Consider the following 57,671-nt stretch of genomic DNA (forward strand, 5'->3'; position numbering starts at 1 on the left):
GTAACCAAATTCAGCCTCCAGTTTTTTACCATTTTCTGCATCTTTATCGTGGAAACCGATAAATTCATATTTATCAGACTGATTCAGAAGTCGTAAATGTATTTTTCCCAAATGTCCGGCACCTACCAAACCTGCTTTCAACATAGCTTTTTAATTTTTGTAAATATAGTAATTTTAGATATTCGGAAACAGATGATAGGTTTTAGGTTGACAAATAATGATTGTTTTAGTATTTTTGTGATAAACTAGCACCCGCTAACTAATAACAACGATCTGATGACGCACGATTCATTTGTACACAAAGGGAAAAGAAGAAATTTAATCAATTATTTACGCCAGCAAATTGGGATTTCTGACGAAAATGTACTTTTTGCCATGAATGAGGTTCCGAGACATCTTTTTATCGAAAGTATTTTTGAAGATTTTGCTTATGAAGATCGGGCTTTTCCTATTTTGGCGCATCAGACGATTTCTCATCCTTCAACGGTTGCAGAGCAGTCGGAACTTTTACAATTAAAACAAGGTGAAAAAGTTCTGGAAATTGGTACTGGTTGTGGTTATCAGACTGCCGTCTTATTAGCTATGAAAGGCTTGGTGTATACGATTGAGAGGCAGAAAGATTTGTTTGATTATTCTAAAAAGAAATTCAGAGAATTGCATCTATATCCAAAGTTTCAGAGTTTTGGGGATGGCTTTGCCGGGCTTCCGACGTTTGCACCTTTTGATAAAATTATCGTGACTTGCGGAGCTGCAGTTTTGCCGACAGAATTATTAAAACAATTAAAAGTAGGCGGAAAAATGGTTATCCCATTAGGTCCTACGGATGAGCAGGTTTTATACAGATTCACAAAAATTTCTCCGACAGAAATTGAAAAAGAAGAGTTTGGGGCTTATAAATTTGTACCGATGTTGAATAACACCAATCAATAGATTATGATCAATCCGGATATTCTTGATTACAACGATAAGCAATCTGATTCAGATCAGGAAATCTGTACTTTTCTTTCAAAAATTATTGATTTAGAATTAAGAGATTCGGAAAATAAAATCTGGCACGCACATCCCGTTTGGTTTTTAGAAGGAAATCCGATTGTGGGCTACAGCAAACAGAAAAAGGGTATCCGTCTCATGTTTTGGAGCGGAAAATCTTTTAATGAGGAAACACTGAATGTGGAAGGTGAAAAATTTCAAGATGCTTCAGTGTTTTTTAACGATAAAACTGAAATTGATGAAGTTGATTTGAAGCGATGGCTCGGAAAATCTACAGAAATTCAATGGGACTATAAAAATATTGTTAAAAGAAAAGGTGAACTAGTGAGACTAAAATAACTTTTTCGGAACGAAAATTGAAGCAATTAATCATAATTTAACCTCACTTTTTAATGTTGAGGTTTTTTGTTTTAAATATTTAATCATAAAAATTAATGAAAGTATTCATCAATAAAAGAATTCCGGAAATAGGAATTACAATGCTGAAAGAAGCAGGTTTGCAAGTTACCTTGGCAGAAAATCCTGAACTGACGGAGTCAGAATGGCTGAAATATTGTAAAAATGCAGACGCAATTCTGAATGTCGGACAAAATACATACGATAAGGATTTCTTTGAAAAATTCCCCAATATCAAAGCGATTGCGCTGTATTCTGTGGGTTTTGATCATGTAGATATTGATGAAGCCAACAAAAGAAATATTCCTGTAGGAAATACGCCGGAAGTTCTAAGCAAAGCAACTTCTGATGTAGCTTTTCTGCTAATGCAATCGGTTGCAAGAAGAGCAAGCTACTATTTTCAAAAGGTAAAAGATGACGATTGGCGAGCTTTTGATCCGCTTCATGCTTTAGGTCAGGAGTTGTACGGAAAAACTTTAGGTGTTTTTGGGCTTGGAAGAATTGGTTATGAGATGGCTGAAAAGTGTAAGAAAGCTTTTGATATGAATATTATTTATCATAATAGAAGTCACAACGAAGAAGCTGAAAAAGAACTTGGCGCGAAGTACGTTTCGTTCGAAGAATTGGTGAGTCAGTCTGATGTTTTGAGTATTCATGCTAATTTTACGGAAGAACATTCTGAACTTTTCAATAAATCTGTTTTCGAAAAAATGAAATCTAATGCGATTTTCATCAATACTGCTAGAGGAGGTTTTCATAATCAGAAAGATTTATATAATGCATTGGTTTCAGAAAAAATTTGGGGAGCTGGTCTGGATGTGACAAATCCGGAACCTATTAAAGATAACGATCCGATTCTTAAATTGTCTAATGTATGTGTTTTACCACATATTGGTTCGGCAACAATTCAAGCCAGAAACGGAATGGCAAAATTAGCGGCAGAAAATTTGATTGCTTTCTCTAAAGGTGAAAAAATGCCGCATTGCGCAAATCCTGAAGTTTATCAATAATAATCGAATCTTGGAATCATTTTTGTCTTATCACTCACAACACTAAAAAATAATATTATGATTCCACAAGACAATACTGAAGAGCAAGAAAGAAATTTAGAAGAAATGGATTATAATCCGGGTGAAGATATTTTCAATAAAGAAGAGCATATTCCTTTGGACGGAGACGGAAATCCAATCATCAATCCCAATCACGTGAACGACGGAATGCCTTTCGGGCTAGATGTTCCCGGTGCGGAAGATGATGACAATTTTGAGCAGATTACAGATCAGCTTCCGGATGAGGAAAATGATTTCTACAGCCAGAGCGATAATGAAGATGATCACGAAGAAGAAAACGATGATATCGTAAGCTAACAGGATTAAAAGTATAAAAATTTAAGCTATCTCAATTGAGGTAGCTTTTTTTATTTAACACAATGTTAATTATAGATAAATAATTATTTAATATTATTCATAATACATTAAAAATGTTTTATGTTTGTAAAATATTTATTTATAATTGTTATTTTTTAATTAAGTGTTAATCCCATACTGTGCATATGAAAAAATATTTATCGGTTGTATTATTTTTGATTTTTATTTCGGTATTTTCCCAAACTCCACTTCAGGTAAAGATTAAAGACGCTTTGGGAAACGAAAATTTCCATGTAACGTGTACCAATGACCTGGATGCTAGCGGGTGTATTCAGCTTCATGCAGAATATCCGGTTTTAAAAGAAACCACTACTTATGCCGTAACCCCGGAAGTTTATAATCCTGCAGTTCCATTAAATCAGGGAACGCCTTTGAATGCCAATTTTGATGATGCTTTTGCAGTAAAACTGGATCTTCCTTTTTCGTTTTGTTTCTTCAATCAAAATTTTAATGCACTTGTGGTTGGTTCTAACGGAATGGTCACTTTTGATCTCAGCCAGCTCGGAAATATCAATTATCCCAATGTTTTTTGGCAAAATCCGAATGCGAGTCTTCCGAAAAATTCGATTTTTGGGGTGTATCATGATATGGTTTTTGCTGCCGGAGATTCTTCAGAAATTTATTATTCAACGGTAGGAACTGCGCCTTACAGAAAATTTGTGATTAATTTTTATGACGGAAGGGTAGCGGGTTGCACAGATCGTTCTTCGTCTCAGATTGTCCTTCACGAAACAACAAATATTGTTGAGGTTTTTGTAGATAAAAAACTGACTCCTTGCCCCACGAGAAAGTTTGAAAATGCACTGATCGGGATTATGAACAATGATGGTACTTTGGGCTATTCCCCGGGTTCAAGAAATACAGGAAATTGGCAAGCGACACAGGAAGCTTACAAATTTACCCCAACCGGAAACACGATTCAGCCGGAAGTAACGTGGACAAATTCTACAGGTCAGGTCGTTGGAAACGGTGTGCAAACTAATATTTGTCCGACTCAGAATGATACATATACAGCTACGGTTAAATTTAATGTTTGTGCAAGTAGTTTTCTGACTTTCACAGATGATTTTGTATTAGATTTTGATGCGACCTATCCGGTTGCAAAAAATTATAGTCAAAATTTTTGCGGTAATACACCTGTAAATATCAATTTAAATGATTTTAAACAAAATTTGACTTCACAGAATCCTGCGAATTTCAATTTTACTTTTCACTCAACTTTGCTTGATGCACAATCTGGACAAAATGCGTTGTCTCTAAATTATAGTTTGACTGCTAATTCAGTTTTTTTTGTAAGAATTCAGAATCCCAACGTACCGACTTGTTTCAGAGTTGCAGTACTTACCCTCAATTTTTTGAGTAAAAATCTGCTTTTAGATTTGATTTTGCTTTGTGATACCAATAATGATGGTGTTGAAAATGCGTATGATCTGACTTTGTTAAACAATCAGATTCTTCCGCCCAACACTACCGGAATTACATACCATGCAAGTCAAAATGATGCTCAAAACAACAGCAATCCAATCGTAACTGCAAATATTACAGCGACAACAAAAATTTGGGTCAGATTACAAGATGCAAATTGCGTGTATGTTTTAGGGCCTTTAAATTTTGGTTTAAAACCAGGTGTGAATGCCAATTCCCCCGGTCTTTATTCTTATACCATGTGTGACATCAATGATAATAATTTGGAAGAATTTGATTTTGCTTTAAATCTTGGACCATTGATTTCCAGTCAGCCAGGAGTAGGTTTTGCTGCTTACAGTACTTATGCCGCAGCTTTTAGTGGAACGGGACCGCTTTTAGGAACAATAAAGGATGGGTTACAGACTGTATTTATCAGAGTGCAGATTGCAGGAGGTTGTTTTACGGTGATTCCTGTGACTATGAATGTTACTTTTACTCAAATTAAAGCAAATGATAAAAATGAATACATCTGTTTTAATGGAACTGAGGATGTCAATGTAGATTTGCTTGCGCTTTCTGCAAATATGTTGATACTGCCTACAACAGCTCTGTTTACAGAATTTTATCAAACTTATGGAGATGCAGAATTAGGAATAAATCCGATTTCTTCTAATCAGACAATTACGACCAATGGTGATTTCGTTTCTCAGACGTATTATGTACGTTTTAAAGAAACAGATGAGTGTTATACCATCAGACCTATCAATGTTTATTTGGTTCATCCGGTGATTTCCACTTCAGCTTTCAGTATTTGTGATTTTAATAATGATAATTCGGAAAATGTTTCGTTACAACCTTTCACCGCAGCAATTATTGGTGGACAGAATGCAAGTGTTTTATTTTATCTGAATCAGGCTGATGCGCAGTCAGGAAATAATCCTGTGACCAATGCAATAATTACTGGAAATAACCAGCTTTTCGCAAAAATAACTTCTTACAATTGTACACAGATTTATCCGGTAAATTTCTCTTTGGTTTCAACACCGGCAGTAAATTCTACAGTAAACATAACTTTAAATAATATCTGCGATAATAATAATGACGGAGTGGAAATGTATAATCTTACCCTTTCGCAACCACAGATTTATAACGGATCTTCGAATGTAACTTTTACTTATTATACATCTTATAATGCTGTGACTCATACTTTTTCAGGACAAATTACGAATCCTACACAATTTATTGTACAAGGAACTGCGACAGTGTATGTAAAAGTTAAATTTAATAATAATGAATGTTTCTCAGCATCTCAGTTAAATATTCAGATGATATTTTTACCAGCAGTTGTATTGACAAACGCTGTTTTAAATACTTGTGATGAAGATTTTAATTTAAGCGAAACTTTTCAGTTGAATGATGCGGTTCCACAATTATTTATACCTGCTCAAAATACGTATGCGCTTTCAAATATGAATATTTCATATTACCTTACAGCAACAGAAGCCAATGCGGGAAACACTGCAAACCAAATCGGAAATTCTTACACAACTAATATTTCTACTGTTCAGGTCTGGGCGAGATTTCAGTCAAAGACCACCGGATGTTTTTCTGTAGCTCCGATTCAGTTGAATACTTATTTTCCTCCAAAAGCAATCAATTCAAGTATAACGATTTGTGATGAAAATTTAGACGGAACCTATGAAGTCAATCTGATGAATTACACCAATCTTTATATTGATATTCCGAATCAGATGAATACATTCAGTTTTTATCTGACGCAATCTGATGCTCAAAATGGTGTCAATGCAATTGCAAATCCAACAAATTTTACAGCTCAGCCATTTCCGGCTCAGATTTGGGTAAAAATTCAGAATATTCCGGCTTGTGATGATATTGCAAGTATTAATTTCATCATTGGAAATAAAATTGTTCTTCAGAATGCAGGACCGTTTAATTTAAACAATGTCTGTGATAATGGTAACGACGGAATTGAAAATGTAAATTTAACCCAGTTTCAACAGCAGATATATTCAGGAGCGAACGCTGTATTTACCTATTATCCGTCTTTAGCAGATTTAAATGCAGGAACAAATGTGATTGCAAATCCTACAACTTATCAATTTAATCAAAACACGGGATCGAATATAATATATGTAAAAGTGAGTGCTCCCGGATTCTGTCCTGAAATGACGAGCATAAAAATTTCTTTAAAGCTAGTACCGATATTTGAAATTCCAACTCAGTATTTCTGTCCGGACGGAACTTTTACATACACTTTAAAAGTTGAAGGCCACAATATTGTAAGTTATGTCTGGACGAATCCTTCAGGGCAGGTAGTTTCTACTTCCGATACGATTACAGGAATGAATGTTGTCGGAACTTATTCGGTAACTGTTACGTCTGATAATGGATGTTCTTATACGGGGACATTTGAAGCAAAATATTATGATGTTCCTGTCATTCAACAGATGGTTGCCAGTGGAAGCACCTACACGATTACGGCAACAGGTTCACAACCAATTGTTTATTCTATTGACGGAATTACCTGGCAGGCAAGTAATGTTTTCTACAATTTGCCAACCGGAATTATCACATTCTATGTAAAATATGTTGAAGGAAAATGTATCGTAAAGCAAGATGGAGTGATTTTAGATATTAAAAATGCCATCACGCCAAACGGAGACGGCGCTAATGATAAATGGATTATCAGAAACCTTCATGTTTTCGGAACCAAAATGACTAACGTAAAAGTGTTTGACCGTTATCAATACCTGATTTTTGAACAAAATACAAACACACAAATTATCTGGGACGGAACAATCTCAGGCAGACCAATTCCTACCTCAAGTTATTGGTACGTCATCACACTTCCGGATGGCAGAACCTTTACCGGATGGATTTTAGTGAAAAACAATAATTAAAAATATTTAAACAATTGAACGATAAAACCTCATTGATTTTCAGTGAGGTTTTGTTGTGTTTAAATATGAAACTTACTCTAACTCATCAAATAATCACCAGCATAAAAATTCCCCTCCTTTGGAGGGGTGGCGAAAATTCAAAGAATTTTTGACGGGGTGGTTTAAAAACGGAATCAAACTTCAAGATTTTAATATTCTGTATTCTCAAACCACCCCGTCTAAATTTTCACAGAAAATTTATCCACCCCTTCACTGGAGGGGAATTCATAGCTCAAAAAAAATGAATAAATTTACAACTTGACAACCATTTTTATGAAAGCTCTACTTACAAAGCAATTCTTTGTTCTTTTTAGTTTACCTATCTTGATAGTTATTACACTTTCATTTTTTATCACTAAAGATGTGATAGACACGATAGGTTTTAACAGAACAATACAATGGAGTGTTTGGGGTAAATATCTTGGAAATTCATTTTATAATTTTTCAGTTTTTATAATGACATATCTTACTTACCCCATTGGATATTTTATAATCTTTTTAATGAGAAGAACAACAAATTATTATTTGTCATTACTACATTTTAGCATGGTTATTTTCAACCTCATTCTACTGTGTGTTGCTCCCGAGTTTTATATTCTTATTCCTATCTCAGTAATTTGTTTTATAATTTTCATTTTTAATATCTTTAAAACCACAAAAGTCTAACAACAATCAACCAAACAACAATCAACTATATAATGACTTTCAAAGAACAGATACAACAAGGAATTCCCACCGAACTACCTCAGCCAAAACCATACGAAACACAAATCAACCATGCACCAAAGCGTAAAGAAATCTTAACAGACGAAGAGAAAAAACTCGCTCTGAAAAACGCTTTACGATACTTCGAACCTCAGTTTCACGCAGAATTATTGCCGGAATTCAGGGAAGAACTGGAAAAATACGGCAGAATTTATATGTACCGCTTCCGTCCGGATTACGAGATGAAAGCAAGAGATATTGCCGAATATCCTGGAAAATCTGAACAGGCAAAAGCCATTATGCTGATGATTCAGAATAATCTGGATTATGCTGTGGCGCAACATCCCCACGAACTGATTACTTATGGTGGAAATGGAGCAGTGTTCAGCAACTGGGCGCAGTATCTTCTGACGATGAAATACCTGTCGGAAATGACAGACGAACAGACGTTGACAATGTATTCCGGTCATCCGATGGGATTATTTCCCTCGCACAAAGATGCGCCGAGAGTGGTGGTGACGAACGGAATGATGATTCCAAATTATTCCAAGCCGGACGATTGGGAAAAATTCAATGCGTTGGGTGTTTCACAGTACGGACAAATGACCGCGGGAAGTTATATGTACATCGGTCCGCAGGGAATTGTGCACGGAACGACGATTACGGTTTTAAATGCTTTCAGAAAAATCAATAAAGAACCAAAAGGCGGATTATTCGTCACGTCAGGTTTGGGCGGAATGTCCGGAGCTCAGCCAAAAGCCGGAAATATCGCAGGTTGCATTACGGTCATTGCCGAAGTCAATCCTAAGATTACAAAAATCCGTCACGAACAGAAATGGGTGAATGAAATCCACGAAAATCTGGATGAATTAGTGGCAAGAGTAAGAAAATCGCAGGAAAATCAGGAAACGGTTTCTTTGGCTTACCTTGGAAACATCGTGGATATCTGGGAAAAATTTGATGAAGAAAATTTAAGAATCGATATTGGTTCAGACCAGACTTCACTTCACAATCCTTGGGCGGGCGGTTATTATCCGGTCGGGCAATCGTTTGAGGAATCCAATACCATGATGGCAGAAAACCCTGAATTATTCAAAGAAAAAGTTCAGGAAACCTTGAGAAGACACGCTGCAGCCATCAACAAACATACAGCAAAAGGAACTTATTTCTTCGATTATGGAAATGCCTTTTTACTCGAAGCTTCCAGAGCTGGAGCCGATGTAATGTCTGAAAATCCTACGATTGGAAGAGAATTTAAATATCCATCATACGTTCAGGATATTATGGGACCGATGTGTTTTGATTATGGTTTCGGGCCGTTCCGTTGGGTTTGTACCAGCGGAAAACCGGAAGATTTGCAGAAAACGGATGACATTGCGTGTGCCGTTTTAGAGGAAATGATTAAAACATCGCCGGAAGAAATTCAGCAGCAAATGAAAGACAATATCACGTGGATCAAAGGTGCTCAGGAAAACAATCTGGTCGTTGGTTCGCAGGCGAGAATTCTGTACGCCGATGCAGAAGGAAGAATGAAAATCGCTGAAGCCTTCAACAAAGCCATTGCCAACGGAGAAATCGGAGCGGTGGTTTTGGGAAGAGACCATCACGATGTTTCGGGGACAGATTCGCCGTACAGAGAGACTTCTAATATTTATGATGGCTCGAGATTTACGGCAGATATGGCGATTCACAATGTGATTGGCGACAGTTTCCGTGGGGCGACTTGGGTGAGCATCCACAACGGTGGCGGCGTTGGCTGGGGTGAAGTGATCAACGGTGGTTTCGGGATGTTGCTCGATGGAAGCGACGATGCCGACAGAAGATTAAAATCGATGCTTTTCTGGGACGTCAACAACGGAATTTCAAGACGTAGCTGGGCAAGAAATGAAGGTGCTGTTTTCGCGATTAAAAGAGCAATGGAAGCTGAGCCGAATTTGAAGGTGACATTGCCGAATTTTGTAGATGAGAATCTTTTTTAATTTGAAAATACTAAAACGTCCCGTCACTTCGAGTAGAGTTTTGCAAAAACTCGTATCGAGAAGTTGTTGAATCCGAAGATGTCTGTAGTTCACGGGTTCTCGATACTTTTTTTCTTTCAGAAAAAACACTCGAAATGATGAAGTTGTGAACTTTACTCATTGATTTTTAAATAAGATTTTCACTTCGTCACTTCGAGTAGCTTTTGAAAAAAGCGTATCGAGAAGTTTCACGCAAAAGTTCTCGATACCTCCCGATTGGATCGGGAAACTCGAACTGACGAAAGCAATTTTTATAAATAACAAAAACCTGCACAAAGCAGGTTTTTTTCGTGCACGTCATTGAGAGAAGGAATAACAGCCGGTCCCGAATATTCGGGAAAGCAATCCGTTGAATTGTTCTCAACATTCTGAACAGATTGCTTTGCTTTGCTCGCAATGACGAACTATTTATTCCCCTTAAACGTCACTCCAAGAGAAACCACAGGTTTTGTAAACTGATTTCCGTTGGCAACATCTCCGTTTCCGAGAACGAACTGATAACCGGCTCGTGTGGTCAAATACACCGATATATTCTCCTTCGTCATGCTTCCTATTTTCACTGAAAAATCTACGCCGCCTTGAATATTATAAAAAAGATCACGGTTGAGCTTTCTGGGAACTTCGTATTGATTGACGATCCACATTCCGTCAACTTCATTGTACTGCGTTTGGGTACTAGTTTCATCGGGATTGACGAGACTTAAAAAATACAAACCTGTAGAAAGATACGTGCTGAAAAAAACTTTATCGTTATTGATCACGTCATTTTGAACTAAAAAATTGAGCGTCGCATGATTGGATCGTGTTCTGTCGGCTAAGTAGCCAAAGTTTTCAGCATGTTTTTCGCTGGTATAGCTCAGTGCTGCACCCAATGAAACATGGTCATTAATGTATCCTCTCACATTAAGGTGTACCGCAGGTTGATACTGTCGAATCGCAGGCTGCCATTCTATTCCTCCGTAAAATGCGATCTTATCTTTCTGTGCAAAACAGATGTTGCCGCTTAGTAAAAATACCAGAATATAAAGTGCTTTTTTCATAACAAAGAATTTTAAAGTTCAACAGAAAAGAATGGAAAAATACTTTATGAGAAAGATTTCATCATCACTCTTTATTATTAAGACTTTAAAATTCTGGAAAGGTTGCCTTGGATTGGGAGATTTTGTGGAAAATTATAAAACCTGCTGTGAGGTAGGTTTATTATAGTATTTTGAACGTAGATGGCGCAGATTTTAAATCCGTGCCTTAGCTTTTGTAAATGCTCACGGATTGCAAATCTGCAAGATCGGGGGCAATGGAATGGAAGCTGAGCTGAATCTGAAAGTGACGTTGCCTAATTTTGTGGACGAAAGTTTGTTTTAAAACTTTTTAAATATGGAAAAACCTGCTGTGAGGCAGGTTTTTTTATCTTCATTTTAATTTGATTTGAATCCAATAATTTCATTTACTTTAAGACACGAGCGTGAGACTTTGGCTAATTAATAAGGTTTTATATAGGTAATATTGTATCTACTAAGCCTTTAAGTTTTTCATTATTAATGTGACATAAAAAGAATCTATGCAAAAATTCAATTCTTTCGTGATTAGCAGAGAGTGGAGTTAGTCTATAATTAAATTCCATTGGATATGAAAAAATATTCCCTTTAATAAGTTCATCGTATATTTCATAGTTTATTTCTGGACTAAATTGTATAGTGAAATCTTTTTTGTGTCCTGTTTCAATATGTTTTAAGTAATCATCTACTTGATTTACTGCGTAAATATGGGCATTCATACTTAAAAATGAATCGGGATAAAATCTTTTGATTGTTTCTAATATTATTTTATCCAATTCATCCCCCTCTTTGTAAGTTTTATAATAATTCGAATCCATTTTTCGTATGTAAGGAAAATAAGCTGTAAATGGAAAAAATGAATCACCTTTAACTTCTATAATTTTTAGTGCTTGCCAATCTTTTGGATCAAGAAATTTCATTTCAATTGTCATATTTTATTTATAATGTTAATGTAAAACTTTCAAAGCTGGTGCGAAGCTATATTGCTTATAAGTAATTAAAGCACGAGCCTGACACTCATATCAGCTTTAATTTATTTCGGTTAATTGTTGTTCGTATACATGCATTTCTCCTTTATATTCATTTTCGTCTATTTTAATTAAAACAATGTAATCTGCATTATTTTCAGGATAAACTTCTTTTCGATTATATGGATCTACTGTTTTCCTCCAAGGTTCTTCTTTTGTTGCCACAACGATACATTTTTTCCCGGAAGCTATTTCTAATACTTCTTGATTAATTTTAAATTTCATATTTATAAGTTTTTTGTTATGTAGTTAATAAATATATTGTTAATCTTTAATAATTTCAAATGGCCAAGTATAGTGACTTGACGCAAAAGGACGGTTTCCATTTGTAGGAGTAATTATCTTTGCTTTTATTTTGAATTTAGTTCCAACAGGAAAATCTGTGGAGAGAACTTTAGAACACTGTACATACATTGTTTCTAAATAGGGATCTTGGTTAGGAAGAGGCTTTATATGAATTGGATCGTGTTTACCTCTTTCGTTTGTTAAAACACTTTGTACTATAATATAATCGTATTCCATTATGTAGTTAGAATATTTTCTTAATATGTTAATTTGAACGAGACTTATCAAATATATAAAACTAACATAATAATACCTTCCGTATTTCTACTGAAAATTATTTTAATTGTAAATTTTTGTTTCACCCCCGCTAGCAGAGTATGATGGAGAAATAGTATTTTCAAAACAACCTCGGTTAAAAACACACGCATCCGCAGAAACTCACAAACAATCTTAAAATAAATCTCCTGCACCCGCATTTTATTTAAAACAACCTTGTTTGTAGCTTCCTGCAATTGCAGGAAGTCTCCAACAATTTGCGGGGAACTTTATGCAATTGCATTTTATTTCCCACAAAATGTTTTAAACTAAATGCAGAATTATTTATATTTGTTTTGAGTAATTAATACATTTTTAACAAATAAACACATTAAAAGATGGAAATTTCATTAGTGAGACTGAGCACTAAAGACCTTGCGACTTTGGCTCAGAGAATTATTACCAACATTCAGTAAGGAAAATATCCTGTGATTTCCAACCATCCACTTACCGCAACTTTGCAGAATTCCTATACCGAATACGATATGGTCTACACCAAGCAAGTCTACAGCGGAAAAGGAAAAGACGTTGCCATGGCAGACCATGAAAGAGATGTCGCTTACACCAATCTTAAATCTTTTCTGGACGGTTACCGAAAGCTTCAGTCTGCACCCAATTATCAGTCGGCGGAAGCTTTGTACGGTGTTTTCAAAACTTTTGGGCTTGATCTCGACCGCTTAAGCTATTCCTCACAAACCGCACAGATGAAAAAGCTGATTGAAGCTTTGGAAAGTCCGGAAAATCAACAGAAAATTGCACTTCTTTCTCTCAACACGGCTTTCGCAGACATGAAAACAAAACACGAAGCTTTTGAAACGATCTTTGGCGAACAGGCAGAAGCCAATGCGGACCTCAGACAGATGACCAGCGCAAGCGCCATCCGCAAAGATCTGGAGAAAAACCTCAAAACCTATCTGAATTTGCTCACCGCCATGAAAGACGTTCCCGATTGGAAACTTCTCTACAGCGATACCAACGAGCTGGTAAAAGCAGCGAAAAATTCGGAAGTAAAACGAAAGGAAGAAAAACCGGAATAAATAGAATGACTCAGCAGATTGCTGAGTTTTTTGTTGGAGTAATATGAAGTCGAGTCGTCGTCAGTTCGAGTGTTTTTCCAAAGGAAAAATGTATCGAGAACTTTTTGAATGATGCACAAGTTTTGTTTTTCAGCTCATTGGTTCTCGATACAAATTCTTTCAGAATTTTACTCGAACTGACGGGTTTTTCATAGCAGATATTATGAACTATATTGATGAATGTTTGTATTACAGTGATATTTCTAAATTATAAACAATGTCGTCAGTTCGAGTGTTTTTCCAAAGGAAAAATGTATCGAGAACTTTTTGATTAGCCGACAAATTTTGTGCTTCGCTTCGCTGGTTCTCGATACAAATTCTTTTAGAATTTTACTCGAACTGACGGATTTGTCATAGCAGATATTATGAACTATGTTGATGAATGTTTGTATTACAGTGATATTTCTAAATTCTAAACAATGTCATCAGTTCGAGTGTTTTTCCAAAGGAAAAATGTATCGAGAACTTTTTGAATGATGCACAAATTTTGTTTTATACTCACTGGTTCTCGATACAAATTCTTTTAGAATTTTACTCGAACTGACGGATTTGTCATAGCAGATATTATCAACTATGTTGATGAATGTTTGTATTACAGTGATATTTCTAAATTATAAACAATGTCGTCAGTTCGAGTGTTTTTCCAAAGGAAAAATGTATCGAGAACTTTTTGAGTGATGCACAATTTTTGTTTTATACTCACTGGTTCTCGATACAAATTCTTTTCAGAATTTTACTCGAACTGACGAATTTATGATAGTAAATATCATCAGTATTTATTTAGAAATATTAGTATTAAAATAATACTTTTGGAATACTAAATTATTCAAAGGAATTATTACGTTAATGAAAAATTATATCATTATTTTAATCTTATTATTGTTTTCGTGCAAGGAAAACCCAATTGAAAAAAAGATTGAGTGGGATTATCTGAATAGTTCATTTAAAAACTCTGATAATCAAGGCCGTCTGGGAATGCTTTGTGGTTATGATACATTTGAGCTGAAACGAATTGATGATTCTCTTTTTGAAATGAACTTAGCTGAGTTTCAGGGATGGAAAAAGGATTCTAAAAAGTATAATGATACGCTGAAATTAACGGAGAACAAAAAAGTTTTGGATTCAGCAGGAAATCAGAAAACACAAATTTTAAAATTTTCTAATAAAAATAATGTTAATCTTGAAGTGATGATAGATAAAACCAGAGCTTTTTCAGATTCAATAAATAATTATGAATATTCCGGAAAAATAAAAATTGAAAATAATAAATTTAAATATTCGTGTGACGAACTTTGGGTAAAATAAAAAATATGAAAAAACTAGGAATCATCGGCTGCGGCTGGCTCGGAAATCACATCGCAGAACGGTTATCAAATCAATATCAAATTTTCGCAACAACGACGACAGAATCGAAGGTCGACGAATTCCAATGTAAAGGATATCAAACGACCTTAATCAGTTTCCCTAATGAATTGGATACAGAGATGAAAGAATGGGAAGCAGCAAAAGAATTAGATGCCATCATCATCAGCGTTCCGTTTTCAGGAATCAGAGGTGCCCAGATTCCTATGAATGACAAACGGCAAAACCTGCTGAACTTTCTTGGAGATTTTAAAGGCAAGCTTTTTCTGATGAGTTCCACCGGAGTTTACGCTGAAAATGATCAAGACTTTACAGAAGATGATCAACCTGCTGAAGAAGTAGAAAGTGAAAACTTTATTTTAAAAGAATTCCCTAAAACCAATATCTTAAGATTAGCCGGATTAATGGGTGGTCAAAGACTTTTGAAGAATTATAATATTTCAAATTTGGATCAGTTAGTGAATCATATTCACTATGCAGATATTTGTTCGGTCATCGAAAAAATGCTGAACAACCAATCGCAATCTAAAGTATACAATGTTGTTGCGCCCATCCACCCGAATAAGGAAGAAGTCATCAATGCTCAGAAAGATTTACCTTACGATGGCGAAAGAACAACGATTGGAAGAACAATCTCTCCTGAGAAATTAATGAAAGAACTGGATTTTGAATTTCAATATCCTGATCCGAGGTATTTTCATTTGTAGATTTTTTATGCAGAAAATTTTAACGCAAAGATTTAATTTAAAAACCGAAAAAACTTAAGGAGCAAAGGATTGAGGCAAGCCTCATTAAGCGTGAAAATTTGCCAGCTTTATCAAGTCAACTTGTTGACTCAACTTTGCTCTCTTCAAATATAATTCGATGGATGAAAATCTTTGCGTTAATATTTTTGTCTGATAAAAAAGAAGAATTTTATTATATTGTCTCATAAAACGATACCAAAATTGATAAAATTATGATAGCTGAAATAGAAAAATATATAGAGATTCAAAATAATATTGATGAGATTCTGAAAAATTCTCCTTTCAAAATGTCATACATCATTGAGAAATCAGGAATTAAAAAGCCTACTTTTTTCAAAAAACTAAAAGAAAAAAGATTCACACCGGAAGAACTTTTAGTCATTTCTAAAACGATTGAACCTAAAGAATGGAGAAATGAAACCAAAGAAGAAATTCTGGAATCGCTGAAACGTTCAGAAGAAGATTTTAAAAATGAAAGAGTTCATGATTACAAAGAAGTAATAGAAGCAACAAGGTTACGTTTAGAAAAACATAGAAATGAAAATTACAAATCATTAGAAAAGTAATCACAAATACATTAACTCAGCAATTTTGCTGAGTTTTTTTATCCCTCAAAAAGCATATTAAATTTCATTCAAAAACCTTTTAAATAGAGCAAATCTATGAATTTGCTATTCCGAAAGTCGATCTTAAACTCTAACTTTATTCTTTCAAATTTCAAATTATTAAAAAGAAAAATTTATGAGTTCAGAAAATACAGCATCATTCAAAGAAATTTTTAAAAGCGAAAACGAAATCCCCGAAGAATACAAGATTCAGAAAATTCACCAAAGAGTTTATCTGTTAAATGGCGAATTGGTAGAGTGGAAGGGCGATGTTACAGAGGTTTATTCCCCGGTCTGCATCCGGACGGAAAACGGTTTAGAAAGAAAATTGCTGGGCAGCATTCCCAATATCGGACCGGATGAGGCAATGGAGGTTCTTGATGCGTCGGTAAAAGCCTATAACAACGGCCTCGGCGAATGGCCAACGATGTCAGTAGAAGGTCGCATCAAATGCATGCAGAAGTTTGTCTACTTAATGATTAAAGAACGTGATCTCATCATCAAATTATTGATGTGGGAAATCGGTAAAACTTTACCAGATTCTACTAAAGAATTCGACCGTAGCGTAGATTATATCAACCAAACTATCGATGCTTTAAAAGATTTGGATCGTGAGTCATCTCGTTTTCAACAAGCGGAAGGTACTATTGCACAAATCAGAAGAGCGCCGTTTGGAGTGGTTTTAAGCATGGGGCCGTTTAATTATCCTTTAAACGAAATTTTCACAACGTTGATCCCTGCATTGATCATGGGGAATACGATTATATTTAAACTTCCTAAGCATGGTGTCTTGGCGCATTACCCTTTGTTGAATGCTTTTAAAGAAGCTTTCCCAAAAGGAACGGTGAATACTTTATACGGTAAAGGTTCAGAAATTATCACTCCAATTATGGAAAGTGGTAAAGTGAATGTTTTGGCATTCATTGGTTCGAGTAAAGTAGCCAACGGACTGAAAAAACTGCACCCAAAAGTCAACAGGCTTCGTGCAATTTTAAGTTTAGATGCAAAGAATGCAGCCATCGTTACCAAAAATGCCAATCTTGATATTGCCGTGAGCGAGATTATTCTCGGAGCACTTTCTTTCAACGGACAGCGTTGTACCGCTTTGAAACTGATCTTCGTACAGAAAGAAGTTGCCGAAGAATTTACTGCTAAATTAACTAAAGCCGTTTCCGAATTAAAACCCGGATTGCCTTGGGAAAAAGACGTGAAAATTACGCCACTTCCCGAAGCTAATAAACCGTCATACCTTAAAGAATGCATTGAAGATGCTGTATCTAAAGGAGGAAAGGTTCTTAATGATAACGGTGGATATAATGAGGAATCATTTGTTTTTCCTGCTGTAGTTTATCCGGTGAACAGCGATATGAAATTATATCATGAAGAACAGTTCGGACCTATTATTCCGGTTGTGCCATTTGAGACTATTGAAGAACCTATTGATTATCAGGTGAACGCTTCTCACGGGATGCAGGTAAGTATTTTCAGTGAAGATGCGTTGGAAGTTTCTCAATTGATTGATCCTTTTGTGAATTTGGTGAGCAGAGTAAATATCAACTGCCAGGCTCAGCGTGGCCCCGATGTTTTCCCGTTTACTGGAAGAAAAGATTCCGCGGAAGGTACACTTTCTGTGTTTGATGCGCTTCGTTCGTTCTCGATCAGATCTTTGGTTGCTGCAAAGTCTACGGAATCCAACAAAAATCTTCTGAACACCATTGTCAGAGATCACGATTCTAATTTTTTGAGTACTGATTATTTGTTTTAAAGAATAACTTAGTTATATTATAAAACCTGCTGTGAGGCAGGTTTTGTTGTTTTATTTATTCATTAATATCTTTTCAATAGACTCTACAATTTCTTTTTCTACACTTTCTTCATTTAAGCTCTCAAGCGTGTAGGTTTGCTCTTTCATGGCGGCAGTTCCGGTTCCGTTTTGGAAAATGGTGTCCTGATGAACGCCTATTTTTTTATAGAATTTATCGGCAATGAACATAATGTGCGGAAACTTATTATTGGTATAAAAATTAGAATCCACATTTCTTGCAATCTGAAGTTTGATGTTGGTTTGCCCATTTATTCCTGTTGCGTTTTTACTTTCTTCATTCAGAGAGATTTTGCAACCATAGCCATTTTGTCTCAGCATTCTTCTGAACTCCTGCATTTTTGGGTCGATAAGGTTTTTGCACAATGTTTTAAAACCTTCAATAAATAAATCTTCTTCGCTTTTCTGCTTTTCCTGACTTTCTTTTAGTTTCTGGTCTTCTGTCTTTAAATTTGAAAACAGAGAATTCAGTTTATTTAAATTTTCTTCTTTCATTTGATCTTGTATTTCGAATTGGTTTTTGATGCACCAATTTTTTATTTCTTTAAATATTTTTCAAATATAAATAAATCAGGGCAAAATGCATTTGGTAAATCTCAAAACATCAATAATAAACCTATAGATTCTCCAGAAAAACCATAAAAAAATGGACAGCAAAATATCTGCAGCCCATTTTTATTTATAATGATTTCGTTTAGTTTAAGATTGATTTAACTTTTAATCATTAAGATTTTTTCTAACCTTTTAGAATTTCTGAGATTATCTTCTCTCTCTTCCAATCTCTGCTACCACAAGCGTTCCTGCAAGATTATCATGCAGACATTGATTTTTTTCGTTGAAGAAAAACATCAGATAACCGATGAAAAATGTAAGAACATTGAGGATGTTTGCGAAGAAACGACCTGTAGACTGTCCAAAATTAATTTTAGCACCATCGGTACTTACTAATTTGATATTGACCGCTTTTTGTCCAAGGGTCTGCTGATCTGCGCTGCAATGCATCAGTGCAAAATACAGCCACCCGGGAAGTATCGGGATAATAGCAGACGGCAATACGATGATTAAAACATCAAGTATTCTTGCACCCAATCGCTCACCAAAATTGGCGAAACGGTAGTGTACGATGTGGTTTTGCTCGTAGACTCTGATGGTATTGTTTGATAAATATTCTACATAACCGATTTTCTGTTTTATCGAAGTTTTTTGAGGAATGTGTATCGGTAAATTGTTGCTTACAACTGGTGGTGGAATGAGATTAAATAAGCTTTTAAGTTCTTCGATTTGTTCTGCTTCTGTCCAGTTCGTAATGCCTCCATGCCAGACGAGATCGTTTTTTTTGATATTTAATTCCTTCAGTTGTTGAATTGTAAACGGACCTTTTCTATCAGATCCATCAATGAGAAAGTATTTTTGTTCCATAATTTGTATTTATTTTATCTCTTAAATAGGATATAAATTGTTCATTTAAGAATTGCCAAATATAAAGAACCTCGTTCATTCATGAAAATGTTATTTTGTAATTTTTTTGGCCTAAATCTAAAAAGAAATGAACCGCAAAAATCTTGCAGTCCATTTTTATTTGTGGTGAATTATGTGATGTTAATTTTCTCTCAAAAATGAAGTAATAGCATCGTTCAGTTGTTCGGCATGAGTGACGTTTAAACCATGCGGAGCACCTTCGATGATCACAAACTTATTGTCTGCAATACCTTCTGCAGCTTGCTTTCCGGCTGTTTCGATTGGGACGATCTGGTCATTGTCACCATGTACAATCAGTGTTTTTACGTTAATGCTCACCAATTCAGGGCGGAAGTCTGTATTTGCCCAGCTTTCAGCACATTTTATTGTGGCGATTGGAGAGGCGTGTGAGGCGATACTCCAATCGTAATTAAGCTGTGCTTGACTTACGGTTTGTGAGAGCAATCCGTAGTTGTAAAAGTTTTTGTGAAAGTTTTCAAGGAAAGTAACTCTGTCTTTTTTCAGGCTATCCATAATTCCATCTAAATCTTCCTGTGGAACACCGTTCGGATTGTCATCTTTCTGTTTTACCAAAGGAATAATTGAAGAAATTAATGCGATTTTATCTACATTTTCAGATCCGTAATTGGTTATGTAACGAACTACTTCGCCGCCACCCATTGAAAATCCGAAAAGGATAACATTTTTTAGTTCTAATTGAGTGATTAATTCATGCAAATCAGCGGCTAATCCGTTATAATCATAACCCGCCAAAGTAGGTGCTGACTTCCCGAAACCTCTTCTGTCGTAAGTAATCACACGATAACCGAGACTCAGAAGTACAGAAACCTGAAGTTCCCAAGATTTTCCGCTCAAAGGCCACCCGTGAATTAAAATAATCGGCTGTCCGGAACCGAAATCTTCGTAATAAAGTTCAAAATTTTTGTAGTCTTGTTTTGTAATGTAAGGCATATTGATATTTTTTGGTGTGTTTACGTAAACACAAATTTTGCGCCACGACTTGTGTGAAATAAAGATGTGGTATGTGTTTCTGGTATTTTAATTATTTTTAACGGATTTGAAATTTAATATGCTTTTGGGCTGTTTGTGTGTACGCAAAACCTTGTCAAGGGTGACTTACTGTGTTTAATTTTGGAAGCTTTAATCGCAAAGTGAGACAAAGTTTTTTTATGTTCTTGCTGTTTTTAAGGTAAACAAAGTCGTAAACTTCGGAAAGAAACACAAGTTATTATTAAGGTGATTTAACCTTGACAAGGTTGCCAAATGAAAGATGATTGAAAACTTATTAAAGAAAAAATAAAAAATGTGTAACATTTATTTCAAACAACTACTAACTCCATAGAGTTGAAAGCCATGACCTCATTAGAACAGGAATTTTTGCATAAAATAGAAAAGCATAAAGGAATCATTTTTAAGATTTCTAAAATGTACATGGATGATAAAGATGACCGAGACGATCTTTTTCAGGAAATTACCTATCAGGTCTGGAAAGCGTATGCAGGTTTCAGAGGTGAAAGTGAATTTTCAACGTGGCTGTACAGAATCGCTTTGAATACGGCGATTGTCTTCTTGAAATCAGAAAAGAAAAGAAGCTTTATCAATAACGAAGATTTTACTGATTATAAAATTGTGCAGGATGAATATGACCTCGAAAAGGAAGAGAAACTTTCTGCAATGTATAAAGCAATTAATCAATTAAATCCCATCGATAAAGCATTTATCTTTTATTATCTGGAAGATTTCTCAGGGAAAGAAATTGCCGACCAAATGGGAATCTCCGAGGGAAATGTACGTGTGAAAATGAACCGAGCAAAAAACAAACTGAAAGATATCTTAAACTCAAAATAATTATCAACTTTTTAAATCAATTACAATGAATATAGATGACCTTAAAAATACGTGGAATGACGATGTGTCTGAGGAAACACCCGAAATCAGTATTGAGCATAGCAATAAAATAAATCTTCCGTTAGAAAAGATCAGAAAAAACATGCGAATGGAGTTTTGGTCAACGGTCGGAATTTTAATCTTTGGATTTCTCATAGTCTGGATTCCTGTTCCGGAAGCTCCATTCAAGTTTAAATTTTATCTAACGGTATTGCTGTTTTCAATGGTAATCGTGGTGTCGTTTTTCTTCAGTAAATTTTTCAAATTGTATAAAGATATCAGTAGCCCGATGATGAAAACTTATGAGAGTCTGAAGGATTTAAAGTATCAGTTTGATCTGAATAAACAGTATTACCTTTCATTTATGCTTTCGTTTGTGCCGTTTTTGGTGTGTGAACTGATTATTGTAATTGAATTTATTCCTCATCCCACACCGTTGAGTAATGTTCAGATTGCCACCACCATTCTTTCAATGCTTGCAGTTGGGCTTTTTGGACTTTTCTTACTTGGAAAGTATTGGTATAAAATTTTTTACGGAAAATATGTAGGTCAGATTGAAAGTCTTTTGACTGAGCTTAAAAAATAACGTTTAGATTTTTGAGTAGAGTTTTATAAAGATTTACACCTTTCTCAAATTCAAAAATGCTTTTTGCGGAATCTGATGCGATCACCAATCCTGCTCCCATCATAATGACATCTTTTATAACCAATCTTCCTGCTCCCGAAAGCAGCGGAAATCCGTGTTCGGAACCTCCTAAATCAGGAACCCAGACTTCGGGTGTTGTAATGAGAAATGAAAGAGTTACAAAAGACATTCCTGCCGTTAAAATTCCACTTATTAAACCAATTTTCGGATAAAAAATTCCCAATAAAACTGAAATTCCGATCAGAACAATTGCCGTTCCTAATCCGTGAGAAAAAGTATATGTTCCGTTCGCTTCATGCCATTTTACATTTTCAGGAACGACTTCACCTTCTTTATTTTTGTGAAGCTTGTAATTATCTTCATCCGAAATATTTTTATTCAGCATAAAATTCATAAAGGGTGAGTTTGCTACAAAAGGAATAATTCCTTCTGCTTCGTAATGAAAGGCTTTCAAGCCGCCAATCCAAGCCATTACGATAAAAATACTTATTCTTAAAAAATGAATAAAATTTTTCTGTGAGTTTGCTAAGAGTTCTAACATAATTTATTTTTTGACAAAGTTATGCTGAACCTAAAGCCTATGAAATGGATGATTGTGGAAGTTATTTGTACAAATCTGCCACAATGGAAATTCCTGTTTCTTTTCTGAATTGTGTAGGCGAAATCCCAACGTATTTTTTGAAATATTTGCTGAAATGAAATTCATCATTAAAATTGAGTTCTACAGCTATTTCTTTAATTGATTTTCTCGTGAGGTGAATCTGTTTTTTCGCTTCCAGAATTACCCTTTCCTGAATAATCTGAGAGGGTGTTTTATTAAATTTAGATTTAATTTTTTTGCTTAATGTGTTGGAAGTTACGTGAAGTAAATCTGCATAAAAAGACAGATTCTTTTCCGAAAGAAAATGTTCTTCCACAAAATTTTGAAACGATTTGAGTTCGTTAAAATCATCTTTAATTAATTCTTTATCAGGAAGTAATTTATTCTTTTCGCGACTTGAAATTGCCAAAATCAGCTGAAGATATGACTGTAAAACAGAACCTGAAAAATCTTCATTGTGATTTACTTCCTGAATTTTTGAAAAGTATTCTGAAATTTCCAAATAAACTTGTTCAGTCAACGAAAAATGTGGAAAAAGATAGATGTTGTTGAAAAGTAAACCATTACAGGCAACTTCTTTTTTATGAAATTCTATACAATAAAAGTCACTGTGAAAATTTAAAACTTCAACCTCGATTTGAGCTTCACTTACAATCTGAATATTCTGAAAAGGGGAAGAAAAAAATACAGTTTTTCCGGTAAAATCATATTCTACAAAATCAACGACGATTTTTCCGTTTCCGGCAAACAGAAAAATATGATACATTGAATCGGCAAATATATTTCTGAAATACTCTGAACTCTCTTTCTGGACAGAAAAAAATGTACTTTTCATATGCTAAAGCTACATAATTTTTTTATGCTTTTCTTAAAATAGATGCTTCACTAATTAGATTTACTGTGTATAAAAAGCTGGAAATTCTCTCATAATAGAATAAAAATCCCGCCATTCAAAATATCTCGGACTTACACTGCTTACATTCTCAAATCCTTTATTGCTGAATAATTTTTTCGTTCGTGTCACATGAAAGTATTGCGAAACAACAATAAGACTTTTAAAATGATATTTCTTTTGAATTTTTAAAGTATTTTCAACGGTTAATCTTGTATTATCTCCTTTGTTATCAACGATAATGACAGAATCGGGAATGTTTTTACCAATGAGATATTCTTTCATTTTTGAACCTTCATAAAATCCTTCTTTCCCCAAACCGCCACTTACAATTATTCTTTTAATACGATGATTTTGATACAATTCAACTCCGGTTTCGAGACGTTTTTGAAGTCTTTCAGATAATGTTCCGTCTTCATTAACTTTATTTCCAAGAATTACTGCAACATCTGCCTGAGCTCCGTTATCAGATAAACCATCATAAATAATGTACACAGAGTGAATGATGAACCATGTGAAAATGACAATGCAAATGGTTTTTAAAACTTTAATAATCAGCTTCATTCGCTTTAATCCTGAGTTTTATTGTCTTTTAATTTCTGAATATCATTCTTTACCCAATCTAGCTGCACATCTTTTTTATCAATAATATCCTGCATACTTTCATCAATTGCAACATCAGGAACAACCCCTTTTTGAGTATTTCCAAATGTAATGTTTGGTTGAACTAAAAGCACTCCGATCGGTAAATCTATTTGGGAGTTGGGAAGCTTTTGGTAAGAATAAAATCCTGCAACGGTTCCATCATTTGTACCACCGGTTTCTTCGCCGACTAAAGTTACACGTTTGTCAAATTTTAATTTAGATGAAATAATAGACGATGCCGAAAAACTTCCGCCATTAATCAAAACATACACTTTCCCTTTGAAAGCGTTTTCTTTTGGCTTTGTGGCTTTGTTTTCTTTCATTTTATAGTACGCAATTCCATCTTTTCCTTTGTAAACATTCAAAGCCTGATACAAGAAATATCCGGGATAAGCCAAACTTTTATAAGTGTATTCCAATGGATTTGATTTTCTGAAATAATTGGTTTTCAAAGGAGTCACTCTCGAAACAAGCTGGGAAGGTTTTATCAAAACAAAAGGTTCAGGAGCGAGGTAAGAATATAATTGATTAATCTCGTAAAGCGAACCACCGTAATTTTCACGAATGTCGATGATGAGGTAAGAAGATTCTGCATTTTTGATTTTCTCAAAAGATTCTTTATAAAACTTATTTGAAAAAGTTCTTGAGAAACTTTTTATTTTCATGTACGCAATCGTGCTGTCTTTATCTAAAAATTTAAAATTTCTATTATAAGAACTCGTTGCAGCTACATAATCATTCAGCTTTTTCTCAGGAGTTCGTTTTTTCTCGGCTTTGTCTTTTTCAATTTCTGTTTTATTTTTTGACTCTCTTTTTAATGTTAAAATTTGTCTTTCGTCATTGTAAAGTGTTTCGATTTTAGCGCTGTCCATAATTCCTTTTTCGGCAACAAAAAAATTGAAGAAAACATCTTTCAGGTAGTACGGATAGAAAGTGGTGTTGTAACCGTCACTGCTTATTAATTGACGGTATTTTTTAAGATAATCGGAAACAGGAACATCATTAATGCTTAAAAGTTCAGTTCCGGGTTTAATATTTTGAATGGAATCCTTGTTTTCAATAAAATATAAATGATCGTCTTCTACGTGATATTCAAATCTTCCGAAAAGTCCTTTTTTGTTTTTTAAAGCTTTAATTTCCTTTTTTGAAAACCTTTTTGCAGGAATTTTCAATGATAAATGTCCCTCACGGATTTTTTCAATGACAGGCTGTAATTTAAAATAAAACCGAGTGGTAGTGAGAGGTTTATTGATAGTGGCTTTTAAACTGTCAAATTTAAAATCAAGTTCTTGTTTTGAAATATACCAATTCAGATTTGGGTGCATTTCCTGAAGTTTTCGGTAAGCAAAATCTACATCTTCACGAAGTTTTTCTGGTGAGATCATGCTTAATCTTTGTTCGTTATACTTTTTCACGGGAGTACATGAAAAAAGAAAGAAAACAAATGAGATTGTTAAAAAATATTTCAAGGCATAGATTTTTTTGATAGACGAATTTAAAAACTTTTAAATATAATTTGATTAAAAAAAAGTAAAATTCATTATCGTGCGTCATTGGTGAAAGAGTAGTAAACTTAGAGAAAGTTTTTTACATTTGAATTTCAAATTTTCACAATGATTTATTTCATCATATTGGCTACGATTACCGCAATTGTAACGTATTTAGTAATGTCTCAGGAAGTTTTCGGTGCAGAACCGAAAGGAGAACGCCTTGAAAGAATGCTGAGATCTAAGAATTATAGAAACAAGCAGTTCCAGAACCAAAGCTTTACACCTTCATTTGCTGAAGGGTATAGCATGCCGAAAGTGATGTACAATTTTTTCTTTTCTAAAAAAGATCCGTTGTTGAAACCTCTGCAGAAGATACCTGCAGTTCATACCGATTTAAAAAATCTTCCGAAAAATGAAGATGTTTTTATATGGATGGGGCATTCTTCTTATTTCATAAAAATTGATGGCGTTTCTTTTTTAATTGATCCTGTTTTAAGTACTTATGGTTCGCCCTTTAAATTTTTCAATAAAGCTTTCGAAGGTGCAGATTTGTTTAAACCTCAAGATATTCCAAATATTGATTATCTGGTGATTACACACGATCATTACGACCATTTAGATTTTCCGACGGTAAAAGAAATCAGGGAGAAAGTAGGAAAAGTGATTATGCCTTTAGGCGTGGGTGCTCATTTTGAAAGATGGAGCTATTCTCAGGATCAATTGATTGAAGAAGATTGGGAAACAACTATAGAATTAAAAAATAATTTTAAAATTACCTTCACTCCGGCAAGACATTTTTCAGGAAGAAAACTCCACAGAAATAATACGTTGTGGACTTCTTACGTTCTTGAGACGCCGACAAAAAAACTGTTTTTAGGCGGTGACAGCGGATATGATACTCACTTTAAAACAATTGGCGAAAAATACGGCCCGTTTGATTATGCAATTCTGGAAAACGGACAGTATAACCCAGCCTGGAAGTACATTCATGCTTTGCCGGAAGATGTTATTCAGGCAAGTATCGATATTCAGGCGAAAAATATTATTCCGGTGCATTCCGGTAAATTTGCTTTGGCTTTGCATCCTTGGAATGAGCCATTACAGAAAGTAACAACGCTTGGAAAAGAGAAAAATTTACAGATTCTCACTCCGAAAATCGGTGAAAAATTAGATTTAAATAAAACAGACCAACATTTTCAGAATTGGTGGGAATAATTTAGTCATGCCAGATTCCTTTGTATCTTTTCGGATGATTTTCAAGTTGTTGTCTCACAAAATCGCATTCCGGATCGATCATCAGGTCTTTTTCTTCGGCATAGCTTACCAATTTATCTAAAAGAAGTTTGGCGTAACCACGTCCTTCCAAATCTTCATCAATTTTGGTATAGTAAACATTCATCAATCTTCCGTCAACAGAAATCGACATATAACCAACCTTTTTGTCGTCAATTAATAACTGCAATTCATCCTGGTAAGGCGTTATTTCAAACTTTATATTTTCCATAATTTCTGATGTTTATTGGTGAAACTCTTCCTTAAAATTACAAATTAAAATTTTACAACGTAGAGATTTTTAAGAATTTAAAGTAATTTATAATCATTTAAATTAAATTATTCATTCAACATCGTCTTATCTACATTCAGAATTTTGCTGGCTAAAATTTTATCAACTCGGTTTCCGTCTTTGTCAACGATTTCTAAAAGCAGGTTTCCGATTTTTACAGTGTCGCCGGTTTTTGGCATTTCATCATAATCATGAAAAAACAGCCCTGAAACGCTCACAAATTTCTTTTCAGCTTCCTGATCGATTTCAATATCAAAATATTTTTTAAAATCATAAATCGAGCATTTTCCGTCAATCAACCATGAGGTTTCATTTCGTTTAATAATTTCCGGTTCCACGTCAGTTCCGTCAGGAATATTTCCAATCAAATCATCCAGAATATCATTCAAAGTAATGATTCCTTTCGTCGTTCCGTATTCATCAATAACAACCGCAATATGCGATCTGTTGTTCTGGAAACTTTCTAAAAGCGGATAAATAAATGAATTTTCACTCACAAAAACTGCTTTTTTAAGATGGTCTTTTAATAAAAAATTCTGATGCGAAAAATCAAAAAGATCTTTCATTTTTACAATTCCGATGATATTGTCTAGATTGTTTCTGTCGGTAACAGGATAGGTTGAATATGAGCAATTTTTAATCTTAGTTTTAATGATTTCATAATCGTCATCAATATTCAACGAAATAATCTTAGAACGGTGAGTTGCCAAAGAATTTACTTTTCTGTCACCTAAAGCAAAAGCATTTTTCAGAATGTCATGTTCTTTTTCTTCAATAATTCCGCCTTCACTTCCTTCTTTGATGATTGATTTTATTTCTTCCTCGGTGACGCTTTCTTTTTTGTCGTTTTTAATTCCGAAAAGTTTTAAAATTCCCACATTGGTAACGGTAAGAAGCCATACAAAAGGCGAGGCGAGTGCTGAAACCCAATACATAGGCTTTGCAATGAAAATGGAGATTCTCTCAGGAAATTTCATACCTAATCTTTTAGGAATCAATTCGCCAAAAACAATCGATAAAACGGTAATTAACGCAACAATTAAAACAGAGGCAATTCCTTTTGAATACTCTGAGAAAGTTTCAAACTGAGAAATGTATTTTGCGAAATTTGCGGTGAGTTTGTCTCCGGAATAAATTCCAAGCAGAATTCCGATTAAGGTAATGCCTATTTGAACAGTGGAAAGAAATTTGTTGGGATTTTCAGAAAGTTTAATGGCTGTCTTTACGTTGGAATTTCCTTTCTTTTCGATGCTTTTTAGCTTGAATTTCCGGGAAGAGACCAATGCCATTTCTGACATTGAAAACACTCCGTTGAGAAGTATTAATATAATAATAATGAAGATTTCCATAGTATATTTTGGTGGTGATTATAAAAGTAAGAAAAATTAAAATAAAATAAAGGCTCTTTCTTGATTGAATTTAATAATATCCTATTTCACAATTATTCATCTAAACAAACAAGCTTTAACAAATAAAAAGTTGGACTTTTGTTGATTGAAAATTTCATGCGGATGTTAAAAGAGAGAAATAAACTCATTGCGACGGTATTGGCTTTTGCGGTCATTCCGATGTCGGGTCTGGCGACAGATATTTATTTACCATCAATGCCGAGTATGGCAACGGAACTACATCAACCAGAAAGTAATATCCAGCTTACTTTATCAATATTTTTAATCAGTTATGGTCTTACTCAGTTTTTTGCCGGAAGTGTTGTCGACTCGTTTGGAAGATACAAGGTTTCTATGGTTTCGCTGGCTTTGTTTGTCGTTTCTTTTTTAATTACAGCAACGACGCAGAATATTTTTATCATCTACACAATGCGAGTTTTACAGGGAATTTTATCAGGATTTGCAGTAGTTTCCAAGCGAGCATTTTTTGTAGATGTTTATGAAGGCGAGCAGCGAAAACATTATCTAAGCATCATGACGATCGTCTGGTCTGTAGGTCCTATTATTGCGCCTTTTATTGGTGGTTATTTACAGCATAATTTCGGATGGCAATCTAATTTTTATGTGCTGGCAGGGTATAGTTTACTTTTATTAATTCTCGAATTTATTTTTTCCGGAGAAACATTGAAAGTGAAAAATCCTTTCAATATCGATTTTCTCATTAAAGAATACAATTCAATGTTCAAAGCCAAAGATTTCTTCTACGGAATGCTGATGTGTGGATTGAGTTATTCAATGATTATGTTCTTTAATCTCTGCGGCTCATTTATTATTGAGCATAAAATGGGTTATTCTGAAGTAGTTGCAGGTTATGTTTCTTTAATTCTCGGTTTTGCTTGGATGACGGGAGGTTTTTTAGGAAAAGCATTAATTAAAAAAGCATTTTTACCCAAAATTAGATTCGCTAATTTCATTCAGATTATTTTAATCATTCTGATGTTTGTGGCTTCTTATTTTACAAGTAATATCTACAGTCTGGTGGCTTTTGCCTTTGCCGTTCATGTGACAGCAGGATTTATCTTTAATAATTATTTCTCGTACTGTATCGGCAGATTTCCAAATTCTGCAGGAATCGCAGGTGGTTTGACGGGTGGAGTAGCCTTCATCATCACCTCTGCATTAAGTTACGGAATTGTAGCTTTGATCAAGCCTGAAGTTCAATTACAGGTTGCAGAAGGTTATTTCGTGTTGGGAGTATTAGGATTGTTTGTTTTAAGTTTAATTAAAATAAGAAAAGCACATATCTAAATGTAAATCTATATTATTAAGAATCTTAAAGTAATTACTTTGTTAAATCCTTTCGTAATGCTAACTGGGATAATACTTTATGAATTGTGTCATTTGTGAAAAATATTCGTGATAATTTGTGTTTAAAACAAAAAAGCTCCTTTAAAAAGGAGCTTTCAAATTTATATTAAATCAGAAAATTAAATTCCGTCAATAATTTCATTTAAAACAGTACTTGGTCTCATTGCCTCGTACGTTTTGAAAGTATCAGTTTTGAAATAACCATCAATATTTTGAGGCTTACCTTGAGCGCCAATTAATTCAGAATTGATCACTTCCTCGCTTTCCTGCAATGCTTCTGCTACCGGAGCAAATTGTTGAGCCAATTCAGCATCTGCAGTTTGTTTTGCTAAAGCTTCTGCCCAATACATTGCCAGATAGAAGTGAGAACCTCGGTTATCGATTTGTCCAACCTTTCTGGCAGGAGATTTATCAGTAGCTAAGAATTTAGCATTTGCTTCATCTAATGCATCCGCTAAAACCTGAGCTTTAGTATTTCCTTGAGTTTGTGCTAAATGCTCTAAAGATGCTTGTAACGCTAAGAATTCACCTAGAGAATCCCATCTTAAATATCCTTCTTCCAAGAATTGCTCAACATGTTTTGGAGCAGAACCTCCAGCTCCAGTTTCGAATAAACCTCCACCGTTCATCAATGGAACGATAGAAAGCATTTTAGCAGAAGTTCCAAGCTCAAGAATTGGGAAAAGATCTGTAAGATAATCTCTCAATACGTTTCCTGAAACAGAAATAGTATCTTTTCCTTCTCTTGCTCTTTTCAACGTTTCCGTCATTGCATCTTTTACATCAAGAATTTTGATATCCAATCCGTTGGTATCGTGATCAGCTAAGTATTTTTCAACTTTTTTGATCATTTCTCTGTCGTGAGCTCTTCCTTTATCTAACCAGAAAATAGCTGGTGTATCAGAAAGTCTTGCTCTGTTTACAGCCAATTTTACCCAATCCTGAATCGGAGCATCTTTCGTCTGACACATTCTGAAAATATCTCCAGCTTCAACTTTTTGAGAAAGAAGAGCAGTTCCAGCTTCATCCTGAACTTCAATTGTTCCTTCAGCCGTAGCTTGGAAAGTCTTGTCGTGAGAACCATATTCTTCAGCTTTTTGAGCCATTAATCCAACGTTAGGAACAGAACCCATTGTTGTAGGATCTAATTTTCCATGCGCTTTCATATCATCAATTACAGATTGATAGAAACCTGCATAAGCACGATCCGGAATGATACAAACAGTATCTTCTTCCTTACCTTCCTTATTCCACATTTTACCACCGCCTCTTACCAAAGCAGCCATAGAAGCATCAACAATAATGTCTGAAGGAACGTGGAAATTCGTAATTCCTTTGTCAGAATTTACCATTGCCACTCTTGGTCCGTTTGCCAAAGCCGCTTCAATATCAGCTTTGATTTCAGCTTCCTGAGCATTTCCTTTAATTTTATCGAAAAGATCAGCTAGACCGTTGTTTGGATTTACATCTAAAGAATCGAAAGTCTCAGCATATTTAGTGAAAACATCTTTGAAGAAAGTCTCAACGATCGCTCCGAATACGATTGGATCAGAGATTTTCATCATTGTCGCTTTCAGGTGAGCCGAAAGTAATACATTTTTATCTTTAGCTTCTTGGATCGCTTCCTTAACGAAAGATTTCAAAGAATTTAAATTCATTACAGAGGAATCGATTACTTCTCCGGCCTTTAGATCTGCGAAATCTTTTAATAAAGTTTCTGCACCGTCATTACCTTTAAAAACGATTTTATATTTTGTAGCGTTCTCAAGAGTCGTCGAAGTTTCAGTTCCGTAGAAATCTCCGCTGTTCATGTGAGCAACGTCAGTTTTGCTGTCAGATGCCCAGTCGCCCATTCTGTGTGGGTTTGTTTTTGCGTAATTTTTAACGGCTTTTGGAGCACGTCTGTCAGAGTTTCCTTCTCTTAACACAGGGTTTACAGCACTTCCTAATACTTTGGCATATTTAGCTTTGATGGCTTTTTCCTCATCATTTTTCGGTTCAGCAGGATAATTGGGAACTGCGAAACCTTTAGATTGTAATTCAGCTATTGCAGCATCTAGCTGTGGTGCAGAAGCAGAAATATTTGGTAATTTGATAATGTTTGCGTCAGGCTGAGTCGCTAATTCACCCAATTGAGCTAAAGCGTCATTAATTTTTTGATCATCTTTCAAAAACTCAGGGAAGTTTGCTAAAATTCTTCCTGCCAAAGAAATATCCGGAACGGCGATTTCAATGTTTGCTGGTTTTGTAAATGCTTTTACAATCGGTAAAAACGAGTGTGTTGCCAACATCGGAGCCTCATCTGTAAGTGTGTAATAGATTTTTGATTTTTCTGACATTATACTGTTATTTATTATTTAAAGTTTTAGTTTCACAAATTTAGTAAATATCATTGTTTTATCAGGAGTCTTTGCATAAAAAAAGAGGCTTTTGCCTCTTTAAAAAAAAATATTTATTTTGATATTATTTTGCAGTTGAAATAATCCCTTTTGCTGGAGATGAGAATGTAACACCGCTACTTGTCCAGCTTCCTGAATTGGTAGTGTTTGGATTTAAATAATATCCATATGCTTCAGTTTCAGAATATACAACTATACTTCCACCAGAAGCTAATCCTCCCTTAACAGGCGAAGAAAAAGTTACTGAACTGCTAGTCCAACTTCCGGAATTCGTTCCGTTAGGATTTAAATAATAACCTTTTGCCTCATTATCAGAATAAACTACAATTGTATTGTTTGATGAAACTGCACCTTTAATGGGAGATGTGAAAGTTGCGGAACTACCATTCCAAGATGCTGAGTTTGTTCCGTTTGGATTTAAATAAAAGGATTTTGCTTCATTGTCAGAATACACAACAATTGCATTATTTGATGCAATAGCACCTTTAACTGGTGAAGAAAAAGTTACATTACTTCCGTTCCAACTTCCAGAATTTGTTCCATTGGGATTAAGATAGTAACCTTTTGCTTCATTGTCAGAATACACAACAATGGTATTATTTGATGCAATAGCACCTTTAACTGGTGAAGAAAAAGTTACATTACTTCCGTTCCAACTTCCAGAATTTGTTCCATTAGCGTTTAAATAATATGCTTTTGCTTCATTATCAGAATATACAATAATACATCCATTTCCTGTATTGTTTTTAAGCGAAACAATATTTCCACTGCTATTTGAAGATGTGGTAGACAGGACACTTCCTGCAACCAAAGCGTAAGGTACACTCATCAATTGATTTACCCCAACATTCGTATAATTACTTCCACCTGCAGGATCCATTTCTACTTTTACAAATTTTGTATTAGTTCCCCAATTAATCGCTCCAAAATTTCCTGTTGTAGGAGTTCCTTGTCCGATATTTAAGTTAACCAAACCTTTTGAGTTTGTTGTTTTATTTTGAGTTTCAGTATATAAAACAGTACCGGTCGCAGAATTATCTAAAATGCTTATTCTTAAAGCAACGTTTCCGTTGGCAATTGGAGCACCTGTAGCGTTGAAAGCAATTGTTTGATAACTAAAAGCTTGCGGAACTTGTGCGCTTAAGAAAGAAACGATAAATAATCCTAAAGTAGCGTATAATTTTTTCATGTATAATTAGTTTTTAAGGTTTTTTAATAATTTTAATTGGTTTGATGTCAGGATTTTTGAACGTCATCATGTAAGTGCCTTGACTCAATGTTCTCAAATCTAATTTGTCTGACTGTAATTTTGTTTTTAAGACAAGTCTTCCTGCAAAGTCGTAAATTTCAACTTCGTCGATTTTTGATTTTGAATTTAATTTTACATAAACGAAATCAGCAGTAGGATTCGGATAGATTTTTACAGTCTCTTTTTCCAATTCACTTACGCCTAAAACCTGTAATACAGTTTGATAAAGCATTCCCATTGTTCCCGAATTGTTTTGGTCAGGATCAGTAGGAATCACATAGATTTCTCCTACAGAATGCGTGAAATTATCTGCAGATACAGCTCCGGAATTGATGTTGCCAATCACTGACTGGGCAAATCCGAAGCATGGTAATGCAAATAACAACAGAGTAATTTTTCCTCGCATGGCTATTAATTTTTTTTAGGTGCGTAAATCTAATTAAATTTTGATATTGAAAACATGATTTTAATTATAAGTATTTTTATGTTCACTTTAAGAATTATTTAACCTTTATTTCAAATGAAATCGGCTGAAAATTGAATAAATTTGAGAAACTTTAAAAAATTAAATTATGTCTAATATTACTTTAAAAGGAAACGCAGTACATACATTAGGAAAACTTCCTGAAGTAGGTTTTACCATTAAAGAATTTGCATTGGTAGATTCAGGCTTAAATGTAAAAACTTTAGATAGCTATGAAGGAAAGAAAAAAGTATTTAATATTTTCCCGAGTATCGATACGCCAACATGTGCATCTTCCGCAAGAAAATTCAACGAAGAAGCTAATCAATTAGAAAATACAGTTGTTATCAATGTTTCTAAAGATTTACCTTTTGCTTTAAACAGATTTTGTGCTGCGGAAGGTCTGAATAATGTAGAAACGCTTTCAGATTTCAGAGGAACTTTCGGTGACGATTATGAAGTAACGATCACAGATTCTCCTATGAAAGGTCTTTTGAGCCGTGCGGTAATCGTGACTGACGAAAACAATAAAGTAGTTTACACAGAGCAGGTTTCTGAGATTGCCAACGAACCAAATTATGAAGCAGCTTTAGCAGCTTTAAAATAAGAAAAATTATTTCTCATCAATTTGAATCATTCTATTAGTTTAATAGAATGATTTTTTTATTTTTGTGGATAAACGATTTAACCATCCTATTGAAAAATAAAACTACATCTTTTATTATAATCTGTTTTCTTTTTTATGGGAATACAGTTTTTAGAGCGCAGGAATCTGTCGAGATTCTAGAATTGAAAAAGAAATTATCTTTAGCTAAAACTGACGACGAAAAAATTGAAGGTAACAAAAAACTTTTCAGTACCTATTATCCTAAAAATGTAGATAGCTCTATTGTTTATGTGAAAAATATGATGTCGCTTTTTGAAAAAAAGAAAGATGTTAATAAACAGGGCGAAATGCATTTGGTTCTTGCAGAATTGTATTTAGTAAAAGCTGATTTTAATTTATTAGATTTTCATCTGAAAAAAGGCGAACAGTTCTTAGAAAACTCCACCGATTACAACAGCAAAGCAATGCTGAATCATATGTTTGCGCTTTCAAATGTTTATAAAAAGAATAATGATGAAGCTTCGAAATATTTTCAAAAAAACATAAAATATTATAGAGAGGGAAAAGATATAAGTAAGCATTTTGTGATGTTTGCTTATCAGGGTTTGTTTTCTAATAGTTACACACAAAGTAAATTTAGTGACACTTATGAAGCAGCAAATACATACGTTAATTTTGTAAAAAAGAATTACCCAGATAAACTTAATCAAGCATATTTAGTCTTAGGAAGCTTTTATATAGGCACCAAAAATCATGATAAGGCCATTGATTCTTTTAAAAAAAGTATAGAATTTACCGACAAAAAAGACAAGGAGCAGATTAATGGTACTTACAGCTTATTAGCATTATGTTATGAAGATAAAAAAGAATTAGATTCTGCTAAATATTATTTAGATAAGTCTTATGATTATTTCAAAGACAGCAATTCACCTAGTTTAGCAACCATATATTATGGTTATGCATTGTTAAATAAACATGACAAAAATTATACGCTTGCAGAAAATTATATACATAAAGCACTAAAGCTGATACCAATGCAAGATATTGCGTCTACTAAATTTACTTATCAGTCGGTTTTGCACGATATTCAGGTTACAAAATTGCTCTCAGAAAATAATAAATCTTTAAATAAGGAGGAGCTTGAAACTTTGTTAAAAGATTTAAATTCCGAATCTGATTTTATAAAAAATACGAACACTTTGATTGTTCCTCAACTTATCATTCAAAACAACCAAAATTTATCTAAAGTACATGAAAAGTTGGGCAACTATGAACAAGCCCTATTTTATCATAAAAAGTATATTGAAGAAAATGAGAAAATATATGGTTTAGAGAAAATGAAACAGCTCTCAAATCTTCAATCCGAAACCGAGCTCAACAGCGAAAGAACCCGAATAAAATTAGAAGAAGAAACCAAAAGAATTCAGCTGCAGAAAGAAATGGAATTAAAAGCACTCCGTTTTGAGTTTGAAAAGAAACAGGCTGCTGCAAAAACTAACGAAGAACGTAAAAGGCTATTGCTGGAGGAAGATTTAAGAAGAAAAGAAATTCAATTTAAATTTGATCAGGAACAGCAGGCGGTTCTCTTAAAATACAATCAGGAAAAAAATATTGCCAAAATCAATCAGGAAAAAAAAGATGCCATTGCCAAAGCAGATTTAGAAAGTTCTAAAACCCAGAAAAATATGTGGGCAATAGGAGCCGGACTTTCGCTTTTACTATTAGGTTTTGCTGGGTTTTCATACAATCAAAAGCGAAAAGACAACAAAAAGATTGCTGAAGAAAAACAAAAATCAGACGATTTATTGCTCAATATTCTTCCTTTTGAAGTGGCCGAAGAATTAAAAGAAAAAGGAAAAACCAACGCAAAACATTTCGATGAAGTTTCAGTTCTGTTCACAGATTTTGTCAACTTTACGGCAAATTCCGAAAGAATCGGAGTGCAGGAAGTTCTTAATGAGCTGAATATCTGTTTCACAGAGTTTGACAATATCATGGAAAAATACAATTTAGAGAAGATAAAAACTATCGGTGATGCGTATTTGGCTGTAAGCGGATTACCTGTTTCCAATGATCAACACGCAAAAAATGCAGTCAATGCAAGTTTAGAAATTCTTTCTTATATCCAACAAAGAAAAAAAGATAACCCCAATGCTTTGGACATCAGAATCGGAATTCACTCCGGACCTATCATTGCTGGAATTGTGGGTGTGAAAAAATTCGCTTACGATATTTGGGGAGATACGGTGAACACGGCTGCTAGAATGGAGCAGAACAGTACCTTGGGGAAATTAAATGTTTCTGAAGCGACCTATCAATTAATAAAGGATGATTTTACTTTTGAATATCGAGGTAAAATCGAAACCAAAGGTAAAGGTGCATTGGAAATGTATTTTGTAAATTCTTAAAACCTAAGATTTTGAGGAAAAATATACTTTTTGCTTTCATGGTATTCCATAACTTTTCTTTTGCAGAGGATTCTTTGAAAACCCATAAAAATGATGTGCTTTTTTAATATCTTGCAATAAATATTCTCATTTGATGCTATCATTTCCATGAAATACAAAAAAAACATTTATTTATCCTTTTTCATTCTGCTTTCGGGATATTTCCAGGCACAAAAAACGACGAAAGATTTCTGCAATATTGTAGTAAAAGATAATTTCTTCAAAGAAAACCAGAATGTTGATTTAGATAAACCATGGAAATTTAGCATAGGAGATAATAAGGAATGGGCGAAAAATGACTTTGATGATTCAAAATGGGAAAACTCTATCACCAAAAAATTTGAAAACTCAAAATTAAAAAAGAAAAATCCGCAGGATATTGTTTGGCTAAGAACAGTAATCTGCATAGATTCTACTGCAGAGCATCAACCTCTAGCTTTGGAATTTAGAAGTGGTGCTGCGATGGATATTTATTGGGATGGAAAATTTATCAAACGATACGGGAAATTTGCAAAAGAAGGAGAAGAACCCCAATACGTAAATCCTACTCTTCCTCTTATCTTGAATGGCGGTGCTGCAGGTGCTCATTTACTCGCAGTTAGATACGAAAATACTGAGCCTTTTGCTGACCAGGTAATACAAGGATTTCAAATTTCGATTTCAAATCCCAATTCGACTGTAGCAATAATGATGAGGCAAATTCTTATGAGAGGAGTACTTATTGAAGGTATTGCTTTTATCTTTTTAACTTTGTTTTTGATTCATTTTCTCTCTTTTTTATTTTATAGGAAAGATCGTTCAAATCTGCTATTTTCCTTATTTAATCTTGGGATGTCTGTGTTTTTGCTAGCATGGTTTTTCTCTTATGAAACAGAAGATATTAAAACGAACGTGCAACTTGGTTACATCAGTTCATTTGCCGGTTTGTTTGCAGTAGTTTTTTTAAGTGTAATGCTTAATAGCCTTTTTGGTAAAATAGGATTAAGATTTAAAATTCTAGTTGCTTTATCTGTAATTTTGTGTTTTTTAATCACATTTCCTAGTATCGGGCAGGATTTTGCAAAACCGTTATATGTTTTCGTTATAACATCTGTCTGTTTAGAGGCTTTATATCTTGTTATTCGGGCAATTATTAAAAAAATACCAGGGTCAATAATAATTGGTGTTGGCTTGCTTTTTTTCTTTATCATTCTCATTGGTACAATATTATATTTAATTTATTCAGGTGGTAACTTAGAGGTTAATCCGGGAAATAGTTTTAGCGAAATGTCTATTTTCATCATTTTCATCATTTTTATTTTCAGTCTTCCATTTACACTTTCGGCTTTTCTTGCATGGCGTTCTGCCAATGATAATAAAAACCTTAATTTACAGATTGAGCAGGTGAAAAACCTGTCTTATGAAAAGCAACAGATTCTTCAAAATCAAAATGATTTACTTGAAAAACAGGTTGATGAACGAACTTTTGAACTACAGAAAGAAAAGCAGAAAACCGAGAATCTACTACTGAATATTCTTCCTCATGAAGTTGCAGAAGAATTGAAAGAAAATGGAAGTTCAGAAGCGAAATATTATGATGAAGTCACTGTTTTATTTACTGATTTTGTTAATTTTACCCAGAGTTCAGAGAAAATGGGCGCGGAGAAAATGTTGGTTGAGCTCAACGAATGTTTTACCGCTTTCGATATGATCATGGAAAAACATGGTTTAGAAAAAATAAAAACGATTGGAGACGCTTATTTAGCAGTTTGTGGATTACCACTTAAAAATAAAAGTCATGCGTATCAAACGATTTTGGTAGCTTTGGATATTATTGATTTTATCGAACAGAGAAAAAAGACAAATCCTAATACTTTGGATATCAGAATCGGAATTAATTCAGGTTCTTTGATTGCCGGAATTGTTGGGGTGAAAAAATTCGCTTACGACATTTGGGGCGACACCGTAAATACAGCTGCAAGAATGGAGCAGAACAGTGATAAAGGAAAAATAAATATTTCTGAATCTACCTATCAATTGGTGAAAGATGATTTTACTTTTGAATTTCGAGGGAAAATCGAAACCAAAGGTAAAGGCGCAATGGAAATGTATTTTGTAACTAAATCTTAAATTTAATCTGATAAAATTTTGAAAAAAAATATACTCTTTACATTTTTAATATTTACTTTTTTTGCTCTGCAAAATTTTTCTTTTGCTCAAAATTCTCGTGAGAGACCTAAAATTTTTACCGAAAAAGAAATAAAATACGGAGCAGAAATCGATGAAGCAAGTAAATTTTTTGCAGGTGATAATCCGGCATTTGCTTCTGTTGAATTTGATGATTCTAATTGGGAAAATCTTAAGTTTTCATCCAAAAAAAGCTACACTAAAGATCAACCTTATTGGATTAGATATTATTTTAAAATCGATTCTACAATGGTTAATGAATCACTGTGTTTTGATGTGAAACAGGTTGGTGCTTCTGAAATTTATCTTAATGGTAAAAAAATCGAAACTATTGGCAAAATAGGAGATAGCAAAACAAGAGTATTTAAAGTAAAAAACGAAGTACCTCAATTATTTTCTTTACATAATACAGAAGTCAACGTTTTGGCCATTCGCTTTTTGCCCATCGTTGGTGGTAAAAAAATAAGCATCAAATATAGTCCTGTAACGCTGGATGTAGAGCTGGTTTCTGCCAAGGAGTTTTTGGAAGAAAATATTAAAATGCTGAAGGGGTTCAATTTTGTGGCTATGCTCATCTGTGGTGTGTTTTCAGCTTTGGGATTCATCCATTTACTGTTATTTTTATTTTACAGAAAGGCAATCTACAATCTTTATTTCTCCACGTACAATCTATCCATCGGCTTACTCAGTTATATGGTTCTATCATTTTACGAGATGACAGATCCGGAAAGTGTAGAGTGCTATGGCTTCTTTTCGTTCCTTGCGATACTTGTTTTTGGTGCATCGCTTACAGGTTTTGTCAACACGTTATTTGGACGGAGTAAAATCAGGTTAAAAATTATGCTGATACTTGCTGCATTGTTACTGATTCTCTATTATTTTTCTACAAAAGCGGCTTTTGGGTTTCTTACTTTTTATATATTTTTCGTTTGGTTTGAGTCACTATATCTCATCATTCGAGCGATGATAAGAAGAGAAAAGTCAGCATTTATTGTTGGTGGAGGAATTCTTACTTTCTGTTTAATTATCATTCTTACCATCATTGCTAATATTTTAGATTCTTTAAATATTGCAATGCCCACAATATTTTCGGGAGATGAATTTGGCATATTTGTCTTAGTTCTCATTCTCGTAAGTTTCCCTATTTCAATCTCTGCTTATCTGGGCTGGCAATTTGCATCAACCAATTTAAGTCTTGTAAAACAACTTGATGAAGTCAACCGACTTTCTGATGTCAATTTAAAACAAGAACAGGAAAAACAACAAATTCTTCAGGATCAAAATGATTTACTTGAAAAACAAGTTGACGAAAGAACCTTCGAATTGCAGAAAGAAAAACAGAAAACAGAAAACTTACTCCTTAATATTCTTCCACACGAAGTTGCAGAAGAATTAAAGGAAAACGGAAGTTCTGAAGCCAAATATTACGATGAGGTCACCGTTTTATTTACAGATTTTGTTAATTTTACCCAAAGTTCTGATAAGATGGGGGCTGAGAAAATGCTGGTAGAATTGAATGAATGTTTCACCGCTTTCGATATGATCATGGAAAAACATGGTTTAGAAAAGATAAAAACAATCGGTGATGCCTATTTGGCAGTCTGCGGTTTACCGCTTAAAAATGAATGCCATGCATATCAAACAGTTTTGGTAGCTTTGGATATCATTGATTTTATTGAAGAAAGAAAAAAGACAAATCCTAATACTTTGGATATCAGAATCGGAATTAATTCAGGTTCTTTGATTGCCGGAATTGTTGGGGTGAAAAAATTCGCTTACGACATTTGGGGCGACACCGTAAATACAGCTGCAAGAATGGAGCAGAACAGCGAAAAAGGAAAAATAAATATATCTGAATCTACCTATCAGCTCGTAAAAGATAAAATAAATTGCGAATACAGAGGAAAAATTCATACCAAAGGAAAAGGCGAAATGGATATGTATTTTGCTATTGAAACAAAAAAAGATTAACCACAAAAGTTTTGTTGCCTTTGCTGAGTTAAACGCCTTTGCGAACGAAAAATATGCAGAATAACATTTGCGTTTAAATAAACAAGAAACACATTTTCTATTTTAAATATGGAATACGAAAAATTAAATAAAATAATATTAAAAAGACTCAAGGAAAACCTTCCTGAGCACCTTTCATACCACAGCGTAATGCATGTGAAAGACGTTATTGATTCTGTCGAAAAAATTGCTAGGTCAGAAAAAGTGAATGATGAAGATTTAGTTCTGCTGAAAACGGCAGCATTATTCCACGATACCGGATTTTTATACGGCTCAAAAAATCATGAAGAAAAATCATGTGAAATTGCCGAAGAATATCTTTCAGAGTACGGATTTTCTGAACCGCAGACTGAGAAAATCAAAGGAATGATCATGGCGACAAAAATTCCGCAGACTCCGCACAATCATTTAGAACAAATTTTAGCCGATGCTGATCTGGATTATCTTGGAAGAGACGATTTCTTTGTCATCGGAGATAAATTATTTGAAGAACTTTCGATGTTTGGAATCGTAAATTCTGAACGTGATTGGAATCTATTGCAGGAAAAATTTCTGGAAAGCCATCATTATTTTACCCAGACAACAATCAACAACAGAAAACAGAAGAAACAGGAAAATCTTGATATCATCAAAACAAAACTAAAAAACTACTGATCATCTTATGAGCTCAGCAACCAAACATGGCCCGCTATTTACCCTATCAGATATTATTTATCTGGTTTTAGGTGTAATTTTTGCAAGTTTTGCTTTAAAATCTTTTCTCGTTCCCAACCACTTTTTAGATGGTGGCGTTACCGGAATTTCACTTTTATTACACGAAGTTTATCATTGGAATCTTGGCATAATTTTACTGGTTTTAAATATTCCTTTCATTGTTTTGGCATATTTCCAGATTGGGAAACATTTTGCTATTCGAAGTTTTTTGACAATTTTATTAATCATCATAACCATCTATTTCGTTCCTTTTCCGGAAATGACACATGACAAATTATTGGTCGCCATGTTTGGCGGATTTTTCATGGGAATCGGAATCGGATTGTCAATGAGAGGTGGCGGAACTTTCGACGGAATGGAAGTTTTGGCATTATTAACATTCAAAAAAAGCAGTTTTAGCATTACTGAAATTATTTTGGGAATGAATGTCATTATCTTCATCATCGCCGCAAAATTTTTAAAAGTAGAAATCGCTTTGTATGCGATTATGACCTATCTAGTTGCAAGTCAGATTACTAAATACGTAATCGAAGGGATCGAAGCTTATACCGGTGTAACCATCGTTTCAGGAAACAGTGAAGAGATCAAAAAAGCTTTGGTTTTAACGATGAACAGAGGTATTACGGTTTACAAGGGCGAAAGAGGTTTTATGAAAGAATCTTTTGAACAAAGTGCTGAAGCAGATATTATTTTCACCATCGTTACAAGACTAGAAGTAAGAAAATTACAGAATATCGTTCGTGCAATCGATCCGAAAGCATTTATTTTCACCCAAACCGTCAGAGAACCTCAAGGCGGAATTGTAAAGGAAATTATAAAGCATTAAAGTTTAAATTAATATTGAATATTGCCTAGTGGAAATTGTTTTCGCAAGGCTTTTTATTTCAAAATTAAATTTTATTCATTGATTTTATTTAAAGCATTATAATTCAAATAAACACAGGCTATTTCATCAATAGGAACGGGCTTTAGCCCGTTTAATAAGTGAAAAATCATAATGGCTTTAGCCAAAATTTATAGTACTCTTTTCGTGAAATTTGTGAAAAGAATTTGTGTTCTTCGTGTTTAAAAAACTGCTTCAAATCATCAAAATTATTTATAATTAAAACTACCTTTACGTAATGAAACGCTCCGGAACTGCAACATTACCCCTTCACTACGGAAAAGTACCGCCTTGGCTGTACGAGCGTATGGCTGTACTCGGACTTTCGATTGTAGAAGTCATGTTGGCTGATTACGGAAAAGATGAGGTACTTAAAAGATTGGCAGATCCATTTTGGTTCCAGAGTTTTGGCGCAGTAATGGGAATGGATTGGCATTCTTCCGGAATCACAACTTCGGTGATGGGCGCTTTGAAACGCAGCATCAATCCGAATTCAAAAGAGCTCGGGATTTATATTTGTGGCGGAAAAGGCAGGTTTTCAAAAGAAACTCCGAATGAACTTCTCGTTATCGCAGATAAAACGGGTTTAAATGGAACTGAATTAGTTCGTGCAAGCAAATTATCGGCAAAAGTTGACAATACGGCAATTCAGGATGGTTATCAGTTATATTTGCATAATTTTATCGTTTCAGACGAAGGAAATTGGGCAGTTGTACAACAAGGAATGAACGATGCGGACGGAACGGCAAGACGCTATCATTGGCATTCTGAAAATATGGAATCTTTTGTTGATGAACCCCACAAAGGAATTCAGGGAATTAATCAAGGTCAGATTCTGAACTTAACGGCTCATGAAGCTAAGGAAAGCAGAAAAGGAATTTTGGAAATCTCCCATACCAATTCTGAAAAAATAATGCAAGATTTTGCCAATTTGATTTTACCTGCACATCACGATGTTCGTGCTTCAGATGTTGATTTGAAAAAACTTGGAACACTTTTGTACATGACCAGAGAAAATCAGCCTGAAAACTTCGAAGAACTGCTTTTATTGAAAGGTGTTGGACCGCGAACTTTACAAAGTCTCGCTTTGGTCAGCGAAGTCATTCACGGAGCGCCATCAAGATTCAGAGATCCTGCAAGATTTTCTTTTGCAAATGGTGGGAAAGACGGACATCCGTTTCCTGTTCCCATCAATGTTTATGACGAAACCATCAACATTCTGCAGAAAGGAATTGAAAAATCAAAGCTCGGAAATTCAGATAAATTGCAGTCAATCAATAAACTTCACACTATTATTTCAGAAGCAGAGAAAAATTTCACGCCAGATTTCGACATTAATGATGTAATTGAAGAAGAACGTCAGAATTCTTGGCGTTTCGGTGGGAAAACAGTCTTCGGTGACGCAGAAAAACCTTCAAAACCAAAACCAATTCAACTATCGTTATTTTAATTGATAAAAGATTGGTTTGAATGAATTTTTAAAATAAATTCACTCTTCTCGGTGGTTTATTTTTCAACTAAAATATCTTATGTCTTCATAACTTTTACAACTTTTGTGTTTTAAATTTAAATATTTCACTTTTAATTCCAAATAAAAATTATAATTTTAAAATCTTAAAAACATTATTTGGATGAGCACAAAAGCCTTTAGCGTTTACTACGATTTTCCTTTTTTCTTCCCTGAAGAGCTTGATGAAATAATTAATGCACACGAAAAAGTATTTTTTCATAAAGGCGATTTTATTTTGGAAGAAGGAAAAACATCCAACGAATATTTAATTTTAGAGAAAGGTTTAGCGCGGTCTTTTGTGAATGATTTTAACGGGAACGAAGTGACTACCAACTTCTTTGTTGAAAACGAAATTATCATCGAAGTTTCTTCATTGTTTCAGAGAATTCCTACCCAGGAAAACATTGTCTGCATCACAGATTGTGAATGTCAAAAAATCGATTTTGATACTTTTCAGGAATTATATCATAAAATACAAAACCTAAGTGAATGGGGGAGAGCTTGGATGTCGCAAGAACTTTTCACCTATAAACAACGTTCCGTAGAAATGTTTACGCTATCTGCAACAAAACGTTATCTCAATCTTTTAGAACAAAAACCGCACGTCATACAGTTTGCTCCCCTGAAGCAGGTCGCTTCCTATCTTGGTGTTACAGACACTTCATTAAGCCGAATTCGCAAAGAATTAGTTTCGCATCCTAAGAAAAATTAAATCTTGTCTTATGGCAAGTTGATTTTCATGGCGACTTGGTAATTTTGGTTAAAAGTTCAACATTAAAATTACAAAAATGGAAATCAATCAAATTTATGTCAATCTTCCTATAAAAGATGTTCAGAAAACGAGAGAATTCTGGGCAAAACTAGGGTTTTCTATCAACGAACAATTTTCTGACGAAAAAGCGATTTGTGTAATCATGAAAGCAGATCATATTTACACGATGTTTTTAACGGAAGAGTTTTTTCAGACTTTCACAGACAGACCCGTTGCCAAAGGAGAAACCACTCAAACGCTTATTGCCATTGGTGTAAACGGTCGTGAAGAAGTAGATCAAATGGTAAAAATTGCCATTGATAACGGAGGTTCTACATACAGCGAACCACAAGATCATGGCTGGATGTATCAAAGTGCTTTTTCAGATTTGAACGGTCATCAGTGGGAAGTTATGTTTGCAGATGCTTCTCAGATTCCGACAGAATAAGATTCTAATTATTACAAATTTAAAATTACGAAAATGAAAATCAATCAGATTTATGTCAACCTTCCGGTAAAAGATGTTCAGAAAACAAAAGACTTCTGGACAAAGCTCGGATTTACGATTAACGAACAATTCTCAGATGAAAAGGCAGTTTGTGTGATTTTAAATGATAATACCTTCGTTATGTTTTTAACCGAAGAATATTTCCAGACTTTTTCTGAAAGACCTGTTCCAAAAGGCGATACCACACAGGTTTTGGTCGCAATTGGTTTAGACAGTCGTGAGGAAGTTGATCAGGTAGTAAACGCTGCTGTCGCAAATGGTGCAACTCAGCATGAAGAGCCGCAGGATTACGGATGGATGTATCAAAACTCTTTCTGGGACATCAATGGCCATGGCTGGAATGTGACTTTTGCAGATATGTCTCAACTTCCTCAAGGATAATCAAATGGAAACACAATCGAACGATATTGAAATTCTAAAATTTCTGATCTTCAGTAATTATAAAGTGATTTCGATGAATATTAATGATATCTCAAACGAAGAAGCAATGATTTTTCCTAATGGTGAAGCGAATTGTATGAATTGGATTTTAGGGCATTTAATTTACATAAGAAATGCTTTTCTGAATATTTTGGGAGAAGAATCGGTTTGGGAAAATGAAAAATTTTCATGCTATAACAGAGGGGAAATTCCTTTGAACAGAAAAGATGAATTTGTAAGTTTTGAAGAATTAAAATCTTACTTAAAAGAATCTCAGAATAAGTTTGAAATAAAACTGAATAGTCTTGAAAGCCTTGATTCTGCAATAATTAATGATATTTCAGGATTATCTCTTCACGAAATTTACCACAGCGGTCAATTCGGGTATCTCAGAAGGATTTTAGGAAAACCTGGAGCTGTAAAATAAAATCTGCAAGAGAAATTTAAAAATGAATTTCATACAATTCACAAACAACATTAAACTATACAAAATGGACACACCAAAATCACAAAAACTAGACATCATCATTCCTGCGTTTCGTGGTCACAGCCAGAATTTTTTAATGGTTCTTGACGGAATTTCTGAAGAAGATGCTTTGAAAAGAATTGAAGGCAGAACCAATCACATCGTTTGGATGGTAGGGAACTTTCTCGATATGCGCTACGCCATGGGAAATGTACTTGGAATTGAAGAAGAATTTGAATTCAAAGAATATTTCTTTCAGGGAAAAGCTTTGGATGTGAGCTTAAACTATCCAACGTTAGAACAACTTAAGAACAGTTTTCATAAAATTTCACCTTTAGTTTATCAAAAATTGCTTGAAGTTTCTGATGAAGATTTAGAAAAAGATTTTCCGATGGGAATGAATATCGAATTTTTCCCGGAAAATGTTCTGAATTTCGTCGGAATGTGCATAGGACGTGAAGATTATCTGTGTGGACAAATCGGACTGATGCGAAGAATTCTCAATTATGAAGGAATGAAATATGACTTTGACGAGAATATGAAATATTAAAAATTAAAAATTCAATTTTATTTAAACCTAAACCTAAATCTTAAAATCATGGCAAAATTAAATCCATACCTCAATTTTGATGGTACAGCAGAAGAAGCATTCAATTTTTACAAAACTGTTTTCGGTGGCGAATTCGTTGGCGGAGTCCACAAAATGGGGAATGCTCCCGGAACTGAAAATCTCTCAGAGGAAGAGAAAAACAGAGTAATGCACATCGCACTTCCGGTGGGCAGCGACCTTTTGATGGCATCAGACATTGTGCCGTCGTTTGGACAGAATTTAAAGGTAGGAAACAACAATTATGTTTCCATTTTTCCGGATTCGAGAGAAGATGCGGACAGGATTTTTAAGGCACTTTCTGAAGGCGGAAATATTGAAATGCCTCTTGAAGACCAATTTTGGGGTGATTATTTCGGTAGTTTTCAGGATAAATTCGGAGTATATTGGATGATCAATTTTTCTACCGATCAAGGCTACGAAGGATAAAAAATATTCTATATTTAATGAATCTAAGGGTAGCTGAAAGTTGCCCTTCTTTTAACTTAGAAAAAACAAGAAACAAATGGATAAAATTAACATCGACATCACAATTTTAGCTCCCGTAGAAAAGGTTTGGGATTATTATAACGAGCCTAAACATATTGTGAAATGGAATTTCGCTCACGAAAGCTGGGAATGTCCAAGTTCTGAAAATGATCTTAGAGTCGGCGGGAAATTCAATAATAGAATGGAAGCCAAAGACGGAAGTTTCGGATTTGATTTTGTGGGAGTTTATGATGAAGTTGTAAAATATGAATTGATTAAATATCATATAGAAGACGGCAGAAACGTAGAAATCGTTTTTGAAAGGATAGATGTAAATACTACGAATGTTAAGATCAGTTTCGATCCTGAAAAGCAAAACTCTGTAGAAATGCAGCGTGATGGCTGGTATGCAATACTCAATAATTTCCATAAATATGTGGAAAATCATTAAAAATAATTTTTCAACTCATGATCAATTTAGTGATAATGGCAAAGTTTTTAAAACCCATTTGTACTGAGCGTCATGTCGTTTCAAATGATTTTTTGAAGGGAATTATTGCAATGCCCGCAAGAAGAGCTTTGGAAAAAGAAAAAATAGATTCTTTAGAAAAACTTTCAGATTACTCAGAAAGTGAGCTCTTGCGGTTTCATGGATTTGGGAAAAATACGATGCAGAAGTTGAAAGTTTACATGAAAAATAATGATGCTTTTTTAAAGTAACATTGAGATATTTTAACTATAAAAACACAATTATATCGCAGGTAATACATTGTGAAATTTATGATTTGTGTTTTAAAAAATAAAATTATGAATAACGACATTTTTCCTTGCCTCTGGCACAATGAAGATGCCAAAGAGGCAGCAGAATTTTACTGTAAAGTATTTAACGGAAAAATTACGGCAGATACACCGGTTGTAATGAATATTGACCTTTTCGGTCAAAAAATAATGCTTTTAAATGGCGGTCCGCAGTTTGAAAAAAATGCCTCGGTCTCTTTTATGGTCCTATGCGAAACTGATGATGAGGTTCAAAATTATTGGAATCAGTTATCAGATGGAGGAATCGTTCTGATGGAGCTAGGTAAATACCCTTGGAGTGAAAAATATGGTTGGGTTCGAGACAAATTTGGCTTGACATGGCAATTGTATTTGGGTGAAAAACAGGGCGAACAGAAAATTATCCCAACCTTAATGTTTATTCACCAAAATAACGGAAAGGCAATGGAAGCAATGGATTTTTACACCCATGTTTTCCCGAATTCAAAGATTGGCGGAGTTTTGAAGTATGGAGACGGTGTCGGAAATGAAAGTCATGAAGTTCCAGAAAATGTACAACATGCACACTTCGAAATTGATGGCTACAGCTTCTTCTGTATGGATAATTCTTATGACCACAAATTTGATTTTAATGAAGGAATTTCTATGGTTGTGATGACCGATAATCAGGAAGAAACCGATGATCTGTGGAATGCTCTCACGTCGGATGGAGGTCGTGAAAGTATGTGTGGTTGGCTAAAAGATCAATTTGGAATGAGCTGGCAAATTGTTCCAAAAAAATTAATTGAATTAATGAGTGATTCTGACCAGCTGAAAGCTCAAAAAGTTGTTCAGACAATGATGAAAATGCAGAAAATTGTGATTAAGGATTTGGAAAACGCCTACAACTCTTAGTTTTTTAGCTGAAAGTTTTTTTGGGAAATGTCATCTACAACATCCTGCTTCAATCTTCCAATTTTTTCTCTTCGGCTTGCTGTTTGTTGTTACTAATGAAAAAAGATTTGCTTATGAAGACACAGAACAAGTCAAAATCATTATCGAAAGTTCCAAGAGACGGATTGTATCCCGAGATTAAAGCTTTATTATCGGTGAAATTATTCACGTCAACGGCGGTGATTTTGTCAGCGGATAATTAATTTTAACACCTAACACCTAACACCTAACACCAAAATATATGGAAACCTTAGAATACACTATCGAAATTAATGCAGCTCCGGAAAAAGTTTGGACAGTACTATGGGACGACTTCAGCTACAGGCAATGGACTTCAGCTTTTACAAAAGGTTCGTTTTATGTAGGAACTTGGGAGGAGGAAAGTATGATGAAGTTTTTTGATCCTAATAACAACGGTATGTACAGCCGTGTTTTAAAAAATAACCCAAACAAAGAAATGACTTTTCTTCATCTGGGCGAAATTTATGATGGAGTAGAAGTTCCACAGGATTGGGGGGATGCCACAGAATCTTACATTTTGCAAGAAACGGAAGAAGGAACTAAACTGATTGCAAGAATTAACACATCGGAAGAATTCAAAGATTTTTTCGAAGACAAATTTCCAAATGCGCTTCAAAATGTAAAACATTTATCTGAAAATCAATTATAAATTTTTAACACGAATATCTCAAATTATTTTCACAAATTCACAAGATTATTAGTGTTATTTGTGCAAAAAATTAGTTTTATTCGTGTTTAAATATAAATCATAAAAACTTAAAATATGGAAACATTATCTTATGAAACTATCATCAATGCACCTAAGCAAAAAGTCTGGAACGTACTATTTGGAAAAGAAACTTACAGTGAATGGACCCAATTTTTCGGTCCTGGTTCACAAATGAAAACTGACTGGAAAGTGGGCGGAAAAACCTATTTTGTGAATCCTAAAGGCGCCGGAATGGTTTCTACCATCGATAGTATTGAAGAACCCGACCAGATGATTTTCAAACACCTCGGAATGGTTGATGAAAATGGAGTAGAAGATACAGAAAGCATGGAAATCAAGCAGTGGAGCGGTTGTTTTGAAAAATATATTCTTATAGATTATGATGGCAAAACCAAACTTCATGTGGAAGTACAGACCGAAAAAGACTGGGAAGAGCATATGAATACCGGCTTTACAAAAGGCTTGGAAGTGGTGAGAAATCTTTCCGAAGCAAATTAGTGTGAGCTGAATAGCTGTTCAATTGTTGATTAAGTTTAAAATGCAACTTTTTGCTTAATTGTACACTTACAATGCATAATCTGCAAGAAAAATGAAATTATTAAGCATTCTATTTGCTACCTTTATTTTAGCTTTAATCGGCAGCAAATTCATTCAGGGAAACTGGAATTTTTTGTTTGCAGGAAATTTAGGAATGACCGCTTTCATTGTTTTTACTGGTTTGGCTCATTTTAAATTCCAAAAAGGAATGGCTTTAATGATTCCTGATTTTATTCCGGCTAAATTATTCTGGGTTTATTTCACAGGAATTTTAGAGATTGCAGCAGGTATTGGCCTGATGATTTCTTCAATTCGTGAGATTACTGCAATTTTAATGATTATTTTTTATATTTTGGTTTTTGTAGCCAATGTCAATTCATCCAAAAAGAATGTCAATATTTTCAAAGGTGATTATTCAGGTCCCGGAATGGCTTATTTGTACAAAGAAAGAATTCCGATGCAGATTATTTTAATTGCATGGACTTGGTATTTTGGAATTTATTTAAATTAAATCAGACAGATTTAAAAAACATATAAAACGGAAAGTATTTACTTTCCGTTTTTTTATCAATAACTTCAAAAAGGATGTAACAATTTTGAGTTTCAGTTGTCTAATTAATATATAATTGTTTTATCAAAAGCAATCGATCATTTTAAGACTAAATCCATACATATTATGAATATTAATACTAATACTAATACTAAAATTTTAACTACCGCTCAGGTGGTTATTTCAGCCATAATGATGAATGCACAGACTTCCACAACAAAATTGCCCGGTGATCCAACATTGGTTTCCTCAAAGGCTACCTTAGAAAAATTGATCTCGTATGATAAAGGAAACTTTAAATACAAGGTTGAGGATTATTTTGCAAGACCCAAAGCCTCACAGTTTAAAATCTCGCCTGACGGAAAATATTTATCTTATAAAGAAAAGGATAAAGACAGCAAAAATCATGTTTTTGTAAAAGATCTTGCGACGGGAAAAGCCACCAAAGCGCTTGTTGAAAAAGAGGATTTGATCAGAAGTTACGGTTGGTTGAATAAAAAACGTCTTTTTTATACTCAAGATAAAAGCGGGAATGAAAATCTTCACTTATACGCAGCAGATATTGATGGAAAAAATCTTAAAGATCTCACCCCTTTCGATGGAGTAACCATTGGTTTGGTGCAAATCATAAAAGATACTGACTTTGTTGTGGTCACCATGAATAAAAACAACAAGCAGATTTTCGAACCTTTCAAAATAAATTTTGTTACGGGTGAGATGACTCAGCTTTTTGAAAATAAAGATCCTAAAAATCCTATCGACGGCTACCTTTTTGATAAAGAGGGAAATTTGAGAGGATATACGATTTTAGAAAACGGATTAACAACAAAGACCTATTATAAGAATTTACAATCGGGTAAGTTTGATCTTCTTAAATCAACAGATTGGAAAGATACTTTCAGTATCATGAGATTCAATGATAACTCAAAAAATAAAGATGAGGCGTATGTTGTTACGAATTTAGATAGTGATAAGTCGAGAATTGTTCTGTATGATTTAAAGAAAAATGCTGTTATTAAAGAGGTTTATTCAAATCCAACTTTTGATGTTAACTCTGTAAGCATGGCTGGTAAAAACAGAAATTACGAATTAGATTATATCAGTTATAACGGAATCAAAAATGAAATCATTCCTGTAAGTCAATTTTATAAGGAAGTTGATACTCAGTTAAAATCGCAATTTGGTGACAAACAGTTTTATGTAGTTTCTTCGGATGATAGCGATTCTAAGCTTTTAGTGGTTGTGGACAGTGATAAGTTGTACGGAAAATATTATGAGTATGATGTAAAATCTAAAAAATTAAAACTTCTTGTCGACCTTATGCCTCAGTTGAAAGAAGAGGATATGGCAGAGATGAGACCTATCAAATTCAAAAGCAGAGATGGACTGACCATTCATGGGTATATTACATTGCCAAAAGCTGCTGTTGATGGTCAAAAAGTTCCTTTGATTGTAAATCCTCACGGTGGTCCGCAAGGAATCAGAGATGATTGGGGATTCAATCCGGAAACTCAATTATTTGCAAGTCGTGGGTATGCAACTTTACAGGTCAACTTCAGAATTTCTGGTGGATATGGTAAAGAGTTTCAGAATTCGGGCTACAAACAAATCGGGAGAAAAGCAATGGATGATGTGGAAGACGGAGTGAAATATGCTATCTCGCAAGGTTGGGTCGATAAGGATAAAATTGCCATCTATGGCGGAAGTCACGGTGGTTATGCTACTTTGATGGGATTGATCAAAACACCAGATTTATATTCTTGTGGTGTTGATTACGTGGGTGTTTCAAATATCTTCACATTCTTCGATTCTTTCCCTGAATATTGGAAACCTTACAAAGAAATGGTTAAGCAGATATGGTACGATTTAGATAATCCTGAAGAAGCTAAAATTGCGAAAGAAGTTTCACCTGTTTTCCAGATTGATAAAATTAAAAAGCCATTGTTTGTGGTACAGGGAGCAAATGACCCAAGAGTGAATATTAACGAATCTGATCAAATCGTAAAAGCATTGAGAAGTAAAGGGTTTGAAGTTCCTTACATGGTAAAATATGATGAAGGACACGGATTCGGAAAAGAACCTAACAGGCTTGAGTTGTATAAATATATGCTAGGTTTCTTCGCTGAAAATTTTAATAAATAAATTTCAACAGAAACGTATAAAAAGGAACGGAAAGTATTTTGCTTTCCGTTTTTTTGTTAAAAGACTAAACACAATTTTCTCAAATATTTCGGCGTATAGAATTCCCCTCCAGAGGTGGGGTGGCGAAAATTCTGGAAGAATTTTTGATGGGGTGGTTCTCTAGCCCGGATAGAAACGGCTACCCCACAGCAAGCGATGGAAAAGCGAAGGAGCGAGGAGTAATAGTGGATAGCCGGATCAGCTCCTAAAAAAATATTGCAACAAAAACACGATTAACAGACGAAAAATTGTAATGTCAAAAAAAATCTCTACATTCATTAAAGTAAAACAAAAAGCACAATCGTCATAGCAATATGGAGATTGCCGAGAAAATAACAATGCCACAGAAGGAAAAGGAAAACATTATTTCGCAAACCGTATCAAGTTACGGAGGAAAACTGATGTCTTTCATTCGCCCGAAAGTGAAAAATACCGAAGATGCGGAAGATATTCTGCAGGAAGTGTGGTATCAGTTCAGCAGTTTGACCAATCTTTCTGAAATTGTAAATGTTGGCGGATGGTTGTACCGAGTTACATCAAACAAAATCATCGATAAATACCGAAAAAAGAAAACCGAAAACCTTGAAGATTTTGTCTACGAAGATGAAGACGGATCATTTTCGATAAAAGATATTCTGTTGCTTGACGACAGCGCCGGACCCGATGTAAAAATGTTTCAGGATGAGATTTGGAAAAAACTGTTTGAAGCTTTGGAAGAACTTCCCGAAAAACAAAAACTGGTCTACATGGAAAATGAGCTGAACGATAAAACTCTGCAGGAAATTGCTGATGAACAGGGCGAAAACATTAAAACCATCATCAGTAGAAAAAATTATGCAGTAAAGCATTTGAGAAACAGATTGAGACAATTGTACGAAGATTTAAATAATTAGAAATAAATAAAATGAACAATAAATATAAAAAAAGCTGGGCACTATTAATTTTATGTCCGCCCTTGATTTTCCTTGCCGTTGCGCTGATTGTAATGTGGCTTTGGAACTGCATTTTGCCCGAAGTTATCGGTGTTAAAAGTATCAATTATTGGCAGGCAATGGGGATTTTGGTATTGAGTAAAATTCTTTTCGGAGGTTTTCACGGAAAATTCGGAAAGGGAATGCAAGATATGAAAGAGAAACACCTGAGACATAAAATGGAAGGAATGTCTGAGGAAGAAAAAGAAAAATTCAAAGAAGTCTGGAGACAGAAATGTTCAACAGGATTTTTCAACAGAAATAACGAATAGTTTAAAATTTTTGAAGTAGTAAAGTAAAAACTAAAACGAATTCGTCTCTATAAAAAAACAAGAAGTAGTAAAATTTAAAATTTAAGAAAATGAAAAATTCAGTATTAAAAGGTGTTCTTGGAGCACTTGCCGTTGCCGGAGTTGCAATGGTTGCCAAAAAGGTAATTGAAAGAAAAAGATTTGTAAGAGGTATTTTTAACGAATACGGAATCAAAGAAAAATCACCTTTCGGATTGGCTGACAAGATAAGAGAAATGGATGAGGAGCAGTATCAGGAACTAAAAGGAAAGTTTAAGAAAGAATTTGCTTCCAGATGTTGCAGAAAAGATGCGAGAAAAGAAGATTTTGCAGAAGCATAATAAAAAGTAACTAAATTGAAATTGTTTTAATTCCGGCGCGGGAAGCTTGCTTCCCGCGCCGGAATTTTTTGTTTAAAAAGTGGTTAAAGCTAATAGCTTTAACCTTTTTTAATTAATTAAAATCAGTATAAAGTTTGTCATTCCGTAGGAATCTCAGCGGTTTTTTAGAGATGCTTAGATTCCTACGGAATGACAAACACGGTGGATATTCAGATTCGAAAAAACAAAATTGTTCATCTTCGCTGAGTAAAATCATAGATTCGACGTAGTCAAACCCTTTTGCGAACGAAAAATATTCTCAATCATATAAAAAAATATTAGCGCCTTGCGTTAAAAAAGAGATTGCTTCGCTTTGCTCGAAATGACAAAAATCCTGTATGAAATAAAAGAACAAAGAAAATAAAATTCTTATTTTTGTATTCACTTACATGAAAGATTACTATTATTTTCTCGGTGTTTCTCGTGATGCTTCGGATGAAGACATCAAAAAATCCTACAGAAAACTTTCATTAAAATATCACCCAGATAAAAACCAGAACGATGATTTTTTTGCTGAACGTTTTAAAGAAATTCAGGAGGCGTACGAAACTTTAAGCGATAAAGGAAGAAGAATTACCTATGATCAGAATTTAGAAAGTCTGCAGAAAAGTTTTAGATATACCGTTCCACCCTCTATAAAAACTTTTTCGGCTAATAAAATTCATGCAAAAAAAGGAGAGGAGATTATCATTACGTGGCAAACTCAGAATGCTGATGTAGTCAAAGTTTTACCGTTTGGTTTGGAAAAAGCGTATGGGGAAAGAGTTTTTAAGATCACAGAATTTAAAAACGGAAAATTCCAGTTGTTGCTGCATGCTACCAATTCTCTTTTACACAAAACTGTGGTTCAGGGAATAACGATAACGGAAGTTTTTGAGAGCGATGGTGAAAAATTCAGAGATCGGGCAGAAGAACTCTTTAAATCGCAGCCACGAACTGCGACAAATCCTAAAGGTCAGCCAAAAATTTTCCGCTTAATTTTTGGATTATTGATTTTAGCTTTAGCAATTTATTTTTTAATCAACAGTCTAACTAACTAACTAACTAACTAACTAACTAACTAACTAACTAACTAACTAACTACGCCAATTTCTTATTTCCTGGGCATTTTTTGCAACGCTTACCCTTCTTGAACTTTTTGCAGCAAGATTTTTTGTCGCCACAGAACATTTCTTCATTCTTGAAAGAAAATACCGGGGTCAATGGCGGAACTTTAAAAGGAGTGATGATATTCATGCTGCAAATATATTAATTTAGAATAAATATAATTAATAAAATTTAAAATTTCTTTAAATGCTGATTAGTAGATGGTTTGAGGTGATGTTTTAAGTCCGATTTAGCCTTTATTTATACTTTCTATAACTATAAAAACTTCGTGGGCACTTATAATTAATACGGCTTTGTGAAACTTAAAAGCAATTAGTAGTAAAAAACTTAATGTCCTTTGTGTTCAAATTGAGCTATTAATATCAAGAACTTTATAACCCAAATCGTTTTTAAATAAATTCCTCTTTACTACTTGTAATCACACATTGATAAGATTCAAAGCACTAATTATAAAGCCAATAGCAAAAAGCTAATTACTATCAGCTACTTAGGTTGCGAAATCATTTTAAAAATCGTAATTTTACGAATCTTTTTTTTCAAACAAAATCTAATATATAAAAATGAATACAGAGCAGTTTGTGAGCCGTCACATTTCCCTAAACGAAGCCGATAAGCAGGCAATGTTGGAAAAAGTTGGCGTTTCAAGTATCGAAGAATTGATTTCTCAAACCATTCCATCATCTATCCGTTTAGAAAATGATCTGAATATTTCAGAACCGCTTTCAGAATATCAGATGCTGAATCATTCGAAAGAATTGGCAGCAAAGAATACTGATTATACGAGTTATATCGGTTTTGGATACCACAATACCTTGTTGCCATCGGCGATTCAGAGAAATATCTTTGAAAACCCAAGCTGGTACACAGCGTACACGCCTTACCAGGCAGAGATTGCGCAGGGAAGATTAGAAGCTTTGCTTAATTATCAGACTGTTGTGTGCGATTTGACAGGTTTTGCTTTGGCAAACGCATCTTTGTTGGATGAATCTACTGCAGCTGCGGAAGCAATGCACATGTTTTTCAACAACAGAACGAAAGACCAGAAAAAAGCAGGAGCCAACAAGTTCTTTATTTCTGATTTAGTTTTGCCTCAAACCGTTTCTGTTTTAAAAACAAAAGCTGAAGGTTTGGCAATCGAAATCGTTGAAGGTGATCACAAAACGCACCAGTTCGACGAATCGTACTACGGAGTTTTATTGCAATATCCAGGTAAAAACGGGATTGTTTTAGATTACACTGAAGATATCGTTGAATACAAAAAATTAGACTTACAGGTTGTTGTAGCTTGTGATCCTATGGCTTTGGTTAAATTGAAATCTCCTGCATCAATGGGTGCTGACTGTGCCGTTGGTACTTCGCAGAGATTTGGTATTCCATTAGGTTATGGTGG

Annotated in this window: 59 protein-coding genes (2 of these 59 running past the window's edge); 42 read left to right on the forward strand and 17 right to left on the reverse strand. The window is 34.3% G+C overall.

The annotated features are described in order from the left end of the window. Positions 1 to 144 carry the beginning of a Gfo/Idh/MocA family protein gene (locus tag MQX03_RS00700; RefSeq protein ID WP_229985375.1) on the reverse strand. It extends 819 nt beyond the left edge of the window, so 144 of the gene's 963 nt are visible here — the first part of the coding sequence; it begins with the start codon at positions 142 to 144; its stop codon lies off the left edge, out of view. A 132-nt stretch (positions 145 to 276) separates the two neighbouring features. Between MQX03_RS00700 and MQX03_RS00705 the strand changes: the two genes are divergently transcribed. The 6 genes from MQX03_RS00705 (at position 277) to MQX03_RS00730 (ending at position 9,864) form a co-directional block, all read left to right on the forward strand. Next, a complete protein-coding gene (locus tag MQX03_RS00705) occupies positions 277 to 930 on the forward strand; it encodes a protein-L-isoaspartate(D-aspartate) O-methyltransferase (RefSeq protein ID WP_242800591.1) in 654 nt (217 codons plus the stop codon). A 3-nt stretch (positions 931 to 933) separates the two neighbouring features. Next, on the forward strand, positions 934 to 1,329 hold the full coding sequence (locus MQX03_RS00710; protein WP_242800593.1) for a DUF1801 domain-containing protein: 396 nt from the start codon (positions 934 to 936) through the stop codon (positions 1,327 to 1,329). Positions 1,330 to 1,424: 95 nt separating this feature from the next. Beyond that, a complete protein-coding gene (locus MQX03_RS00715) occupies positions 1,425 to 2,396 on the forward strand; it encodes a 2-hydroxyacid dehydrogenase (protein ID WP_242800595.1) in 972 nt (323 codons plus the stop codon). Between the two features lie 57 nt (positions 2,397 to 2,453). After that, entirely contained in the window at positions 2,454 to 2,753 is a 300-nt protein-coding gene (locus MQX03_RS00720; protein ID WP_242800597.1) for a hypothetical protein, read from the forward strand. A 185-nt stretch (positions 2,754 to 2,938) separates the two neighbouring features. Beyond that, positions 2,939 to 7,141, forward strand: a complete 4,203-nt coding sequence (locus MQX03_RS00725) for a T9SS type B sorting domain-containing protein (RefSeq protein WP_242800599.1) — start codon at positions 2,939 to 2,941, stop codon at positions 7,139 to 7,141. 737 nt (positions 7,142 to 7,878) lie between these two features. Beyond that, entirely contained in the window at positions 7,879 to 9,864 is a 1,986-nt protein-coding gene (locus MQX03_RS00730; protein WP_242800601.1) for a urocanate hydratase, read from the forward strand. A 443-nt stretch (positions 9,865 to 10,307) separates the two neighbouring features. Here the strand turns inward: MQX03_RS00730 and MQX03_RS00735 are convergent, their stop codons facing one another. Next, positions 10,308 to 10,943, reverse strand: a complete 636-nt coding sequence (locus MQX03_RS00735; protein ID WP_242800603.1) for a hypothetical protein — start codon at positions 10,941 to 10,943, stop codon at positions 10,308 to 10,310. A 31-nt stretch (positions 10,944 to 10,974) separates the two neighbouring features. Here MQX03_RS00735 and MQX03_RS20420 point away from each other — a divergent pair, with 31 nt between their 5' ends. After that, a complete protein-coding gene (locus MQX03_RS20420; protein ID WP_262916893.1) occupies positions 10,975 to 11,109 on the forward strand; it encodes a hypothetical protein in 135 nt (44 codons plus the stop codon). A gap of 283 nt (positions 11,110 to 11,392) precedes the next feature. Here the strand turns inward: MQX03_RS20420 and MQX03_RS00740 are convergent, their stop codons facing one another. From MQX03_RS00740 to MQX03_RS00750, 3 genes are all read right to left on the reverse strand, one after another. After that, complete coding sequence (locus tag MQX03_RS00740) at positions 11,393 to 11,878, reverse strand: hypothetical protein (protein ID WP_242800605.1); 486 nt, start codon at positions 11,876 to 11,878, stop codon at positions 11,393 to 11,395. A 108-nt stretch (positions 11,879 to 11,986) separates the two neighbouring features. Continuing rightward, entirely contained in the window at positions 11,987 to 12,211 is a 225-nt protein-coding gene (locus MQX03_RS00745; RefSeq protein WP_242800607.1) for a hypothetical protein, read from the reverse strand. 39 nt (positions 12,212 to 12,250) lie between these two features. Continuing rightward, on the reverse strand, positions 12,251 to 12,508 hold the full coding sequence (locus MQX03_RS00750; protein WP_242800610.1) for a hypothetical protein: 258 nt from the start codon (positions 12,506 to 12,508) through the stop codon (positions 12,251 to 12,253). Between the two features lie 506 nt (positions 12,509 to 13,014). Here MQX03_RS00750 and MQX03_RS00755 point away from each other — a divergent pair. The 5 genes from MQX03_RS00755 to MQX03_RS00775 all read left to right on the forward strand — a co-directional run bounded on the left by MQX03_RS00755 (position 13,015) and on the right by MQX03_RS00775 (position 18,140). After that, the gene (locus tag MQX03_RS00755) at positions 13,015 to 13,623 is read left to right on the forward strand and encodes a DUF6261 family protein (protein WP_242800612.1); all 609 of its coding nucleotides are present in this window, start codon (positions 13,015 to 13,017) and stop codon (positions 13,621 to 13,623) included. Positions 13,624 to 14,508: 885 nt separating this feature from the next. Then, a complete protein-coding gene (locus MQX03_RS00760; RefSeq protein ID WP_242800614.1) occupies positions 14,509 to 14,967 on the forward strand; it encodes a hypothetical protein in 459 nt (152 codons plus the stop codon). A 5-nt stretch (positions 14,968 to 14,972) separates the two neighbouring features. Beyond that, positions 14,973 to 15,731 (forward strand): NAD(P)-binding domain-containing protein, encoded by a 759-nt coding sequence (locus MQX03_RS00765; protein WP_242800616.1) that lies wholly within the window; start codon positions 14,973 to 14,975, stop codon positions 15,729 to 15,731. Positions 15,732 to 15,982: 251 nt separating this feature from the next. Continuing rightward, positions 15,983 to 16,336 carry a hypothetical protein gene (locus MQX03_RS00770; RefSeq protein ID WP_242800617.1) on the forward strand — a complete coding sequence of 118 codons (354 nt, stop codon included), beginning with the start codon at positions 15,983 to 15,985 and terminating at the stop codon, positions 16,334 to 16,336. 175 nt (positions 16,337 to 16,511) lie between these two features. Further along, positions 16,512 to 18,140 (forward strand): NADP-dependent glyceraldehyde-3-phosphate dehydrogenase, encoded by a 1,629-nt coding sequence (locus MQX03_RS00775; protein WP_242800619.1) that lies wholly within the window; start codon positions 16,512 to 16,514, stop codon positions 18,138 to 18,140. A gap of 51 nt (positions 18,141 to 18,191) precedes the next feature. On the opposite strand, the gene MQX03_RS00780 is transcribed toward MQX03_RS00775, so the two are convergent. The 3 genes from MQX03_RS00780 to MQX03_RS00790 form a co-directional block, all read right to left on the reverse strand. Continuing rightward, entirely contained in the window at positions 18,192 to 18,692 is a 501-nt protein-coding gene (locus MQX03_RS00780; RefSeq protein ID WP_242800621.1) for a hypothetical protein, read from the reverse strand. 264 nt (positions 18,693 to 18,956) lie between these two features. Further along, entirely contained in the window at positions 18,957 to 19,616 is a 660-nt protein-coding gene (locus MQX03_RS00785; protein ID WP_242800623.1) for an RDD family protein, read from the reverse strand. A gap of 180 nt (positions 19,617 to 19,796) precedes the next feature. Next, a complete protein-coding gene (locus tag MQX03_RS00790) occupies positions 19,797 to 20,627 on the reverse strand; it encodes an alpha/beta fold hydrolase (protein ID WP_242800625.1) in 831 nt (276 codons plus the stop codon). 402 nt (positions 20,628 to 21,029) lie between these two features. Here MQX03_RS00790 and MQX03_RS00795 point away from each other — a divergent pair, with 402 nt between their 5' ends. Then, entirely contained in the window at positions 21,030 to 21,524 is a 495-nt protein-coding gene (locus tag MQX03_RS00795; RefSeq protein WP_242800627.1) for an RNA polymerase sigma factor, read from the forward strand. Positions 21,525 to 21,549: 25 nt separating this feature from the next. Next, positions 21,550 to 22,149: a hypothetical protein gene (locus MQX03_RS00800; protein ID WP_242800629.1), complete on the forward strand. Its 600-nt coding sequence runs from the start codon at positions 21,550 to 21,552 to the stop codon at positions 22,147 to 22,149. Here the strand turns inward: MQX03_RS00800 and MQX03_RS00805 are convergent. The 4 genes from MQX03_RS00805 to MQX03_RS00820 all read right to left on the reverse strand — a co-directional run bounded on the left by MQX03_RS00805 (position 22,139) and on the right by MQX03_RS00820 (position 25,732). Beyond that, positions 22,139 to 22,750, reverse strand: a complete 612-nt coding sequence (locus tag MQX03_RS00805) for a DUF417 family protein (protein ID WP_242800631.1) — start codon at positions 22,748 to 22,750, stop codon at positions 22,139 to 22,141. The genes MQX03_RS00800 and MQX03_RS00805 overlap by 11 nt on opposite strands. 61 nt (positions 22,751 to 22,811) lie before the next feature. Next, on the reverse strand, positions 22,812 to 23,645 hold the full coding sequence (locus tag MQX03_RS00810; RefSeq protein WP_242800633.1) for a helix-turn-helix domain-containing protein: 834 nt from the start codon (positions 23,643 to 23,645) through the stop codon (positions 22,812 to 22,814). A gap of 60 nt (positions 23,646 to 23,705) precedes the next feature. Beyond that, positions 23,706 to 24,266 carry a YdcF family protein gene (locus MQX03_RS00815; protein WP_242800635.1) on the reverse strand — a complete coding sequence of 187 codons (561 nt, stop codon included), beginning with the start codon at positions 24,264 to 24,266 and terminating at the stop codon, positions 23,706 to 23,708. A 5-nt stretch (positions 24,267 to 24,271) separates the two neighbouring features. Next, complete coding sequence (locus tag MQX03_RS00820) at positions 24,272 to 25,732, reverse strand: S41 family peptidase (protein ID WP_242800637.1); 1,461 nt, start codon at positions 25,730 to 25,732, stop codon at positions 24,272 to 24,274. A 228-nt stretch (positions 25,733 to 25,960) separates the two neighbouring features. Between MQX03_RS00820 and MQX03_RS00825 the strand changes: the two genes are divergently transcribed. Then, positions 25,961 to 27,052 carry an MBL fold metallo-hydrolase gene (locus MQX03_RS00825; RefSeq protein WP_242800638.1) on the forward strand — a complete coding sequence of 364 codons (1,092 nt, stop codon included), beginning with the start codon at positions 25,961 to 25,963 and terminating at the stop codon, positions 27,050 to 27,052. 1 nt (position 27,053) lies between these two features. Here the strand turns inward: MQX03_RS00825 and MQX03_RS00830 are convergent, their stop codons facing one another. Both MQX03_RS00830 and MQX03_RS00835 read right to left on the reverse strand, forming a co-directional pair. After that, on the reverse strand, positions 27,054 to 27,341 hold the full coding sequence (locus MQX03_RS00830; RefSeq protein ID WP_129536665.1) for a GNAT family N-acetyltransferase: 288 nt from the start codon (positions 27,339 to 27,341) through the stop codon (positions 27,054 to 27,056). A 107-nt stretch (positions 27,342 to 27,448) separates the two neighbouring features. After that, the gene (locus MQX03_RS00835; protein ID WP_242800640.1) at positions 27,449 to 28,750 is read right to left on the reverse strand and encodes a hemolysin family protein; all 1,302 of its coding nucleotides are present in this window, start codon (positions 28,748 to 28,750) and stop codon (positions 27,449 to 27,451) included. 162 nt (positions 28,751 to 28,912) lie between these two features. Between MQX03_RS00835 and MQX03_RS00840 the strand changes: the two genes are divergently transcribed. Continuing rightward, positions 28,913 to 30,097, forward strand: a complete 1,185-nt coding sequence (locus MQX03_RS00840; RefSeq protein WP_242800642.1) for an MFS transporter — start codon at positions 28,913 to 28,915, stop codon at positions 30,095 to 30,097. A 179-nt stretch (positions 30,098 to 30,276) separates the two neighbouring features. On the opposite strand, the gene MQX03_RS00845 is transcribed toward MQX03_RS00840, so the two are convergent. The 3 genes from MQX03_RS00845 to MQX03_RS00855 all read right to left on the reverse strand — a co-directional run bounded on the left by MQX03_RS00845 (position 30,277) and on the right by MQX03_RS00855 (position 34,211). Then, entirely contained in the window at positions 30,277 to 32,496 is a 2,220-nt protein-coding gene (locus MQX03_RS00845; protein ID WP_242800644.1) for an NADP-dependent isocitrate dehydrogenase, read from the reverse strand. A 124-nt stretch (positions 32,497 to 32,620) separates the two neighbouring features. Then, positions 32,621 to 33,745: a hypothetical protein gene (locus MQX03_RS00850; protein WP_242800646.1), complete on the reverse strand. Its 1,125-nt coding sequence runs from the start codon at positions 33,743 to 33,745 to the stop codon at positions 32,621 to 32,623. A 13-nt stretch (positions 33,746 to 33,758) separates the two neighbouring features. After that, entirely contained in the window at positions 33,759 to 34,211 is a 453-nt protein-coding gene (locus tag MQX03_RS00855) for a T9SS type A sorting domain-containing protein (protein WP_242800648.1), read from the reverse strand. A 166-nt stretch (positions 34,212 to 34,377) separates the two neighbouring features. Between MQX03_RS00855 and tpx the strand changes: the two genes are divergently transcribed. The 26 genes from tpx to gcvP all read left to right on the forward strand — a co-directional run. Then, positions 34,378 to 34,875: a thiol peroxidase gene (tpx, locus tag MQX03_RS00860; RefSeq protein WP_242800650.1), complete on the forward strand. Its 498-nt coding sequence runs from the start codon at positions 34,378 to 34,380 to the stop codon at positions 34,873 to 34,875. Between the two features lie 182 nt (positions 34,876 to 35,057). Beyond that, entirely contained in the window at positions 35,058 to 37,283 is a 2,226-nt protein-coding gene (locus tag MQX03_RS00865) for an adenylate/guanylate cyclase domain-containing protein (protein ID WP_242800652.1), read from the forward strand. Between the two features lie 147 nt (positions 37,284 to 37,430). Beyond that, positions 37,431 to 39,431, forward strand: a complete 2,001-nt coding sequence (locus tag MQX03_RS00870; protein ID WP_242800654.1) for an adenylate/guanylate cyclase domain-containing protein — start codon at positions 37,431 to 37,433, stop codon at positions 39,429 to 39,431. Between the two features lie 18 nt (positions 39,432 to 39,449). Then, positions 39,450 to 41,459, forward strand: coding sequence for an adenylate/guanylate cyclase domain-containing protein (locus MQX03_RS00875; RefSeq protein WP_242800656.1), 2,010 nt, complete (start codon positions 39,450 to 39,452; stop codon positions 41,457 to 41,459). A 108-nt stretch (positions 41,460 to 41,567) separates the two neighbouring features. Further along, positions 41,568 to 42,152 carry an HD domain-containing protein gene (locus tag MQX03_RS00880; protein WP_242800658.1) on the forward strand — a complete coding sequence of 195 codons (585 nt, stop codon included), beginning with the start codon at positions 41,568 to 41,570 and terminating at the stop codon, positions 42,150 to 42,152. Between the two features lie 7 nt (positions 42,153 to 42,159). Then, positions 42,160 to 43,038 (forward strand): YitT family protein, encoded by an 879-nt coding sequence (locus MQX03_RS00885; protein WP_242800660.1) that lies wholly within the window; start codon positions 42,160 to 42,162, stop codon positions 43,036 to 43,038. Between the two features lie 295 nt (positions 43,039 to 43,333). Continuing rightward, entirely contained in the window at positions 43,334 to 44,545 is a 1,212-nt protein-coding gene (locus tag MQX03_RS00890) for a DUF763 domain-containing protein (protein WP_242800662.1), read from the forward strand. A 181-nt stretch (positions 44,546 to 44,726) separates the two neighbouring features. Next, the gene (locus tag MQX03_RS00895; RefSeq protein ID WP_242800664.1) at positions 44,727 to 45,317 is read left to right on the forward strand and encodes a Crp/Fnr family transcriptional regulator; all 591 of its coding nucleotides are present in this window, start codon (positions 44,727 to 44,729) and stop codon (positions 45,315 to 45,317) included. Between the two features lie 76 nt (positions 45,318 to 45,393). Continuing rightward, positions 45,394 to 45,804: a VOC family protein gene (locus MQX03_RS00900; protein WP_242800666.1), complete on the forward strand. Its 411-nt coding sequence runs from the start codon at positions 45,394 to 45,396 to the stop codon at positions 45,802 to 45,804. A gap of 33 nt (positions 45,805 to 45,837) precedes the next feature. After that, positions 45,838 to 46,245 carry a VOC family protein gene (locus tag MQX03_RS00905; RefSeq protein WP_242800668.1) on the forward strand — a complete coding sequence of 136 codons (408 nt, stop codon included), beginning with the start codon at positions 45,838 to 45,840 and terminating at the stop codon, positions 46,243 to 46,245. Between the two features lie 4 nt (positions 46,246 to 46,249). Then, on the forward strand, positions 46,250 to 46,711 hold the full coding sequence (locus tag MQX03_RS00910) for a hypothetical protein (RefSeq protein WP_129536687.1): 462 nt from the start codon (positions 46,250 to 46,252) through the stop codon (positions 46,709 to 46,711). A 64-nt stretch (positions 46,712 to 46,775) separates the two neighbouring features. After that, the gene (locus MQX03_RS00915; RefSeq protein WP_242800670.1) at positions 46,776 to 47,300 is read left to right on the forward strand and encodes a DinB family protein; all 525 of its coding nucleotides are present in this window, start codon (positions 46,776 to 46,778) and stop codon (positions 47,298 to 47,300) included. 48 nt (positions 47,301 to 47,348) lie between these two features. Beyond that, positions 47,349 to 47,786 carry a VOC family protein gene (locus MQX03_RS00920; RefSeq protein WP_242800672.1) on the forward strand — a complete coding sequence of 146 codons (438 nt, stop codon included), beginning with the start codon at positions 47,349 to 47,351 and terminating at the stop codon, positions 47,784 to 47,786. Between the two features lie 76 nt (positions 47,787 to 47,862). Then, positions 47,863 to 48,276 (forward strand): SRPBCC family protein, encoded by a 414-nt coding sequence (locus MQX03_RS00925; protein WP_242800674.1) that lies wholly within the window; start codon positions 47,863 to 47,865, stop codon positions 48,274 to 48,276. A gap of 35 nt (positions 48,277 to 48,311) precedes the next feature. Beyond that, positions 48,312 to 48,545 (forward strand): helix-hairpin-helix domain-containing protein, encoded by a 234-nt coding sequence (locus MQX03_RS00930; protein ID WP_242800676.1) that lies wholly within the window; start codon positions 48,312 to 48,314, stop codon positions 48,543 to 48,545. Between the two features lie 87 nt (positions 48,546 to 48,632). Further along, positions 48,633 to 49,496 carry a VOC family protein gene (locus tag MQX03_RS00935; RefSeq protein ID WP_242800678.1) on the forward strand — a complete coding sequence of 288 codons (864 nt, stop codon included), beginning with the start codon at positions 48,633 to 48,635 and terminating at the stop codon, positions 49,494 to 49,496. Positions 49,497 to 49,609: 113 nt separating this feature from the next. After that, complete coding sequence (locus tag MQX03_RS20425; protein WP_262916894.1) at positions 49,610 to 49,738, forward strand: hypothetical protein; 129 nt, start codon at positions 49,610 to 49,612, stop codon at positions 49,736 to 49,738. Positions 49,739 to 49,776: 38 nt separating this feature from the next. Continuing rightward, positions 49,777 to 50,205, forward strand: coding sequence for an SRPBCC family protein (locus tag MQX03_RS00940; RefSeq protein ID WP_242800680.1), 429 nt, complete (start codon positions 49,777 to 49,779; stop codon positions 50,203 to 50,205). 114 nt (positions 50,206 to 50,319) lie between these two features. Next, on the forward strand, positions 50,320 to 50,763 hold the full coding sequence (locus MQX03_RS00945; protein ID WP_242800682.1) for an SRPBCC family protein: 444 nt from the start codon (positions 50,320 to 50,322) through the stop codon (positions 50,761 to 50,763). A 91-nt stretch (positions 50,764 to 50,854) separates the two neighbouring features. Continuing rightward, positions 50,855 to 51,313, forward strand: a complete 459-nt coding sequence (locus MQX03_RS00950; RefSeq protein ID WP_129536694.1) for a DoxX family protein — start codon at positions 50,855 to 50,857, stop codon at positions 51,311 to 51,313. Between the two features lie 165 nt (positions 51,314 to 51,478). Continuing rightward, positions 51,479 to 53,494 carry an alpha/beta hydrolase family protein gene (locus MQX03_RS00955; protein WP_242800684.1) on the forward strand — a complete coding sequence of 672 codons (2,016 nt, stop codon included), beginning with the start codon at positions 51,479 to 51,481 and terminating at the stop codon, positions 53,492 to 53,494. A 377-nt stretch (positions 53,495 to 53,871) separates the two neighbouring features. Then, the gene (locus MQX03_RS00960; RefSeq protein ID WP_129536695.1) at positions 53,872 to 54,426 is read left to right on the forward strand and encodes an RNA polymerase sigma factor; all 555 of its coding nucleotides are present in this window, start codon (positions 53,872 to 53,874) and stop codon (positions 54,424 to 54,426) included. An 11-nt stretch (positions 54,427 to 54,437) separates the two neighbouring features. Next, positions 54,438 to 54,776: a hypothetical protein gene (locus tag MQX03_RS00965; protein ID WP_129536696.1), complete on the forward strand. Its 339-nt coding sequence runs from the start codon at positions 54,438 to 54,440 to the stop codon at positions 54,774 to 54,776. 89 nt (positions 54,777 to 54,865) lie between these two features. Continuing rightward, positions 54,866 to 55,135 carry a hypothetical protein gene (locus MQX03_RS00970; protein WP_056080998.1) on the forward strand — a complete coding sequence of 90 codons (270 nt, stop codon included), beginning with the start codon at positions 54,866 to 54,868 and terminating at the stop codon, positions 55,133 to 55,135. A 428-nt stretch (positions 55,136 to 55,563) separates the two neighbouring features. Next, entirely contained in the window at positions 55,564 to 56,214 is a 651-nt protein-coding gene (locus MQX03_RS00975) for a DnaJ domain-containing protein (RefSeq protein WP_242800686.1), read from the forward strand. A gap of 627 nt (positions 56,215 to 56,841) precedes the next feature. Then, positions 56,842 to 57,671: the start of an aminomethyl-transferring glycine dehydrogenase gene (gene gcvP / locus MQX03_RS00980; protein WP_242800688.1), read on the forward strand. 2,029 nt of this gene lie beyond the right edge of the window; only the first 830 of its 2,859 coding nucleotides appear in the window; the start codon lies at positions 56,842 to 56,844; the stop codon falls past the right edge of the window.

Origin of the sequence: Chryseobacterium aahli, from assembly GCF_022699665.1 — a bacterium.
Taxonomy (GTDB): Bacteria; Bacteroidota; Bacteroidia; order Flavobacteriales; family Weeksellaceae; genus Chryseobacterium; species Chryseobacterium aahli.

Coding starts and splice junctions, on each gene's coding strand:
- MQX03_RS00705 (WP_242800591.1), top strand. CDS start 277: ATGACGCACGATTCATTTGTACACAAAGGGAAAAGAAGAAATTTAATC.
- MQX03_RS00710 (WP_242800593.1), top strand. CDS start 934: ATGATCAATCCGGATATTCTTGATTACAACGATAAGCAATCTGATTCA.
- MQX03_RS00715 (WP_242800595.1), top strand. CDS start 1,425: ATGAAAGTATTCATCAATAAAAGAATTCCGGAAATAGGAATTACAATG.
- MQX03_RS00720 (WP_242800597.1), top strand. CDS start 2,454: ATGATTCCACAAGACAATACTGAAGAGCAAGAAAGAAATTTAGAAGAA.
- MQX03_RS00725 (WP_242800599.1), top strand. CDS start 2,939: ATGAAAAAATATTTATCGGTTGTATTATTTTTGATTTTTATTTCGGTA.
- MQX03_RS00730 (WP_242800601.1), top strand. CDS start 7,879: ATGACTTTCAAAGAACAGATACAACAAGGAATTCCCACCGAACTACCT.
- MQX03_RS00735 (WP_242800603.1), bottom strand. CDS start 10,943: ATGAAAAAAGCACTTTATATTCTGGTATTTTTACTAAGCGGCAACATC.
- MQX03_RS20420 (WP_262916893.1), top strand. CDS start 10,975: ATGGAAAAATACTTTATGAGAAAGATTTCATCATCACTCTTTATTATT.
- MQX03_RS00740 (WP_242800605.1), bottom strand. CDS start 11,878: ATGAAATTTCTTGATCCAAAAGATTGGCAAGCACTAAAAATTATAGAA.
- MQX03_RS00745 (WP_242800607.1), bottom strand. CDS start 12,211: ATGAAATTTAAAATTAATCAAGAAGTATTAGAAATAGCTTCCGGGAAA.
- MQX03_RS00750 (WP_242800610.1), bottom strand. CDS start 12,508: ATGGAATACGATTATATTATAGTACAAAGTGTTTTAACAAACGAAAGA.
- MQX03_RS00760 (WP_242800614.1), top strand. CDS start 14,509: ATGAAAAATTATATCATTATTTTAATCTTATTATTGTTTTCGTGCAAG.
- MQX03_RS00765 (WP_242800616.1), top strand. CDS start 14,973: ATGAAAAAACTAGGAATCATCGGCTGCGGCTGGCTCGGAAATCACATC.
- MQX03_RS00770 (WP_242800617.1), top strand. CDS start 15,983: ATGATAGCTGAAATAGAAAAATATATAGAGATTCAAAATAATATTGAT.
- MQX03_RS00775 (WP_242800619.1), top strand. CDS start 16,512: ATGAGTTCAGAAAATACAGCATCATTCAAAGAAATTTTTAAAAGCGAA.
- MQX03_RS00780 (WP_242800621.1), bottom strand. CDS start 18,692: ATGAAAGAAGAAAATTTAAATAAACTGAATTCTCTGTTTTCAAATTTA.
- MQX03_RS00785 (WP_242800623.1), bottom strand. CDS start 19,616: ATGGAACAAAAATACTTTCTCATTGATGGATCTGATAGAAAAGGTCCG.
- MQX03_RS00790 (WP_242800625.1), bottom strand. CDS start 20,627: ATGCCTTACATTACAAAACAAGACTACAAAAATTTTGAACTTTATTAC.
- MQX03_RS00795 (WP_242800627.1), top strand. CDS start 21,030: ATGACCTCATTAGAACAGGAATTTTTGCATAAAATAGAAAAGCATAAA.
- MQX03_RS00800 (WP_242800629.1), top strand. CDS start 21,550: ATGAATATAGATGACCTTAAAAATACGTGGAATGACGATGTGTCTGAG.
- MQX03_RS00805 (WP_242800631.1), bottom strand. CDS start 22,750: ATGTTAGAACTCTTAGCAAACTCACAGAAAAATTTTATTCATTTTTTA.
- MQX03_RS00810 (WP_242800633.1), bottom strand. CDS start 23,645: ATGAAAAGTACATTTTTTTCTGTCCAGAAAGAGAGTTCAGAGTATTTC.
- MQX03_RS00815 (WP_242800635.1), bottom strand. CDS start 24,266: ATGAAGCTGATTATTAAAGTTTTAAAAACCATTTGCATTGTCATTTTC.
- MQX03_RS00820 (WP_242800637.1), bottom strand. CDS start 25,732: ATGATCTCACCAGAAAAACTTCGTGAAGATGTAGATTTTGCTTACCGA.
- MQX03_RS00825 (WP_242800638.1), top strand. CDS start 25,961: ATGATTTATTTCATCATATTGGCTACGATTACCGCAATTGTAACGTAT.
- MQX03_RS00830 (WP_129536665.1), bottom strand. CDS start 27,341: ATGGAAAATATAAAGTTTGAAATAACGCCTTACCAGGATGAATTGCAG.
- MQX03_RS00835 (WP_242800640.1), bottom strand. CDS start 28,750: ATGGAAATCTTCATTATTATTATATTAATACTTCTCAACGGAGTGTTT.
- MQX03_RS00840 (WP_242800642.1), top strand. CDS start 28,913: ATGTTAAAAGAGAGAAATAAACTCATTGCGACGGTATTGGCTTTTGCG.
- MQX03_RS00845 (WP_242800644.1), bottom strand. CDS start 32,496: ATGTCAGAAAAATCAAAAATCTATTACACACTTACAGATGAGGCTCCG.
- MQX03_RS00850 (WP_242800646.1), bottom strand. CDS start 33,745: ATGAAAAAATTATACGCTACTTTAGGATTATTTATCGTTTCTTTCTTA.
- MQX03_RS00855 (WP_242800648.1), bottom strand. CDS start 34,211: ATGCGAGGAAAAATTACTCTGTTGTTATTTGCATTACCATGCTTCGGA.
- tpx (WP_242800650.1), top strand. CDS start 34,378: ATGTCTAATATTACTTTAAAAGGAAACGCAGTACATACATTAGGAAAA.
- MQX03_RS00870 (WP_242800654.1), top strand. CDS start 37,431: ATGAAATACAAAAAAAACATTTATTTATCCTTTTTCATTCTGCTTTCG.
- MQX03_RS00880 (WP_242800658.1), top strand. CDS start 41,568: ATGGAATACGAAAAATTAAATAAAATAATATTAAAAAGACTCAAGGAA.
- MQX03_RS00885 (WP_242800660.1), top strand. CDS start 42,160: ATGAGCTCAGCAACCAAACATGGCCCGCTATTTACCCTATCAGATATT.
- MQX03_RS00890 (WP_242800662.1), top strand. CDS start 43,334: ATGAAACGCTCCGGAACTGCAACATTACCCCTTCACTACGGAAAAGTA.
- MQX03_RS00895 (WP_242800664.1), top strand. CDS start 44,727: ATGAGCACAAAAGCCTTTAGCGTTTACTACGATTTTCCTTTTTTCTTC.
- MQX03_RS00900 (WP_242800666.1), top strand. CDS start 45,394: ATGGAAATCAATCAAATTTATGTCAATCTTCCTATAAAAGATGTTCAG.
- MQX03_RS00905 (WP_242800668.1), top strand. CDS start 45,838: ATGAAAATCAATCAGATTTATGTCAACCTTCCGGTAAAAGATGTTCAG.
- MQX03_RS00910 (WP_129536687.1), top strand. CDS start 46,250: ATGGAAACACAATCGAACGATATTGAAATTCTAAAATTTCTGATCTTC.
- MQX03_RS00915 (WP_242800670.1), top strand. CDS start 46,776: ATGGACACACCAAAATCACAAAAACTAGACATCATCATTCCTGCGTTT.
- MQX03_RS00920 (WP_242800672.1), top strand. CDS start 47,349: ATGGCAAAATTAAATCCATACCTCAATTTTGATGGTACAGCAGAAGAA.
- MQX03_RS00925 (WP_242800674.1), top strand. CDS start 47,863: ATGGATAAAATTAACATCGACATCACAATTTTAGCTCCCGTAGAAAAG.
- MQX03_RS00930 (WP_242800676.1), top strand. CDS start 48,312: ATGGCAAAGTTTTTAAAACCCATTTGTACTGAGCGTCATGTCGTTTCA.
- MQX03_RS00935 (WP_242800678.1), top strand. CDS start 48,633: ATGAATAACGACATTTTTCCTTGCCTCTGGCACAATGAAGATGCCAAA.
- MQX03_RS20425 (WP_262916894.1), top strand. CDS start 49,610: ATGAAGACACAGAACAAGTCAAAATCATTATCGAAAGTTCCAAGAGAC.
- MQX03_RS00940 (WP_242800680.1), top strand. CDS start 49,777: ATGGAAACCTTAGAATACACTATCGAAATTAATGCAGCTCCGGAAAAA.
- MQX03_RS00945 (WP_242800682.1), top strand. CDS start 50,320: ATGGAAACATTATCTTATGAAACTATCATCAATGCACCTAAGCAAAAA.
- MQX03_RS00950 (WP_129536694.1), top strand. CDS start 50,855: ATGAAATTATTAAGCATTCTATTTGCTACCTTTATTTTAGCTTTAATC.
- MQX03_RS00955 (WP_242800684.1), top strand. CDS start 51,479: ATGAATATTAATACTAATACTAATACTAAAATTTTAACTACCGCTCAG.
- MQX03_RS00960 (WP_129536695.1), top strand. CDS start 53,872: ATGCCACAGAAGGAAAAGGAAAACATTATTTCGCAAACCGTATCAAGT.
- MQX03_RS00965 (WP_129536696.1), top strand. CDS start 54,438: ATGAACAATAAATATAAAAAAAGCTGGGCACTATTAATTTTATGTCCG.
- MQX03_RS00970 (WP_056080998.1), top strand. CDS start 54,866: ATGAAAAATTCAGTATTAAAAGGTGTTCTTGGAGCACTTGCCGTTGCC.
- MQX03_RS00975 (WP_242800686.1), top strand. CDS start 55,564: ATGAAAGATTACTATTATTTTCTCGGTGTTTCTCGTGATGCTTCGGAT.